Genomic DNA, 55,954 nt, shown 5'->3' on the forward strand with positions numbered 1-55,954 from the left:
CTACGGGCCGACCTGGCGCGGCGCCTGTCCAAGTCCGGCCCGCTGCGCAGCGCGGACTGGGAGGCGGCTGTCATGTCGGTGCCCCGCGAGGCGTTCCTCTCGCGCGGCTGGTTCGAGTACGAGGACGGCGGTTGGTACCGCCCTGTAGCCGGGGACTCCCCGGAAGGACTCGCGCGGGTCTACGAAGACGACAGCCTCGTGACGCAGGTGGCTGGGGGCGTCTTCCCCGACCAGGTCGAGGGGCGCATCGCGGCGGCCCCGTCGTCGTCGTCCACCTTGCCGAGTCTGGTCGTGCGGATGCTCGAAGACCTGCGGGTGACCGAGGGGACGCGCGTCCTTGAGATCGGCACGGGCACGGGCTACTCGACCGCGTTGCTGTGCCATGTCGTGGGCGAGGACAACGTGACCACGGTCGAGGTGGACGCGGAGGTGTCCGCCCGTGCCGGAATGGCCCTGGCGGGCGCCGGATACTCGCCTGCCCGCGTGGTCGGTGACGGCCTGGCGGGCTACAAGGCGGCAAGTCCGTATGACCGCGTGATCGCTACATGCGGCGTGCACACGGTGCCGGCCGAATGGCTGACGCAGACACGGCCCGGCGGTGAGGTCCTGGTCACGGTCGGCGGATGGATGCACGCATCCGAACTCGTACGGCTCACGGTCGCCGACGACGGCACGGCGAGCGGCCCGGTTCTCGGTGGGCAGGTCTCGTTCATGCTGGCCCGTCCCCACCTTCCGCCCCCGCTCGGGATGCTGCCGAACCTCAGCGAGGGCGACGCGGTGTCCGCCGAGCTGGGCGCGGATGCGCTCGACGACTGGGAGGTCCGGTTCGTCGCGCAGTTCGCCGCACCGCGTGCGCAGCGGCTCAGGCTGGAACGGGAGGGCCGGACGGAGCACGTCATCATCGACGTGGACGCCGGGGCATGGGCGGTCCTCTTCCAGAACGGCACGCGGTGGATGGTGCGACAGGGTGGCCCGGCGCGCCTATGGGATCAGATCACCGAACGCATCACGCGGTGGCAGACGGATGGGCGACCGCCGGCCGACCGGATGTGGCTGCACGTCGGTCCCGTCGGACAACGCCTCACCTGGGTGTGACCCGACCTTCGCCGTCGCCCCGGATGCCTGGGCCGCGTTCCTGGGTCACGCGACGGCGGGCTGATTCTGCGCCGTCGAGGCGAACAGGTTCATGCCGAGCGCCCCGGACAGGAAGTGGGCCACGCGCTGGCCGCGTACGCTGTTGCCGGCCTCGTCCAGGCGGGGTGAGAACACCGCGAGGCTGCCCTTGCCGGGGGCGACGGTGATGATGCCCCCGGACACCCCGCTCTTGCCGGGCATGCCGACCTCGTACAGCCAGTCGCCGCTGCGTTCGTACAGGCCGGCCGTGGCGAGCGCGGAGAGGGTGTCGCGGCAGACGCCGGCGTCCACGACCTGCTCGCCGGTGCGCGGGCAGACGCCGCCGTTGGCGAGGGTCGCGCCCATGGTCGCGAGGTCGCGGGTGGAGACGGTCAGCGAGCACTGCCGGGTGTAGAGGTCGGTCGTCGTCACGGGGTCCCCGGCGAGGGCGCCGTAGCTGTCCAGCAGCCGGGCGATGGACTCGTTGCGCTGGTTGGTCGCGGCCTCGGAGGTGTACACCCGGTCGTCCACGAGCAGGTCCCGGCCCGCGAAGCGGGAGAGGCCGCGCCGGACGAAGTCCCAGCGCTCCTGCGGTGTCGCGCCGGGCACCAGCGCGGTCGTGGCCAGGGCCCCCGCGTTGACCATGGGGTTCATCGGGCTGCCGTGGTTCAGCTCGACCGCCAGCACGGAGTTGAACGGCAGGCCCGTGCTGTTGACCCCGATCCGCTGCCGAACCGTCTCGCGCCCCAACTCGTGGTTGACCAGGGCGAACACGAACGGCTTGGACACGGACTGGATCGAGAACATGTGGTCCGCGTCGCCGGCCGTGTAGGTGCTGCCGCCGACATGGGCGACCGCGATGCCGAACAGTTCCGGGTCCGCCTCGGCGAGGACCGGAATGTAGTCGGCGACCCGCCCGCCCCGGTCGCCCTGGAACCGCCGGTGCACCCCGTCCAGCGTCGCCCGTACGGCCTCCGCGGTCGGCAGCCTCCCGGTGGAGACGGCGGCCCGCGCCGTCCCGGGGTCCGCGACGTCCCCGGTGTCATGGATCACCCCGGCCATCCGCCACCTCCTGGTCTCCGAGTGGTGTGCCGCCCGGCGCGCATGGCCGGCGGCACACCTTCCCGTTCGTGCTGTCGCGGGGGCCGGGCGCGGATCAACCGGCTTCGGTCACCGGGAGGCACACCGCGTACACCGTGTACTCGCCGCCGGTGCTCGCCGAGTTGTTGAAGGACACCGTCCAGGTGTCGCCGCTGGACGGGTAGGACTCGTACACCTGAGCCGTGAGGTTGTTGCCGCCCAGCGGAGTCGTCAGACCGCCGCCGGTGATGCTCGTACCGGCGGGGCATGTGGCCGTACCGGTGTTGAGGCCGCTGGTGAGCGGGTACGTCTCCTGAACGATCTCGGTCGGACTCGTCGGCCCGGCGGGTCCAGCGGGTCCAGCGGGTCCAGCAGGACCTTCCGGCCCAGCCGGCCCAGCAGGACCAGGCGGGCCCGGCGGGCCCTGCTCGGGCTTCGGGCAGTCGTGGTGACAGCCACCGTCCGAGGCCACGGGCGCCGCCGACGCCACCGACGTCCCGGCGGCCATCAGCGCCGCCGTCAGAACGGGCACCGCGGCGCACCGCAACAGAAGTGCACGACCTTGCTTCACATCGCCTCCACGATTCGCAGGATGTCTCGATGTCAGCACGCGGGAGTGCTCGCCGCGCGCGATGCGCGACCATGGGAGTTATCCCTTCTCGGGGCACCGCCCGCGTTGTTGCCGGGCGCGGAGGGGCCGCGTCCATACACTCACGCGAGTGCGTCGCGACGAGGAAGACGAGAAACCGGCAGGTCGGGGGAGCGGCGGCGAGGGGCGGGCCGAGGGCGTGGGGCCGTTCACCACGCGGCTCACACTGCGCGGGGCCGACGGCAGCGAGGCCGTGTGGGACTCCCGTACGGTCCGCAGGCGCGGCGCGCTGACGGTACGGGCGGCGGGTGACACCCGGACGGTGGTCCAGCGGGCCGACGCCCCGGGGCTCGCCCGGATGCGGGCGCTCAACTCCGTCGCGGCGGTGGCGTTCACACTCGGCGGGCTGCTCTTCGCCGCCGGGGCCACGCTCGCGATCGACGGGGCACCCGCGAACTCCGTGTCGAGCACGTACTTCGCCGGTGGTCTCCTCTTCAACGCCGGGGGCTACGCCTCACTCCTCCAGGCCGTCAACACCCCGCGCCGGACCGATGGCAACCGGCTCAGGACCGGCGCGTGGCGGTGGTGGAGCTACGAACCGATGCGCATCGACTGGCTCAGCACGTTCCTGCTCTTCGCCGGCACGCTGGTCTTCGGCCTGAACCTGCTGGACTCGTTCCTGCACGGCCTCAGCACCCAGCAGGCGGCCCGACTCGTGTGGGCGCCGGACGTGATCGGCTGCGTGCTGTTCCTCGTCTCCGGCCAGCTCGCCCTTGCCGAGGTCTGCCACGCGCCCACGGGCGTCCGCCCGCACGACCTCGGCTGGTGGATCGTCACCGTCAACATGACCGGCTCGGTGCTGTTCATGATCGCCGCGCTGGCGGACCTGGTCAGCCCCGGCGAGGACGCCCCCGTGAGCATGGCGATCTCCAATGCCGGCACCCTGGCGGGAGCCCTGTGCTTCGCCGTGACCGGCGTACTCCAGTGGTTCGAACGCCCCTGACCGTAGTGAGGCCCTATCGGAGCCGGTCCGAAGGCTGGGCAGGCAGGGTGTCGTGGGCGGCGTCGGCCTGGGCGGGCAGGGAGAGTTGCCAGGTGTAGTCGTCCGGGTCGAAGGCGTGCAGGCGCTTGACGAGTCGGGCCGTCGACCAGGGCCAGCAGAACGTGTTGACGCCGGGGAGGCCGAAGTAGTAGCCGGTGCCGCCGCCGGCGTTGTAGACCGTGCCGGACAGCGCCTCGTGCAGAGCCCGCTGGTAGGCCGCCTCGGTCCCCGGCCTGACGTCCAGGGCGGCGGACGCCCCGCCCGCGCGCAGCCGGCCGAGGGCATCGGTGACGTAGCGGAGCTGGGCTTCGAGGACGGTGGGGACGGCCGTGGTGCCGGTGAGCAGGTTCGGGCCGATGAGCAGGAAGAGGTTGGGGTATCCGCTGACGCTGGTGCCCAGGTAGGCGCGGCGGCTGTCGGCCCAGCTGTCGGCCAACGTGCCCTCGGTGCCGTGCAGATGGGGGGCCAGCGGGATGTCGCCGATGTGGAACCCGGTCGCGAGGACGATGACGTCGGCACGGGTGCGGCTGCCGTCGGCGCCGATGACGTCGGAGCCGTCCACGGCCGTCACCCGGGTGGGACGCAGCCGTACGTTGGGCCGGGTCAGGGCGGCGTAATAGGTGCTGGAGGTGATCAGGCGGCGGGCGCCCAGGCGGTAGTCGGGCGTCAGGGCGCGGCGCAGGGCGCGGTCCCGGACGGAGGTGCGCAGGTGGAGCCGGGCCAGGGTCTCCAGGGGCCGCAGCAGGCTCGGGTGGCGCAGCGGGAACCCGATGCTCTCCTGGGTCCAGTGGTGCAGGCCGCGTAGCGCGCGGCGGGCCGCCGGGTGGCGGGCGAAGTACCGGTGGAGGCCCGGCGGGAGCGGGTAGTCCGGCTTGGGCAGGACCCACTGCGGCGTGCTCTGGAAGACGTCGACATGGGCCGCCCTCGGCTGGATCTCGGGCAGGAACTGGACGGTGGACGCCCCGGTGCCCACCACCGCCACGCGCTGCCCGGCCAGGTCGACCCCGTGGTCCCAGCGGGCGGAGTGGAAGGCGGCGCCGGTGAAGGTGTCGAGGCCGGGGATGTCGGGGATGCGGGGCCGGTGCCAGGGGCCGGTGGCGACGATCACCGCGCGGGCGGCGCAGGTGCCGGACGTGGTCCGCAGCCGCCAGCGGTGCGCCGCCGGCTCCCAGCGGGCCTCCAGCACCTCCGTGTCGTAGCGGATCGCGCCGTCCACGCCGTGCGCCGCCGCGGTGGTGTCGAGGTAGTCGAGGATCTCCGGCCGGCCGACGAATCCCCGGCTCCAGGTGTGCGGCGCGAAGGTGTACTCGTACAGCATCGCCGGTACGTCGCAGCCGCAGCCGGGGTAGGTGTTGTCGCGCCAGGTCCCGCCGAGGCGGGCGGACTTCTCCAGTACGACGACGTCGTCGAAACCGGCCTCGCGCAGCGCGATCACGGCGGCCAGGCCGGAGATCCCGGCCCCGATGACGACGACTTCCGCTTCGTAGTGCTGTCCGATGCTGTCGTCGGCCACCAGTACGCGCCTCCTGTCTGCGTCGCGAGCACCCCGGCGCCACAGCCGAACCGCTCCCGCCCGCTTGCCCGGATTGCCGAGCCTAGGGAGGTTCGCGGTCTCGCACGTGGATACGACGACAGATGGCTCGAAGGAGTGGTATTGCTGGGCTATCGGAATACAGGGGCGGCCTTCTCTGCTTGGATGCCGACCATGGCGAAGAGGGGCGGACAGCCCGAATCCGGGAGAGTCCAGGCCGCCGTCGACGAGCCCGGACGGCGACTGCCGTACCCCAGCGGCTGGTTCTGCCTGGCGCGTTCACGGGAGCTGTCGCCCGGCAAAGTCGTGACCCGCCGTTTCATGGACGAGGACGTCGTCCTCTACCGCACCCGTGACGGCCGCGCCCACGCCGTACGTCCCTACTGCCCCCACCTCGGCGCCCACCTGGGCGCCGGCGGCACGGTCGAGGGCCGGAACCTCGTATGCCCCTTTCACGGCTTCGCCTTCGGCCCGGACGGCACCTGCGTCGGCACGCCGGACGGCCCGCCCCCGCGCGCCCGTCTGAGCCACCACACCATCAGCGAGCGCAACGGCTTCCTCTTCGTCTGGTACGCACCCGGCGGCGCCGCGCCCACCTGGGAGATCCCTGGCATCGCGCGGCCCGGAATCGCCCCGACGGCCGCCTGGAGCACGGAAGTGCGCACCTACCCCCAGGAGATCATCGAGAACACCCTCGACTTCCAGCACCTCCCGGTCCTGCACCACGTCTCCGTGCGGCAGCTCGACCCGCCCACGCCCCAGGGCCCCCTGCTGCGCATGCGGCTGCGCCTCGGGCCGACCAGGCCGGCCGTCCTCGCGCACCGGGTCCGGGCCGACCACACCTTCCTCCTGGCCGGGCTGGGATACCTCTGCGTCGAACTGCCCGTGCCCTCGCTCGGACTCACCAGCTACCTCTGGGCGATGCACACCCCGACCGGGCCCCGGCGCACGCGCATGCTGGTCGCGACGGCCTGCGCGGACCTCCACGGGCGGGCCGCCGACGCGGCGTCGCTCCCGCGGCGCGGCCTGCACCGGGCCTTCGCCCACGCGATGCTGCGCACCGCGGTCGGCAAGGTCCACCAGGACCTGACGATCTGGAACACCAAGCGCTACGAGCCATACCCCCGGCTCGCCCCGAACGACCGTGCCATCGGCCTGTTCCGCCACTGGACCCGCCAGTTCTACCCGGAACCCTGAACGAACCCGGCGCCACGGCCTCCGTGCCCGCCCCTCACAGCCCCGGCGCCCCCCACACCGGGAACCAGCGGGACAGGTCCGGCTCGACGCGGAGGTCGTCGGCCAGCGTGGCGCGGACCTGGAGTTCCAGTTGGTTGTCGCGCCTCTCGGCGGCGCCCGGCACCGGGGCGAAGGGGTAGAACGTGCCGCGTTTGTAGAGGTAGACCAGGGCCAGGGCGCGGCCGGCCGGGTCCTTGAAGGCGACCAGGGAGCAGAGCAGCTGCGGGCCGAAGCCGGCTTCCTGGAGGAGCGTGTTGACGGCGTGCAGGTCGTTGACCAGGGCGGCGCTGTCCTCGGCCGGCCGGCGGGCCAGCAGCCAGGTGTAGCCGTACGAGTCCTGGCTGAACTCCACCGGGATGCCCCCGCGCCCCGTATCCGCGTCGAGGAGTTCGCGTACGTCCTGCCGGATGCGGGCGAAGGCGGAGCCCTCCACGCCCGCGAAGCACACCGAGCCCCGGCCGGTCGGGGCGAAGCCCGTCGCGGCCCGCAGGGTCAGCGCGGCGGACGGGACGGCGAAGAGCTGGTCCAGATCCGGGCGGACCGGCTTGCTGCGGCCCAGGATCGTGTCGAGCAGGCCCACGGGGACTCCTTGAGAGGGAAACGGGCGCCCTCACGGGCGGGACAGGTCGGCCGAGATACGGGCCAGCTGGTCCAGACGCTGTTCCAGCGTCGGATGCGTGGAGAGCAGCCGGCCGATGCTCTCCTTCGACGCGAAGGCCGGAACGAAGTAGAACGCGTTGTACGGCTCCGCCTTCCGCAGGTCCTCCGTCGGAATCCGGGCCATCTGGCCGCTCACCTTCGTCAGCGCGGACGCGAGGGCGGAGGGGCGGCCCGTCAGCAGGGCGGCGGTCCGGTCCGCGGACAGCTCGCGGTAGCGCGACAGCAGCCGGGTCAGCAGAAGGCTCAGCGCGTAGACGACCGCGCTGACCAGCGGGATCAGCATGAGGATGATGCCCGAGGGATCGTTGCTCCGGTTGCTCCGGGCGAAGCCGCCCCACAGCGCGACGCGGGTGATGATTCCGGCCAGGACGCCCAGGAACGAGGCGATCGTCATCACCGCCACATCCCGGTGCGCGACATGCGACATCTCGTGCGCGAGGACCCCCTCCAGCTCCTCCGGCTCCAGTCTGCGCAGCAGCCCCGTGGTCGCGCACACGAGCGAGGACCTCTCGCTCCGGCCGGTCGCGAACGCGTTCGGCACATCGCTCTCCGCGACCGCCACACGCGGTTTCGGCATATCGGCAAGAGCGCAGATCCGGTCGATCGCGCCGTGCAGTTCGGGCGCCTCGGCGGGGGACACCTCCCGCGCGCCCATGCTGAACGCCGCGATCCGGTCGCTGAACCAGAACTGGGCGACGAACATGCCGCCGACCAGAACCAGGATCAGCGGCCAGGACCCTCGCAGCACGGCCAGCAGCACCCCGACCAGGACCACGTACAGCAGCCCGATCAGAAACATGGTGGTCACCATGCGGGTGGTCAGTCCCCGGTCGGTGGCGTACCGGCTACGCGTACGGCTCATCGGGCGCCCTCCAGTCCTCGCCGCCCCCGGTCTGTCCGGTCTGTCCCGCCCGTCTTCCATGGTGCGCCTCACCGGCCGAAAACGACGGAAACCGGATGGGTGGGGAGATGTGGCCGAAGAGCGTCTGGTCCCGATAGGTGCCTGGGGCATCTAGTGAGGGTGATCGGCAGGACCACCCCCCTCGCTGCGAGGTCCGCATGACACAGATCCAGTCCGAGATCCAGTCCGAGACGATTCCCTTCCCGCAGGACCGCACCTGTCCGTACGAGCCGCCCGCCGGATACCCCAGGGCCGGCCGGGACCGGGGCCCCGTGACCCGGGTCCGGCTCTACGACGGCCGTACGGTCTGGCTGGTGACCGGGCACGCCGAGGCGCGCGCCCTGCTCGCCGACCCCCGGCTCTCGTCCGACCGCGCACACCCCGCGTTCCCGCTCTTCGCGCCCCGGCTGGCCGCGGTCAGACAGCGGCGCGTCGAACTGCTCGGCGTGGACGACCCGGAGCACAACGCGCAGCGCCGCAAGCTCATCCCGAGCTTCACCGTCCGCCGGACGGCGGCCCTGCGCCCGCGCATCGAGCAGATCGTGGACGGGCTGCTGGACGCGATGGTCGCGCAGGGCCCGCCCGCCGAGCTGGTCGGCGGCTTCGCCCTGCCGGTGCCGTCCATGGTCATCTGCGAGCTGCTCGGGGTGCCGTACGAGGACCACGACTTCTTCGAGGACCGCTCGCGCAGGCTGCTCCGGGGCCCCGGACCGGACGACGTGGTCGCGGCCCGGGAGGACCTGGACGCGTACTTCCGCGAGCTGATCGACGTCAAGCGGCGGCGGAAGCCGGAGCCCGGCGGGCAGGGCGCGCCGGGCGGGCCCGGCGACGGGCTGCTGGACGAGCTGATCGCCGGGCAGCTGGAGGCCGGGACGATGGACGGCGGGGAGCTGGTCCGGCTGGCCGAGATCCTGCTCGTGGCCGGTCACGAGACCACCGCGAACATGATCGCGCTCGGTACGTACACACTGCTGCGGCACCCGGACCAGCTGGCCCGGTTCACGGCGGGCGACGCCGACGCGGTGCCGGCCGCCGTGGAGGAGCTGCTGCGCTTCCTGTCCATCGCGGACGGGCTCTCGCGGCTGGCCGTCGAGGACATCGAGATCGGCGGGGAGACGGTCCGGGCGGGGGAGGGCGTGCTGCTGTCCACCTCGGTGATCAACCGGGACGCGTCCGTCTTCCCGGAGCCGGACGTGCTGGACCTCGGGCGCGGCGGGCGCAACCACGTGGCGTTCGGGTTCGGCGTCCACCAGTGCCTGGGCCAGAACCTGGCCCGCGCCGAACTGGAGATCGCGCTGCCGGCCCTCTTCCGCCGCCTGCCGGGGCTGCGGCTCGCGGTGGAGCCGCAGGAGGTCCGGGCCAAGCCGGGGGACACGGTGCAGGGGTTGCTGGAACTGCCGGTGACCTGGTGAGGAGGGGAGGACGATGAAGATCGCCATCGACAAGGACCTGTGCATCGGCGCCGGGCAGTGCGCGCTGGCCGCGCCGAAGGTGTTCACCCAGGACGACGACGGCCTGAGCGAACTCCTCCCCGACGCGGAACCGGGCCCGATGGTCGCGGAGGCGGCCCGCGCCTGCCCGGTGGGGGCGATCAGGATGGAGTAGGGCACCGGGAGACAGGACCTGGGGGCGCGGGGTCGCCGCGCGTGGCCCGCAGGGGTTCGCTACTTCGTCGGCTTTCTGCCGGTGATGCCGAGGTGCACCAACAGGGCGAGGTTCGGCTTGAGTTCGGCCTGCTTGACGCCCCAGGCGGTGAACCCCTTCTGGTGCGAGGCGACGCCGGCCAGCATGACGACCAGCGAGCCGGCCATCGCGGCGGCGCTGACGTCCTTGTCGACCTTGCCCTTCGCCTGGAGTTCCTTCACGGACTCCGTGAGGGAACCGGTGACGGAGTTGAGGATCTTCATGCGGATCTTGTTGAACCGCTTGTCGCCCTCGGCCGCGCCGAGATCGACCACGCGCAGAATCGCGTCGTTCCGCCGCCAGAAGTCGAGGAATCCCTCGACGAGTTGTTCGGCGGTCTGCCATCCCGACTTGCCGACCCAGGAACGCCCGGCGACAAGTTCCGTCAGCCCGGAGCCCTCCTTCGCCATCTCTTCGGCGATTTCGAGGACAGCGCCCTCGACGTCCGGGAAATACTGGTAGAAGGTAGCCGGTGAAGTCCCCGCCTTACGGGCGACGTCGATGACTTTGACGTCCCGGTACGGCGAGGAGCTGAGCATCTCGCTGAGGCAGTCGAGCAGCTTCTGCCGCGTCGCCTGGCCGCGCCGACCGGCCACGCGGCCGTCGACGGTGCGTACTTGTCCTGTCATGCCGTCAGCTTACCGACGGGTGAACGGAGCGCGATTTGGCGAGAGCAAATGGGGAATGCGGCCCGCTCGGGGGCCATTTCGCGGCGGTGCCAAGACCTTTTTTCCGGTTCCTCCTTCTCGCTCATTTCGATCGCGTTCCACCACCCCGCGAACACGGTGTGACGAGTATTGTGAACAGCCTGTGGATAACTTCGGTGGGTAACTTTCGAACGCGCGTTTGCCCGGCCGGGTGGCGCCCGGAGCGCGCGCCGTGCGCCGCGCCGTTACGTTGGGTGGAGCGGGGGACGACGGAAGGATTCGGGCCCATGGCCGCGTTCGCACACTCCGCACCGTGCTGGGTGGATGCGCAGCTCCCCGACCTGGAGGCGGGCAAGCGCTTCTACGGCGAGCTGTTCGGCTGGACCTTCCGGCCCGCCGAGGGCCGGCGCGCCGACGCCCTCAGCGACGGCAGGCTCGTCGCCGCGCTGGCCGCCAAGAAGGACGGCCGGATGCCCACCGCCTGGGGCGTCTACTTCGCCACCGACGACATCGAGGCGTCGGTCGCCCGTATCCGCGCGGCCGGCGGCCAGGTGATCACCGAACCCGTCCCGGCCGGCCGCTACGGGGTCCTCGCCCAGGCGGCCGATCCGGGCGGCGCCGTCTTCGGCCTCTGGCAGGCCGGGGAGCGCGCGGGCTTCCAGAAGCAGAACGAACCCGGCTCCTTCTGCTGGACCGAGGTCCACACCCGGAACAAGGACCGCGTCGACCCCTTCTACGAGGAGGTCTTCGGCTTCCGGGGCGCCGACGTGGACGACTCGCCCCTGGACGTCCCCGACACCGACGAGCACCGCGTGGACTTCCGTACCTGGTCCCCGCCCGGCACCGAACCCGGGCCCGAGACGGCGGTCGGCGGGCGCGGCGTCATCACGGACGCGTTCCCGGCCGAGTTGCCCAGCCACTTCCTGAGCTACTTCAACGTCACGGACTGCGACGAGACCGCCCGTACCGTCCAGCGCCTGGGCGGCCGGGTCACCGAACCGCCGCTCGACATCCCGTACGGGCGGATGGCCGTCCTCCAGGACGACCAGGGTGCCGAATTCGCCGTACTTCAGGAACCTGTGTCCTGATACGGGGAGAGTGGTACGGGACACCCCGATCCGCCCCCGAGTTCGCAACCGGGGGCCCGGCCAGGAACAATCGGGGTGCGCACCGCCGGGGGGCGCTCGGTGATGAGACGCTGCACGCGGCGGGATTTTCGCGGACCTCCGTGCCCGGAGGCCCGTACGGGGAGGTGGCAAGTAGTGGAGCAGCTGACGCAGCACGACCCGAGGCGGATCGGCCCCTTCGAGGTGCTGGGACGACTCGGGGCCGGCGGCATGGGGCTGGTCTATCTGGCCCGTTCGGCCTCGGGCCGGCGGGTGGCGATCAAGACCGTGCGTACGGAGCTGGCCGAGGACCAGCTGTTCCGGGTGCGCTTCACCCGTGAGGTGGAGGCGGCCCGCGCCGTGAGCGGCTTCTACACCGCCGCCGTCGTGGACGCCGATCCGCGCGCCGCCGTGCCCTGGCTCGCCACCGCGTACGTGCCCGCCCCTTCGCTCGAAGAGATCGTGAACGAGTGCGGGCCGATGCCCGCCCAGGCGGTGCGCTGGCTGGCGGCCGGCATCGCCGAGGCCCTTCAGTCCATCCACGGGGCGCAGCTCGTCCACCGCGACATGAAGCCGTCCAACGTGCTCGTGGTCGAGGACGGCCCCCGGGTCATCGACTTCGGCATCGCGTCCGGCGTCTCCAACACCCGGCTCACCATGACCAACGTGGCCGTCGGCACGCCCGCGTACATGTCGCCCGAGCAGGCGCGGGACTCGCGGAGCGTGACCGGGTCCAGCGACATCTTCTCGCTCGGCTCGACGCTGGTGTTCGCCGCGACCGGCCACGCGCCGTACCGGGGCGCCAACCCGGTCGAGACGGTGTTCATGCTGCTGCGCGAGGGCCCCGACCTCACCGGCCTGCCGGAGGAGCTGCGGCCGCTGATCGAGTCCTGCATGCAGATGGACGCCTCGCTGCGGCCCACCCCGGCCGACCTCCAGGCGCAGCTCGCCCCGCACCTCTTCGCCTCCGGCGGGGGTGACGACGGCGGTACGGCGTCGGCCTGGCTGCCGGCCGCCGCGACCGCGCTGATCGAACAGCGCCGGGGCGGCGGCCGTACCGTCCCGCCGCCCGCCCCGCCGCGCCCGGCCGACCCCGCCCCCGTACGCCCCGCCGACCCCGGCCCGACCGCCCCCCACCGGGCGCCCGACGCCGACTGGGACGGCCCCTGGCACAGCTCCGCGCCCACCCGTCCGCCGGCCCCGCCCGCCCCCGTGCCCGACGCCGGGGGGCCGGTGCGGCTGACCGGCGTCCAGGTGCCGATCGGGCCGGGACCCCGCGCCCAGGACGTCCGCGCGTCGGCGGTCGCCGCCGGTGCCGGGCCCGCGACCGGCTGGGTGCGCCCGCCCGCCGGGGCGAGCGAGGGCTCGCACATCGCGCCGGCCGCCCCCGTGCCCGCCCCGGCCCACGCCCCCGACGCCGGGCCGTCCGGCCCCGCGCGCTGGCGGCCCTGGCGGTTCCGCATGTCCAACGACGTGTGGGGCACGCCCGTCGTCGTCGGCGACCTGCTCTACGTCACGTCCTTCGAGGTCCACGCGCTGGACACCGGCAACGGGCGGCGCCAGTTCAAGACCCGTGACGTCGCCTGGGCGATGGCCGTCGAGGGCGGCCGCATCCACGCATCGGACGGCCCCTCGCTCTACGCCCTGGACGCCGCCACGGGCGCCGAGCGCTGGCGGACCGCCGCCGACGCCTGGGTGTACGCGCTCAAGGCCGACCGGGGCACGGTCCTCACCGCCACCCGCGGCGGCGGGGTCCAGGCGTGGGAGGCGGCGACCGGCGAGAAGCTGTGGGACCTCACGGGCGCGCAGACGGACTTCGAGACGCCCGAGGGCGGGCCCGTCATCCACGAGGGCACGGTGTACGTCTGGCAGGACGCCCGGCTCAAGGCCCTCGACGCCCGCACCGGCGCCGAGCGCTGGACGTACCCCATCGGCGACGCGGCCTCCTGCGGGGGCGTTCCGGTCCGGGTGACCCCGGCGCCGGACGGCTATGTGTACGTCGCCGCCGGGACCCGGGTCCTCGCCGTGGACATCGGCTCCGGGCACGTCCGCTGGCACTTCGAGTGCCCGGCGGTCTTCCTCTCGCCGCCCGCCTTCGCGCCCGGCCCGGCCGTCACCGGCGGCGGGGTCTACCTCGCGGACTACCTCGGTACGGTGTACGCGCTCGACGCCGCGACCGGCAAGGACCGCTGGCGGATCGCCACGGAGGCCCGGCAGTCCGCCGAGCCGGTCCTCGTCGCCGCGGGCAACGTCCATGTCGGCAGCGGCAGCGCGCTGTACACCCTGGACGCCGTCACCGGCACCCCGAAGTGGCGGTTCGCCGCGGGTGGCGAGGTCGTCGGCGCCCCGGTCGTCGCGGACGGCCGCGTGCACTTCGGGTCGGCGGACCACGTGCTGTACACCCTCGACGCGACGGGCGGTCAGCTCCGCTGGAAGCTGGCCACGGGCGGCGAGATCACGGGCACGCCCGTGGCGCGCAACGGCGTCGTGTACGCGTGCAGCAAGGACCGCTGCGTGTACGCGCTGGACGCGCAGAAGGGCACGGGGACGGGCGCGCGGGCCCACGCGTAGCCCGTACGCGCGGGCCGCGCCTCACGCGCCGGGCGGCCCGGCCCCGTCGTCGTCGGGCCGGCGCGGGGCGCCCGGCCGAGGACCGGTGTACGTGTCGTCGCCCTCCGGCTCCGGCCACGGGCTCGTCTGCACGGACGGGCCCGGCTCCCGCGTCGGCGGCCAGGTGTCCGGCGTACCGGCCCCCGGCGCGTCGTAAGGCCGCCACCGGGCCCCGGACCGCCCCGACATCACCGCGGCCCCGGCCAGGATCAGCAGCCCGCCGCCCCCGGCGAGCGCCACGCCCGGCCCGAGCCCGGAGCCGTCGCCCGTGACCGCCAGGCTGTCGGTCGTCTGGAAGACGCGGACCATCCACAGCACCGTGAACCCGAGCACCACCACGCCCCCCAGGGCGACGAGCGAGCGCGAGCGCAGGGCCACCCCGACCGCGGTCACCGCCGCCGCGCACAGCAACGGCAGCCAGAGCGAACCGAAGAGCCCGCCGGGACGCGCACCGGTCGCACCGGTTCCGTCGAAGAGGTCGCCCAGCCGGTAGTGCCGCCCGAGGCGGCCGTCGTACCAGTCACGGAAGGGGCTCAGCACGGCGGCCGCCGCTCCGGCGAGAGCGAGGACCGCACCGAGGACATTGCGGATCATTTCCGTACCTCCGGGACCTCCGGGTGCGTATCGGCGCTCTCGCTCCGACGCTACGCCGCGCGTGTGACGGCCGCCACCAGACGGAGACGAGACCGTGACAGGGCCATGACCGGGCTGCCGGAGCCGCGCGCCATGCTGTGCGCTACGGTGCCGTGTCGCCCGGCCGCAGGGCCGGCAACACACCGAAACGGAAGAGAAGCGGACAAACGGGGGTTCGATGAGACGGCAGCACGTGAAGCTGACGGTGGTCCTGGTCGCGGTGGTACTCGCGCTGACCGGCTTCTCCAGCGGCAGCCACGGAGGAAAGGGCAAGAGCAAGAGCAGGTCGAGCCACGGCGGGGGCGGCGGCGGATGCTCCAACTCCAAGAAGAGCAACGGCACGTACCACGACACGGACTCGGACACCGACTACGGCTCGTCGAGCGGCTCCTCGGGCTCCACGTACGCCGACCCCACGCCCACCGCGACGGACGCGCCGAAGGTGTACGTGTTCCGCTGCGCGCAGCCGGCGAAGGGCAAGCGCAAGGCGTACACGGCCTCCACGGTCCGGCTGACGGCGGTCACCGCCGGGACGCACACCTACGAGGTCGACGTGTCCTTCCTGGACGCCATGGGCAACCTGGTCGACACGGGTGAGGCGACCGTGGAGGCGGACGGCGGCGAGACGAAGACGGTCTCGGTACGCATGGACAGCCCGCGCACGGTGGCCCGCGTGAAGAAGTGCAAGGTCACGGCGGAACTCAGCTACTGACCCGGAACACACAACGGCCGCGACGGCTCCCCCTCCGCGCCGCCGCGGCCGTTCCCCCCGTACCCCCGTCGATGTGCGGCTTAGTTGGCCGGCTCGCTCGTCGCGTGCGTGTCGAGCGGCTTTATCTCGCCACCGGTGGCGTGGATGTCCAGCGGCTCGACGGTGGCGTGCGTGTCCTGCGTCGTCAGATCCGCGTCCCCGCCGGTGGCGTGGGTGTCCGCGGGCTTGAAGATCGGGTCGGTCTTCTTCTTGTCACCCATGTGGCATCTCCGTTGTGGCTGGCGTTGTTGCGTGGAGGGGCCCGTCCGGCTGTTCCCCCGTGGACTGCCGGATGGGCCCCTGTCAGGGCCGCTCACCTTAGTGGTCTGGCCACTGGTCGTCCCGCCTGCCCCCCGACGCGACGGATCGACAGGCATGAGCTTGCCGTCCGGTGATAAACGAACGATGAACGCGAGGGTGGGCGGGAACCGAGTTCTTTCCGGCCGACCGCCGACCGGGGTTCACGCGGGAGCGAGACCGGGCGCCGTGCGCCGGCCGTGGTGGCGCCGGAGGGCGGTGAGGGCGGCGTAGTAGCCGCACATGCCGTGTACGGAGGGGCCGGGCGGCGTGGAGGCCGAACAGAGGTAGACGCCGGGGAGGGGAGTGGCGTAGGGGTTGGGCCGCAGGGCCGGCCGGGCGAGGACTTGGCGCAGGGTGAGGGCGCCGCCGCCGATGTCGCCACCGATGTAGTTGGGGTTGTAGGCGGCGTACCGGGTGGCCGGGATGCCTCGGGAGGCGAGGATGGTGTCGGTGAAGCCGGGGGCGTGTTCCTCGATGCGCCGGCGGATGAGGTCGACGGGGTCGCGGGAGTCGCCGTGGGGGACGTGCGCGTAGGCCCAGACGGGTCGCTTGCCCGCTGCGGCGCGGGTGGGGTCGGTGACCGCGGGGTCGACGACCAGGATGAACGGGGTGTCCGCAGGGTGACCGGCGGCAGTGGTGTTCTCGGCGCGGTGGATGTCGTAACGGGTGCCGCCGAGGTGGACGGTGCCGGCCTGCCCCGGCAGCGAGTGGGTCCAGGGGATGGGGCCGGAGACCAGGAAGTCGGCCTTGGCGGCGCCGGGGCCGTGCCGGAAGCGGGCCAGGGCGCGGGCGTAGCGGGTCGGCAGCCGGGGTCCGGCCAGGTCGATCAGGCCGGTGGGGCTCGTGTCGAGCATGATCAGGGGGATACCGGAGAGTTCGGCGAGGTCCCGGACCCGGTGACCGGTGTGGAAAGTACCGCCGTGCGCGGTGATGTCGGCGGCCAGGGCTTCGGCGATGCGTACGCTGCCGCCTTCGGGCAGGGGCCAGCCTGTGCTGTGAGCGGTGTGCCCGAGCAGCATCGCGACGGCTGCTGAAGCCAGTGAGGGGAGTCGTCCGACGGCGTGCGCGGCGACTCCCGCGAACAGGGCCCGGGCTTCGGGCGTGGTGAAGGGCGAGCGGCGTCGTGCGTGGGCGATGACGCGCGGGGCCAGCAGAGCCGGTGCGGCGGGCCCCGGGGGGAGGGCGCGTTGGTTGGAGAGGAGCAGGCCGGACACTTCCCGGGTGCGGGCGACGAGCGGGGCCATGAGCCGGGTCCAGTGAGGCCCATCGGGTCCGAGATGCTCGGCGGTGCGGGCGAGGCTGCGCCAGGCGGCGGTGGCGTGTCCGGCGGGCAGGGGATGCGCGTAGGGGATGTCGGGTTGCAGGAGACGCACGCCGCGCCGGGGCAGATCGAAGGCGCGGAAGAACGGGGAGGCGGCGGCCATGGGGTGGATCGCGGAGCAGATGTCGTGCACGACGTCGCTGTCGAACAGAGAGGTGGTCCGCAGGCCGCCGCCGATGGTGTCGGCCTGTTCGAAGAGGGCGACCTTCAGGCCGGCTCGGGCGAGGGTGACGGCGGCGGCCAGCCCGTTGGGGCCGGTACCGACGACGGCGGCGTCAGTCATGAGGCGTGCCCGCGGGAATGAGCTGCTGGCCGGCCAGACGCCGGTAGGTGTCGTCCGCCTCCATGAGTTGGGTGTGCGTCCCCTCTGCTCGCAGTCGCCCGTTCTCGACGACCAGGATGCGGTCGGCCTCCAGGGTGGTGGTGATGCGGTGCGCGATGGCCAGGACCTGGCAGCGGGTGCCGATGGCGGTGATGGCCCGGCGCAGTGCCGTCTCGGAGTCGGCGTCCAGGTTCGAGGTGGGCTCGTCGAGGAGCAGTACGTCGGGTCGGGCGAGCAGGGCGCGCGCGATGGCCAGCCGCTGGCGTTGTCCGCCGGACAGGCCGATGCCGCCTTCGCCGAGTGCGGTCTGCAGACCTTGGGGGAGACCGGCGACGACATCGGTCAGGTGAGCCGCGGCGAGTGCGTCGCGGATCTCGGAGTCGGAGGCGTCGGGGTGGGCGTAGGTGAGGTTCTCGCGAACCGTGCCGCGCATGAGCGGGGCGTCCTGTTCGACGAGCCCGATGCGGGAGCGCAGGTTCTCCAGCGGCAGGGTGGTGATGTCCACGCCATGGACGCGTATGACGCCCTGGTCGGGGTGCTGGAAGCGTTCGAGGAGTTGGAAGAGCGTCGTCTTTCCCGATCCGGACGGCCCCACGATGGCGGTCAGCCCGGTGGGCGGCAGTGCGAAGGAGACGTCCGACAGGGCCGGGGGGCTCTGTGCGGGGTAGGCGAAGGTGACGGCGTCGAACTCGACGGCCGGTGTGTTCTTCCCCGGAGCCGGCCGGGCCTCGTGGCGTCCGGAGGGTTCCTGGTCGATGGTGGCCAGGTCCTCGATCCGGTCGATGGCGGCGCGTCCTTGCTGGTACTCGCCCATGGCCATGAACAGCATGACCAGAGGAGATACCAGATAAAACAGGTACATGATGAACGCGGTGAGGTCCGCGATCATCATGTCGCCGGTGGCGGTGCGGGCCATTCCCCAGGCGATCACGACCGCGAGGGAGACTTGGGTGCCGACGTTCATGACGGGCATGAGCATGGCAGAGAGCCGGGTGACCCGGATTCCGCTCGTTCGAGCCGCGTCGGCCAGGCCGCGCAGGTGGTCGGCTTCACGCTGTTCGGCACGGGAGGCCTTGACGGTCGTCAGCGCACCGAGTACGCGCAGCATTCCGGAACCGTAGCGGCTGGTGTCCTCCCGGTTTGCCACGGCCGCGGCGCGGACGGCGCGAGCCAGGGTGAGGGCGGCGGCCGAGGCGATTCCCAGGCACACCGCGGTGGCCAGCAGCATCCGCCAGTCGAGCCAGGCCATCACTGCGATGCAGCCGATGGTAGTGAACCCCGCAGTGACCATTTGCGCGACGGACGAGGACAGCGCGACGCGGGCCAACGAGGTGTCGGAGATGGTGCGGGTGAAGACGTCCCCGTGTTCGCGCTGGTGGAACGCCCGCAGCTGCGCGTGCAGCAGCCGTCCGGTGAGCGTCGTGCGCAGGTCGAAGACGATGTTCTCGCCGGCCCGGCCGATCAGGTAGGCGTGGCCGGCGGCGAGTACGGCGTCGGCGGCGAACAGTGTGGCGATCAGCACGATGGGGCCGGTCAGGGCGTCGTCCGCGGAGACCGCTTCGATCAGATCGCCAATGAGCAGCGGCTGCAGGAGGGTGGCTGCCGTGCCCAGGAGGCCGAGCAGGGCACCGAGGACGAGCAGCAGTCGCTGACGGCCGACGACGGCGCGGAGGTTCATGCCGGCTTGGTGTACGTCGCGATGAACATCGGATACTGCTCCAGGTAGGGGGCCAGGTCCCAGCCGCTGTAGTGGTTCTCGGGGACGAGACCGGCGGTGACGGCGTAGGTGTCGACTTCGTCCGGCGTCGTCAGGCGGGACAGTTCTGTGCCCACCCGCGTCGTCCCGTCGGCCTCGTACCAGACGTGGGAGCACTGCCACAGGTCCGAGCCGGGCGGCAGTGTGGAATGGGTCTGCAGGCCGGTGCCCGGCTCCGGATAGGGCGTGAACAGCGTGGTGCGGGCCAGGCCTTCGTGAAGGCTGTCCACTGCGGGCCGGTTGCCCGTCTCGATCACCAGACGCCCGCCCGGGATGAGGAGCTGGGCCGCCCGGCTGACCGCCGCCTGCTGGTCCTCGGCGGTGAGAAGCATCGACAGGGTGCCGCACACCGCGTAGACGAGGCCGTAGCGGCGGTCGTCGGTATAGGTGCGGATGTCTCCGTGGATTCCGGTGACCCGGGCACCGCCGGGTTCTTCGGCCAGCCGACCGAGCATCTCGGGGGAGGAATCGACCCCTGTGACCGTGCCTGTCCTGCGGGCCAGGGGGACGGCGATGCGGCCGGTGCCCACGCCGAATTCCAGGGTGCCGGATTCCGGGTCGGGGTGGAACCGCCCGAGCACGTCCGCGAGGGCAGCGGCCTCGGTCCCCTTGGGGAAGATGCGGTCGTACCAGGAGGCGAACTGGCGGCCGTAGCCGATGTCGTCGACGGTGTTGCTCATGGTGCGGGAATGGTCCTAACCGGCCGGTGCGGCCATGGGAGCGGGAATCCGGACGAACCGTGTCCTCGGCGATCCGACGGGCTCAGGCGGGCCAGTAGCCGCTGGCGGTCTGCATGACGGAGCGGAGTCGGCTCACACGGCCGTCCTCGGCGAACTGTCCGAAGGCGAAGACCTCCAGGTCCCCGACTCCGCGCGGCCCTTGGGCCGGTGCCATCGTGTAGCGCGCGGCGAAGCGGAGGCCCTGGCTCACCGAGGAGTGGAACGAAAGGTCGTAGGCGGTGCCCTTCCTCCGGCTCTCCGCAAGCGCCTGCAGGACATCCTGGCGCCGCATGGCCGTGCCGTTGATGTACTGGACCGTGTTCGGTGCGTGGTACTGGTCGTACGACTCCTCCAGCGGGGCACTCGGATCGCTGGACAGACGCGCGAAGTCGGTCAGGTAGACGGCCGCGTCGACCTCTCGCGGTGCGGCGCCGGCGTTCGCGGGGCGGCCGTCATCCTCCGGGGTGTCGTCGCCGGGCTGTCCCCACCCGTAGGTCATCCGGGCAGTGGAGACCGTGGAGGCGATCCGTCCGTCGTCGCCGATGTCGGCGAAGATCGCGACTTCGGTGTTGTAACGGACCTGCAGCAACAGCGTCCGGCTCACGGTGTACCGCGCTGCGGCGCGGCGGCCGTCCGCGACGACCTCGTGGACCTGCAGTTCGTACGGGGACCGGTCGGCGCGCCAGTCGGCCAGGTGGTTCAGGCTCGCCGCACGGTCGCGGTGCCGTCGGTTGACGGTGTGGTCGGAGTCCGGCAGGTGGTAGCGGTCCCAGACGTCTTCCAGCGACGTCCGGTGGTCCAGTGATTCCTCGGTGTAGGAGCGGAGGTACGCGGCGAAGTCGTCAGCGGGCGTGGGGGGAACGGGCACGGTGTTCTCCAATGTCTTGCCGGGCAGGGGGAGTACGGCCGGCGGCCGAGGGGCGGGACCCGGAGTCCCGCCCCTGTGTCAGGCGGCCGACAGATGAGGCCGGTTGTCCGGCTCCATGAGGGTGTACGGGGAGACGAAGAGGGTCTCGGGGGCTTCGGATGCGTCGTGGCCGGACGCGCGCACCACTCCGAACTGGAAGCCCCGCACCAGGGTCGGTTCAGGTTGGGATTCCCGGATCGTCCGGCGGATGAACTCCGCCAGTACCCGGTAGGAGGAGTTCTCCTGGACCGAGGAGATCCCCCACCGCGCCACGTGCTGGAGGATGGCGGTGCACAGGTCGAACACCGCCTTCTCGGGACGGCGGGTCGCGAACCAGAACGCCTGGTGCCACCTGCGCGGCTCGATCATCTCGATCTCGTGCCACTGGCTCGTCCTGCCCTCGGCGTCGAGGGTCCGGTACACGTAGTGGAAGTCGTGCACCGCGGGGTTGGGGGCGAAAAACTTCCAGTTCGGCACCTGGGAGAAGACATCCCTGGCGATGGCCCGGCCGAACGCCGGGTGGGGGTGCTGCGCAGCCACGGTGGTCACCAGCATGGCCGCGCCGGCCAGCCGGGCCAGGGCGCCGGGACCGGTGAAGACGTCCCGGACCAGCATCGCTGCCCTCACGACACGGTTCCCTTCTGCGGGGCAGGCGCGGGTCCTTCGGTCCGCGCCACCGGTCCGGCCAGGAATTCCGCCATCATCTCCGCCGCCTGGTGTGCGAAGCGGGCATCGGTCAGCAGGGAATCGTGATCCGCGCCTTCGACGACCCGCACACCGGTGTCGTCCACATCGCGGTGGACCTTGACGAGCTCGTCGTACATCAGGAGCTGCTCGGGCTCCTGGTCCACCGTGTGCTGGGCGGCGATGACCAGGCCCGGAACGGAGATCGGGTCGAGGTCTCCGTCGAAGGAGCGGAACTCCTCCTCCACTGCCCGCCATTCACGTCTTGCCGCCTTCCACAGGCGGGCATCGGTGTACTGCGCGAAGACCTTCTCCCGGTAGCGTGGAGGCAGCGAGTCCACCCACTTCGGCCGGCTCATCAGCATGCCGGTACCGCACCGCAGGTAACGGGTGGCGTGGGTGATCGTGCTTCCCAGGTCCGCGGCGCCGGCGTTCTGCCTCTGGGAGCGCCGCAGCTCGGCGGGGTGGGCGGGATCGAGGTAGACCAGCCCGGCGATGCGGTCCGGCAGCCGGGCCGCGACCTGTCGGACCAGCTCACCACCCAGCGAGTGGCCGACCAGAACCGCCTTGCGGTGCGCGGGGATCACCTGCCGGACCAGGTCCTCGAGGTCGTCCACCGACTCCCGCAGCGAGTAGGGCGCCGTGCGGCGCCGGTGGCTGCCCGCGTATCCGGCGCGGGCGTAGGCCACCACCGCGTACTCGGAGCCGTGCACGAACTTCTCGGTGATCCAGGCGAAGTGCTCCGAGGTCGAGGACAGGCCGGCGCAGAACACGAGGACCGGCGCATCGGTGTCCTCTCGTCCACCCGTCTCGTACTGGAGTTCATTGCCGTGCCGGGTGGTGATCGACCGTGAGGTGGGCCACCCCTCCAGCACTGCCGAGCGGCGCTGCGCGGCCAGGGCCGCGCCGACCGCGACCCCTGCGGCCAGGACAAGCCCCGCGGCCTTGACCGCACGGTCGTCACGGCCCACGACGGCAGGGTGCGATGCCGGAGCGGAGGTGTAGGCGACCATGGGATGCATGGATGTGAATGCCGTGAGAAACCGGCCGAGGCCCATCACGAAGGCGTTGGCCGTGTGGAATCCCGCGGCCCCCGCCAGGAACGGACGCGTCAGCCGCCCGCCTCCGACGTACACCAGGGGGAAAAGGCATTCCAGCGCCAGCACGCCGTGCTGCACGGCCTTGGCCGACCGGGGGTACTTCTGGGTCAGCCGGAAGGCCCCCTCGAAGCCGTAGGTGCGGGTGCGCATGACGCCCGGCAGGGCGGCACCGCTACGCCATTTTTCGCCGATGAGCTTTACCCAGCCGGAGGCCGCGTACGACAGGCTCGCCTGTAGCGCGACGTACCAGAGCAGCGCGTCCTGCGTTTGAGGCCGGGAGGAAAGCCGGGCCGCTCCCGTTGCCGTCTGCACCAGAGTGGCGACCTGGTCGGACCCATCGGTTCCGTACCGGTGGCGGGCCTGCAGCAGAGAAGTGGTCCCACTCAGAAAGAGACTGCCCGCACCTCGCCACCGGCTTTGTCCGGGTAAGAGAAGGCCGACACTGACTGCCGCGCGCACCGCGTGAAGGGCAATGGTTGTCCTGCGGCCACTGATGAGATCTGCGAATTTACGGACCGCTATGTTGCTGGATTCTGGAGTCTCCCGCATGATCTCCCAGTCGTTGAGGCCGCCGGGCTCCAGTTGCCTCCGCTGGTGCACGTACTCAAGAGAAGAGGAAAGCGTGGTGAGTGCGGTGAGCCTCTCCGATATCCCCATGGCCCTGTTGCGGCTGATCGGGACGGGGGAAAACACTACAGAAGCGAGTTTCTTGAATGTTCTCAAAATCAAGCCTCTCGACACGACAAGGGTGTGAGGTAAAGTCGAGAGGCGGTCGGGCCGCGATTGAGGCGCGGCCCGACCGCCTTATGTGCCTCGCAACGCATTTCAGCCGGGGGCTCGTGGCCCCGGACTCGCCGCGAGGGCCTCGTTCACCCGCAGGTGGCGGCTACTTCCCGGCACCGGCCGCACGGCCGGCCTCGTAGGCGGCCACCGACGCGGCGCCGGCCGCGAGGCCGCCCGCCGCGTAGGGAGTGGTCACCAGGATCGCCGGAGTGAAGGTCACCGGCATCATCGGCTTGAGGCTGATACCGGCGTCGCCGGTCAGCGTCGGCGTCGTGACGGTGCGCACGCTCTCAATGATTCGATTCATCTCAGTCTCCCTCGTCTGTGGGTTACGAACCGAGGTCGTCTCGGCCTCAGTTGACGACCCGGCCGGCCACGTAGGCGCCCACCGGAATGGTGAAGGCCACGATTCCGGCGGTGATCTTCACCGTGACCGGAACGGCCACGGCCGGGGTGGCCATGACCGGCACACCGTCGGTGTTGGTCAGCCCCTGCTCGATCGGCCCGAGCTGCTGCGTGTTCATGAAATCGGCGATTTTTGCCATGATTCCCATCCTTGAGTCCTGGTACGCCGGGAGGTGGTGGAACCGAAATGTAAAACGGTCGCTTCGGAGAGAATTTATGGCAGCACAAATGTGGTGCCGTGGATTCTCTCCCTGTTGCGCGTGGCGCAGAATCTATGCACCACCGACTTTCGGAACCTCTGGCTGCCGACGATCTCGGTCAACGTTTCGCCTTGCGCTTTCCAGCTTACGTTCCAATGCCTGATCTAGACCAACACTTTACCCACGTGATGCGCGTCACACTTGCTGTGGTGTTGAGTGTCCGGGGAATCGAACGCTTTATCCCATTGTCTTTCTGGCCAAAATGCAACCTTGGCGAGATTCGATCGGGCCGCCGTTTTCGCAGGTGGTGGTGGCGTGTTGGCGCAAATGAAGCGATCCGCTCCGGAGTCGAATGGCGGGATTCAGATCGGGGCCGTAGGCGGCGCGCGCGAAATACTCTCCCCGCGTGTTCTCCTGGCAGGGACCACTCTGCGGAATGCGACAGTTCGGACAGTCATGACCATAATTGCAGATAGTCATATTCATGTTGAGGACTTGTGGCGTAGCTACTCAAACGGGAAGAACAGGTTCGACGCGGTCCGGGGGATCGGCTTCACGGTCGGCCCCGGTGAGCTCTTCGCCCTGCTCGGCACCAATGGCGCGGGGAAGACTTCCACGGTCGAACTGCTGGAAGGGCTGGCCCGGCCGCGCAGGGGCCTGATCCGCCTCTTCGGGTCCTGTGATCCCGTCACCGACCGCCGCCGTGTTCGCCCACGTACCGGTGTGGCGCTCCAGGACGGCGGATTCATCGCGCATCTGACCGTGGAGGAGACGCTCCGGATGAGGGCAGGGCTGATAACCGGGCCCCGCCCGATCCCCGACGTCTTGAGGCACGCGGGTCTCACGCATCGTGCGGCCGTTCCCGTGCAGAACCTCTCCGGCGGCGAGAAGCGGCGCCTCGGTCTGGCCGTCGCGGTCCTCTCCCACCCGGAGATCCTGTTCCTCGACGAGCCGACTGCCGGTATGGACGCCGAAGGCCGGCACGCCACCTGGCGACTCATCGAGGAACTGCGTGAGCGGGGAACGACGATCCTGCTCACGACCCACTACCTCGAAGAGGCGGAATCCCTGGCGGACCATCTCGCGATCATGCACCGGGGCAGGATCGCGGCCGCCGGAACAGTCACGGACATCGTCGCCGGCCACGCCTCGACCCTGTCCTTCGGCCTCGGCGCCGCCTACGGCGTGCACGACCTTCCGGTCGGGGGCGCCACCGTAGGCGGCAACGGCCGTATCACCCTCGTCACGCCCAACCTCCAGAAAGACGCCGCACGGCTCCTGGCCTGGGCCGAGGAACGGGGTGTGGAACTGGACCGGTTCACCGCGCGGCCGGCCTCCCTGGAGGAAGCGTTCATCACCATCGCCGCCGGGAATGACACCGACCACCAGGAGCAGTCCGCATGAGCGCACATTTCGCCCAGGACATCCGGCATCTGAAGGTGCTGTTCCTCACAGAGTGGAAACTGTTCAACCGGCTGAAGGCCAACTATGTCTACGCCGTGTTCGTCCCCGTCATGCTTCTCGTCGCGCTCCAGTACGCGCAGGAGCAGATGGGACTCGCGCAGGACGCGTTGGCGCCCGGACCCGTCATGGTGTCCACCTCCACCGGCGTTCTGCTCATCTTCTCCCTCTACTCCTTCATTACCAGTCTCTACGTCGTACGCCGGGACGAACTCGTCCTCAAGGGGCTGCGCACCGGAGAGGTCTCCGATCCCGTGATCCTCGCGGGCGGCGCCTCCGTGTACATCGTCATCTGTGCGGCACAGATCGTGGTGGTCGCCGCAGGCGTCTCCGTGATCTTCGGCATCGCCCCGGCCCACCCCCTCACGGCGGCGATCGGCGTACTCGTAGGCATCACGCTGATGACGGCGATGGCCGCCGCCACCGCGGCCCTGTGCCGCAGTGCCGAATCCGTCACCATAGCCACCCTGCCCGCGATCCTCCTGCTGCCTCTGATCTCCGGCGTCTACATCCCCCGCGAAATCCTGCCCGTCGCACTCGGCGACATCCTGCTCTTCGCTCCCCTGTCCCCGACCGTCGACCTGGTGCGTGCCGGGTGGACCGACGGGATGGCTCCCGGCACAGCGCTCGGCCGGGTTCTGCTCGGTTTCGCCTGGACCGCCCTGTTCGCATGGGTCGCCGCCCGAAAGTTCCGCTGGGAACCGCGAACGTGAGGCGCCGAGACCGCCGAGGTCAGGGCCGTTCGGTCGGTACGCGGGCCAACAGGGCCCGGATCTGGGCCGCTTCCTCGGAGCCGTCGGTGTCGTAGATGGCGAGTGCCTCGCGCCAGCAGGCCTCGGCCCGGCCCGTCTGCCCGATGCCGTCCAGGGCCTGTCCCAGAACGGTGAGCACATTGCCCCGGCGCCACTCCCCGCCGATGCCGCGCAGCACCGTCAGCGCCGTCTCCGCCTTGGACGCGGCCTGCGCCGGGTTCTCGGCGGCCAGATCCGTCTCGGCGAGGCGGAAGATCGTCATGCCCTCCCACAGCCGCTGCCGGCTGTCGCGGAAGACGTCCAGCGCCTTCAGGAAGCTGCTCGTCGCCTCCGCGAGGTCCCCGCTGCGGGTCAGCGCGATGCCCAGGGCGTAGCGGGCGTTCGCCCCGCGCAGGGAGTGGCCCATGCCGTCGTAGATCTCGATGCCCTTCCGGGCCAGTGTGACGGCGCTCGTCATCCGGCCCATGGCCAGGTGCACGCGGGACAGATTGCACAGCGCGGACGCCTCGCCGGGACGGTTCTCACCGGCCTGGAAGGCCTCGATCGCGCGGGTCAGATACTCCTCGCCGTCGTTGTGACGGCTCTGGTAGATCGCGATGACCCCGCGGTGGTTGTACGCCCAGCAGTCGGGCAGCGGATCGGGCGCGTCCAGCGCCAGTTCCAGGACGTGGCTGGCTTCCCGGTCGGCCTGGGCGAACCGGCCGGCCACGAGGTGCGCGTTGCTGAGCGTGACCAGCGCGCGCCGTTCGGCCCGGCGGTCGCCGCAACCGCGCGCGGCGTCCAGCATGAAGGAGGCGGCGGCCTCGTACTGCTTGGAGTTGGCCCCCGACTCGGCGAGGTCCAGGGCCGCCCACAGCAGGTCGATCGACCGGCGGAGCATCGTCGGCGCCGTCGACTGGCGCAGGCACGCCAGCAGCGGACCGGCCTCCGTGTAGAGCCAGTCCTGCGCGTCGTGCCGGTCGCTGAACGAGAGGCCGGGGCCCTCCGTGCGCTCCAGGTGGTCCACCAGCCGGTCCCCCGGGCGTTCCAGGGCGTAGACGCCTGCTGCTGTGGCCAGGTAGAAGTCCAGGAGGCGCGACAGCGCCTCCTCGCGTTCGTCCGGGCGCTGTTCGTCGCGTTCCGCGCAGGAGCGGGCGTACAGGCGGACCAGGTCGTGGTAGCGGTAGCGGCCCGGAGCGGCGGACTCGACCAGGGACGTGTCGACCAGCGCCTCCAGCAGGTCCTCCGCCGTGTGCGGGTCCAGGTCCAGGAGGGCGGCCGCGGCGGCCAGCGAGATGTCCGGGCCGTCCGCCAGGCCGAGCAGCCGGAAGGCGCGGGCCTGGGCCGGTTCCAGCTGGCCGTAGCCCAGTTCGAAGGTGGCCTTCACCGCGAGGTCGCCGGCCTGGAGCTCGTCCAGCCGGCGCCGCTCGTCCGCCAGCTTGGCGGCCAGCACGGAGACCGTCCAGGTACGGCGGGAGGCCAGCCGGGAGGCGGCGATCCGGATGGCCAGCGGCAGGAACCCGCACGCGGCGACGACGTCGAGCGCCGCCTCCCGCTCCGAGTTGATCCGCTCCTCGCCGACGATCCGGGTGAACAGCTGAAGCGCCTCGTCCGGCGACATCACGTCCAGGTCCACCAGATGGGCGCCCGCCAGGTCCACCATCCGCACCCGGCTGGTGACCAGCGCCGCGCAGCCCGCCGTACCGGGGAGCAGCGGGCGTATCTGGGCGGCGTCATGGGCGTTGTCCAGCAGGACCAGCACCCGGCGCCCGTCGAGCGTGGACCGGTAGAGCGCGGCGCGCTCGGCCGGGGTGTCCGGGATCGCCGAGTCCGGGGTGCCGAGCGCCCGCAGGAACGAGCCGAGGACCGTCTCCGGTTCGGCGGCCCGCGCCCCGGCGCCCTGGAGGTCGACGTACAGCTGCCCGTCCGGGAAGTGCTTGCGGGCCTGGTGGGCGACGTGGACGGCGAGGGTCGTCTTGCCGACGCCGCCGATGCCGGCCAGCGCGGAGACCGCCATCACGGACCCCTCCGCCGTGGCCAGCCGGTCGCCCAGCTCGCGGACGAACGCGGCCCGGCCGGTGAAGTCCGGCACGGTCGCGGGCAGCTGGGCCGGGCGGACCGGGGCCGCCGCCGGGGCCGGGTTGTCGGCCGGGCGGGCCAGCTCCTCGTCGGCGCGCAGGATGCGCTGCTGGAGCTGGGCCAGCTCCTGGCGCGGGTCCACGCCCAGCTCCTCGGCGAGCAGCCGCCGGGTGTCCGCGTACACGGCGAGCGCCTCCGCCTGCCGGCCGCTGCGGTACAGGGCGACCATCAGCAGCTCCCGCAGCCGTTCGCGCAGCGGGTGCGCCGCGGTGAGCGCGGTCAGTTCGGAGACGGACTCCGCGTGGCAGCCGGCCTCCAGGTCGAGGTCGAGCCGGGTCTCGGTGAGCTGGAGCCGCCACTCCTCAAGACGCGTGCGCTGGTACTCCGCGTAGGGGCCGGGCACGGAGGCCAGCGCCTCGCCGTCCCACAGCCCGAGCGCCTTGTTCAGCAGGGCCCGCGCCGCGTCCCGGTCACCGGACGCCCGCGCCTTCTCGGCGCCCACCGCCAGCTCCTGAGCGACGGTCAGGTCCAGCGCGTCCGGCGCGTTGCGCATCGCGTAGCCGCCGGAGTCGCTGACGAGGGTGTCGGGCCCGAGGACCTTGCGCAGCCGCGAGGCGTAGGTGCGTACCGCGGCCAGCGCCTGCGACGGCGGCTCGTCGCCCCAGATGCCGTCGATCAGCTCACCGGCCGTCGCGGTGTGGCCGCCGCGCAGCAGCAGCGCCGTCAGCAGCGCGCGCTGCTGCGGTGATCCGGATGCCAGCGGCTCACCGCCGCGCCGCACCCGTACGGGACCGAGTACGGAGAAGTGCAGCACGCCCTCGTCCTCCGGGCGCCGCTCCGGGGTTCGCTGCTGCGGAACGCGTACCCGTGGCCCGTCGTCATGGCCCATTGCTGCCTCCTGTCCCCTGCGCACGGCACGGCACGGGGCGGTGTGTCCGGATCGGTCACAGGCCGTCCGGATTGCTCCATACCGTTGATATCGCCGTCAACAGTCTGCCTTGTGAAGGGTCGGCCCGTCAGCAACGGGCGGGCCTCTGCACAAGCCCTCGACAACGATTGTGGAACGGGGCAGTTGGGGCGAGCGGGGCGTACGGGAGGGGCGCCCGCCGACGCACGGCGGACGCCCCCGCTCTCAGACCGCCGAGCGGACCACCGGCTCCTGGAGCTCGGTCACCCAGGCGTCCGGGTCCTCCGGGCACTCCAGGCTGATCTCGCGGGCGTACCCGGCGGACCGGTAGCCGTTGGCGTCGATCCAGCGGGCCAGGGTCTGGGTCGTCGGCAGCACGGCGTCCATGGAGCCGCGGTGCACGATGGTCGCCGCCTCGAACGCGGGCAGCTCCACCACCGTGACCCCGGTGTCGCCGACCGGCCCCACCGGGGCGGAGACCGTCACCCCGGCGTGCACGACGACCCGGCCGCCGCCGTCCGCCGCGTCCTCGTAGTGGGCGATCCCGGGGCCGGAGGGGCAGAGCCCGGCCTCCCCGAGGAGCGGGAAGAGCCGGTCGTACAGCGGGCCGATGACCGGCCCGATGTCCTGCGGCTCGTAGCTCCCGGCCACCCCGGTCAGCTCCGCGACCCGTACCGCCGGCACCTTCTTGATCACGACGTCGTCCGTGGACATGTGTCCCTCGCTCTCGATCGACCGGAGCCTCGCCTCGACCTGGGCCAGCCGGGCGGCCGCCGCGGCCATCGCCGCCTCCAGCTCCGTACGGCGCAGCCGCAGCATCCCGCGCAGCTCCTCCGGGCCGATCTCGTCGTCCAGGACCGACCGCACCTGCTGGAGCGTGAAGCCGAGGTCCTTGAGCGCGATGATCCGGTTGAGCCGGGCGAGCTGGGCGGCGCCGTAGTAGCGGTAGCCGGTCGAGGGGTCGGTGCGGTCCGGGCGCAGCAGCCCGATCTCGTCGTAATGACGCAGCATGCGGGCCGAAACGCGCCCGTACCGGGCGAAGTCTCCGATGGTGAACATGACGTCCTCCACTGCACGGCTTCACACGGTGTGAAGGTCAAGGGGCGGCCGGGACGGGGCCGGGCAAGGCAGGAGCCCCGCCCTCCGCCGGTGCGGGGGAGCGGGGCTCCTTGGGTACTGCTCTCACGGCCGCGATCGGCCGACCCTGGGCAACTCAGGCCGGGGTGACGTTCTCCGCCTGGGGACCCTTGGGGCCCTGGGTGACGTCGAAGTTCACGACCTGGTTCTCCTCGAGGGAGCGGAACCCGGACGCGTTGATCGCGGAGTAGTGGACGAAGACATCCGGGCCGCCGCCGTCCTGGGCGATGAAGCCGAAGCCCTTTTCAGCGTTGAACCACTTGACGGTTCCGGTAGCCATAAGCCCTCCTTGGGCCAAAGGGTTGCCCTGCTCCAGAACCTGCAATGAAGTCTGAAAACTACAAAAGCCTGCGGGGTCACATGCTCCGCAGGCTCTGTACTGCAAGGGAAACCAAACTGCAACTTGATGTCGAGCCTAGCACGCAGCATGTGGGGAGGGGTAGAGGGAAAGATCACCTCACCCGGATGTTTGATAGCCGCGCGCATGAGCCATCCGGATGGCTCATCCGAGAGGCCCTTCCCGTGTGCCGTACGCCCCCGGTGGGGCGGTGCGGCGGTGACGGGTCTAGCCTCGCGATGTGGACAATTCAACCGTTTCAAACGCCGCGGTCGACGACCGTCGCCCCCGCCCGCGCGTCGGCCACATCCAGTTCCTCAACTGCCTTCCCCTCTACTGGGGGCTGGCACGGACCGGAACCCTGCTCGACCTGGAGCTGTCGAAGGACACCCCCGAGAAGCTCAGCGAGCAGCTGGTGAGGGGCGAACTGGACATCGCCCCCGTCACCCTCGTCGAGTTCCTGCGCAACGCCGACGACCTGGTCGCCTTCCCCGACATCGCGGTCGGCTGCGACGGCCCCGTCATGTCCTGCGTGATCGTCTCGCAGCGGCCCCTGGAGGACCTGGACCGGGCGCGGGTCGCCCTGGGCTCGACCTCCCGCACCTCCGTACGCCTGGCGCGCCTGCTGCTCGCCGAGCGGTACGGCGTGAGCCCCGACTACTACACCTGCCCGCCCGACCTGGGCGTGATGATGCAGGAGGCGGACGCGGCCGTCCTGATCGGCGACGCGGCGCTGCGCGCCAACCTGCACGACGCCCCCCGGCTCGGGCTCCAGGTCCACGACCTGGGCGCGATGTGGAAGGAGTGGACGGGCCTCCCGTTCGTCTTCGCCGTCTGGGCCGCGCGCAGGGACTACCTGGCGGCCGAGCCCACCGCGGTCGAGCAGGTCCACGAGGCGTTCCTGGCCTCCCGCGACCTGTCCCTGGAGGAGGTCACCAAGGTCGCCGAGCAGGCGGCGCGCTGGGAGGCCTTCGACGCGGAGGTCCTGGAGCGCTACTTCACGACCCTCGACTTCCGCTTCGGTCCGGACCAGCTCAAGGGCGTCGCCGAGTTCGCGCGCCGCACCGGCGAGGCGGGGGGCTACCCGGCGGACGTGAAGGTGCGGCTGCTCGGCGGATGAGAACATCCCGCCGCCGGGGAAAGCCATTTTCGATTCAACTGAACACACGGTGAATGGCCGATTGCGGGAGCCATCGGGTGCGTACTCCCGATGGCTCCCGCAATCGGCTGCGGCGCCTCCCGCAATCCACCGGCGGACGACCGGCGCATTCACGCCTTTTATCGCGGTGAATGACGTCGTTCGTTCCCTTGGGGGCGAAATCGGCGGATGGTTTCTCCCGTGGCCGGACGAGACTTCCGGACACGAACTAGGCTTCGGTCGGAGGTCAGGCCGGTTCACAGGGGGAGTCCTTAATATGCAGCCGCTGGAAGCCGGGGAACCGCTGAGCATCGGCGCCTACCGGCTGCTCGGCAGACTCGGCGCCGGCGGCATGGGCCGGGTGTACCTCGGGCGCAGCGCCGGCGGGCGCACCGTCGCCGTCAAGGTCGTCCACCCCCACTTCGCGCTCGACGAGCAGTTCCGCGCCCGGTTCCGGCGCGAGGTGGAGGCCGCCCGGCGGATCGGCGCCCAGTGGACCGCGCCCGTCCTGGACGCCGACCCGGACGCCCCCGTCCCCTGGGTCGCCACCGGATACGTGGCCGGCCCGCCGCTCTCCGCCGCCGTCACCGAGCACGGCCCGCTGCCCGAACACGCGGTACGGGTGCTGGGCGCCGGACTCGGCGAGGCGCTGGCGGCCGTGCACGAGCGGGGCCTGATCCACCGGGACGTGAAGCCGTCCAACGTCCTGCTCGCCCTCGACGGCCCCCGCCTCATCGACTTCGGCATCGCGCGGGCCATCGACGCCACCGCCTCGCTCACCTCCACCGGGGTCTCCGTCGGCTCACCCGGCTACATGGCGCCGGAGCAGATCCGGGGCACCGACCTCTCCGGCGCGGCGGACGTCTTCTCGCTGGGCGCGGTCCTGGCGTACGCGGCGACCGGCTCCGCGCCCTTCCTCGGCGACTCGTCGGCCGTCCTCCTCTACAAGGTGGTGCACGAGGAACCCGAGCTGGGCGAGCTGGAGGGCCCGCTGCGCGAGACCATCGCCGCCTGCCTGGCCAAGGACCCGGCGCGGCGGCCCACCCCGGCCGAGCTGGCCCGCCGCCTGCTGCCGGGCGGCGCGGCGGCGGCGGTGGCCGCGGGCTGGCTGCCGGGCCCGCTGGTGCGCCAGGTCAGCCGCTCGGCGGTGGCCCTGCTGGACCTGGAACCGCAGGAGGCCCCGGACCGGTCGGGCCCGGTCCCGTTCAGCAACCCGTCCTTCGGCGCGTTCACCGGCGGCCCGGCGGTCCCGGACGCGGGCGACCCGCAGTCCGGAGCGGCCGGTGGGTACGGGGCCTTCGGCCCGCCGCATCCGCCGACCGCCGGGGCGGACGGGCTGCCGGGGCAGCGGACCGGCGGGCGCAGCCTGACCTTCGGCGCCACGGCGGGCGGGGACGGCGCGGGGCGGCGCCGGGTGAGCTGCACGCTGGCCCTGGCGGTGGCCGGGGCGCTGGCCGCGGTGACCGTGGGCAGCGCGTTCCTGCTGGACCTGATGCCGGGCAGCGGCGGCGACACCACCAACGTCGGCCAGGGCGAGTCGCGGCCCACCCCGTCCGCCCCGTCGAAGCCCTCGGCGGCGGCCACCGGACCGGCCACCCAGCGCCCCACGGCGACCCCCGGCGAGGCCGCCGAACTGCCCGAGGCGTTCGTCGGCACCTGGAAGGGACCGCTCACCGAGAAGACCAGCGGCCAGCCGCACGGCACGCTCACCGCCGTGTTCGAGAAGGGCCGCACGGGCACGGACGTCCTGCGCCTGACGACCAGCCTCTCCCTCGGCATCGAGGTCAACTGCTACAGCGTCGCCACCCTCACCGCCGTCTCCGGCGACGAACTGGAGCTGCGCGAGCGCGCCGACCCCGACCGCCCGAGCACGGCCGGCCTCTGCACCGTCAACCCGGCCGATCTCCACTTCACCCGCCAGGACGACGGGACGCTCCGGTTCCGCTCGGACGAGAAGGCGGCCGGACTCCCGTACGGCACGCTGACCCGGTCCGGCGGCTGACCGCCGAGCCCGCTGGCGTACGCTGAACCGGTTCGTAGATCCGTTGGAAAACCGCCGAAAGGTGACAGCCGGTGACCGAGAAGGTTGACCTTCAGCCCATCCTCGACCGCGCCGCCGAAGGCGGCCGGATCACCCCGGAGGAGGCGCTCGACCTCTACCGGTCGGCGCCGCTGCACGCCCTGGGCGCCGCGGCCGACGCCGTACGCCGCCGCCGCTACGCCGGTACGGAGCACATCGCGACGTACATCATCGAGCGCAACATCAACTACACCAACGTGTGCGTCACGGCGTGCAAGTTCTGCGCGTTCTACGCCGCCCCGAAGGACACCGCCAAGGGCTGGTCCCGCGACCTGGACGACATCCTGCGCCGCTGCGCGGAGACGGTCGAGCTGGGCGGCACACAGATCATGTTCCAGGGCGGGCACCACCCGGACTACGGCGTGGAGTACTACGAGGAGCACTTCTCGGCGATCAAGAAGGCGTTCCCGCAGCTGGTGATCCACTCGCTGGGCGCCTCCGAGATCGAGCACATGGCCCGTATCTCCAAGGTCTCCGCCGAGGAGGCGATCAGCCGCATCCACGCCGCCGGTCTCGACTCCTTCGCGGGCGCCGGCGCCGAACTGCTGCCCGCCAGGCCGCGCACCGCCATCGCGCCGCTCAAGGAGTCCGGCGAGCGCTGGCTGGAGATCATGGAGATCGCGCACGGCCTCGGCGTGGAGTCCACCTCCACCATGCTGATGGGCACCGGCGAGACGAACGCCGAGCGCATCGAGCACCTGCGCATGATCCGGGACGTACAGGACCGCACCGGCGGCTTCCGCGCCTTCATCCCGTACACGTACCAGCCGGAGAACAACAAGCTGAAGGGCCGCACGCAGGCCACGCTCTTCGAGTACCTGCGGATGATCGCCATCGCCCGGCTCTTCCTGGACAACGTCGCCCACATCCAGGGCTCCTGGCTCACCACCGGCAAGGAGGTCGGCCAGCTGTCGCTGCACTACGGCGCGGACGACCTGGGCTCGATCATGCTGGAGGAGAACGTCGTCTCGTCGGCCGGCGCGAAGCACCGCTCCAACCGGCTGGAGATCATCGACCTGATCCGCAAGGCCGACCGCGTCCCGGCCCAGCGCGCCACCACGTACGAGCACCTCGTCGTGCACGACGACCCGGCGAACGACCCGGTCGACGAGCGCGTCGTCTCGCACATCTCGTCCGTGGCGATCGAGGGCGGCACCGCCCACCCGGAGCTGAAGCTCCTCGGCGCGAAGTAGGACCGTGCTGACGATTCATACCGCCGCCCTGCTGCTGCCGGGCGGCGGTCGCGCGGCCGTGGCCGGCGGCGCCGTCGCCGTACGGGACGGGGCGGTCGCCGCGTTCGGACCGTACGGGGAACTCGCCGCCGCCCACCCCGGCGCCCGCGTCCGGCGCTGGCCCGGCGTCCTGACCCCCGGCCTCCTCCAGCCGGACGCCGTCCGGCTGCTGGAGCAGTGGTACTTCCCCGACCCGCGCGAGGCGGACACCCTGGGCACCGAGCCCCTGACCGGCGCCGCGCTCGACGCGCTGGGCCCCGGGGACACCTGGCGGGCCGGCAGCGTGCGGCGCGGGCTGCAGCGGATGCTCCGGCACGGCACGACGCATCTCGCGGGCCGGTTCACCGATGCGGCGGCCGGTACCGTCGTCACCCGCTCCGGGCTGACAGTGGTCCCGCCTTCCGGAAACCACGGCCTGCCCGGCGAACCCGCCCTCGATCCCTTCGTGCGAGGCCATGACGTGCCCGGCTCGGAGCACGGCCCCCTCGCCGCGGGCGGCCGCGCCGACTTCGCGGTCTTCGACGTGCCGGATGTGACGACGCTCTGCGCGGCGGGTGCGCGGACGTGCGTGGCGACGGTGCTGGGCGGCCGACTGGTGTACCGCCGGCGGTGAGGGGAAACCTCCTGCACTCAGAGCGCCGGCGGGCCGGAAAGGTTGAAGACGATTTCTTCATCGTCCTGAATAGTGTGCCCACCGACCGAAAATCGCCTGTGCGCTCTGAATTAGCTCGGGCGCACTTTCCAGCGTGTAGGTGCAGGTGAGGCAGACGGCCGGGATCTCCAGCTTCTCCAGTGCGGCGAGGAGGCAGACCTGTAAACGGCTGAGACCGCCGAGCTTGGTGCGGAGGTTGGCGATGTGGAACTTCGCGGTGCGCGGCGTGATGTGGAGGGATGCCGCAAGATCGTCATTCGACGGCCCGTTGTGCAGAGCGGCGAATACCTGACGTTCCATCGGAGTGAGGTGGTGGAGCGGGGTCCGTGTCAGCTGTGTCCAATGGTTTCCCTGGTGGCGCCGTGTATTGCTGTGATCTGTGCACACTAGGCAGTGAATCCTCATGATCCCCCCCCGGGCAACGTCGCTCTATTAGATGGCCGTCGCCATGTCTTTGAGTGTCGGTGACGTCGTTTCCTGCGGGGCGAGTTGCAGGGGTCTCGGCTTCGCCCGCGGCTTGCGTGGTCGTCGTTCTTCGGGGAAGAGCGAGAGGCTGATCGTGTGGGTGACCTTGGTGGTGGCGGGCTCGTCCGGTTTGAGGGTGCGGTATCCGGTGGTGCTGCGTTTGGTGGCGCGGGGTGCGGCACGTCCGGGGCGGGGACGGACGGCCTCGCGGGTCAGGTCGGCCTGGATGTCACGGATCCTGGCGGCCAGTTGCCGAGGGGGGAAAGTCCGCGCCGACGGAACGTCGGGCGGCGGCGAGGGTGTTCTTGAAGCTGATGTGCGAGACGGGGAGGTTCGCGTGGTGGGCGGCGTCCACGGCCAGGTCGTGTACGGCCTGGTAGACGCAGAGCATGGCCCACAGTTCCTGCTCGACCATGGCGGGACTGTTGGACCGGAGGGTCGCGGTGCGTCCTCCCCGCTGTTCGATCTTGATGTGCTTGAAGATCGTCTCGCTGGTCCAGCGGGCGGTGTACAGCTCTGCCAGCTCTGCGGCGGGTGCCGCCTCGGGGTCCAGGAGCGTGGTGATCAGGCAGAACAGCTCCGAGGTCTCCTCACTGTCGCCGTCCGCGCCGATCGTGGTGGTGACCACGGTGTACTCCACGGCGCGCACGGTGATCCGGGCGCCGCGCGGCCCGTTCAGGCGGGTGAGGAAGGTGCCGTCGGCCAGAACCTCATGCGGCCGCAGGGTGAAGGAATCCGAGACCCGCCACAGGAGTTCGGCCCCGGTGACCGCGGCTGCCCGCCACAGCTCATAGGCTGGAAAGCCCCGGTCGGCCATCAACAGGATGCCTTCCCGCAGGTGCACCAGGAGGCGGGCGGCCAAGGTGCGCTCGCCGACGGCGAAGGAGTCGAAGACCGCACCGATCAACGCCTTCGTGCCGCACTCCACCAGCGCGAGGAGCCTCACCTGCGGGTACGGTCCAGGCCGATTTCCGTTGGAGGCACGGGTGTAGGCGGCAGCGTTCGCCTCGCTGTCAGGAACGTCCAGCAGTGTGCCGTCCATGGAGGTCAGCCGCAGCCCGCGCCAGAAAGCCCCCGGCGTGGCCGCAGTGCCGGTGCAACCGGCGACCCGGTCGAAGAGCAGTCGCAGCGGCCCCGCACCCAGCCGGGCCCGCGCCGTTGTCAGAGACCCCGTGCGCGCCGGACGCCACACCTCCCGCGCCCGGCGCGGCCAGTGCTCCACCAACTCCCGCAGCACCAGGCCGTATCCGTCACCGCTGAACAGCCACATCGTCAGGACGAAATACACCATCAGCCGGGCCGGCAACGACCGGGTCCGCTCCTCGCGCGCCCCCGCCTCATCGACCACGAAGTCGACCAGCTCGGGCGTGAACGTACGCGACAGCACCCCCATCCGGACCCGCTCCGGGTACGTCTCACCAACTATGTGATCTCTCGGCACAAGACCGAGACTCTACGCGATCATGAACTAAGCGAGCGACGTTGCCCCCCCGGGAGTCAGCACGGATTCTTGAACCTAGCACGCGGATCGGTCGGCCAACGGGACAGTTTTGCGATGCGGATTCGTCGGGCCTGGACGTGCGGGCGGGACGCCGCTGTCCCGGACTGACCGTGGCCGCGTCCGGCGTCAGGGCGACGCCCCCCATTCATCGGGTCACTCGAGGTCGGCCGTGGAGACCGAGGAGATCCGGTTCTTGAAGGTGCTCGATGCGTTTCCCTTGTAGCCTGCCGGGAGGTAGCCGAAGGACCCGGTGAAATTCGTGCCCGTGTAGACGAGCAGTGAATTGTTGGTAGTGCGGTTCCAGTACGAGGCGACGTTGTTGTCCACTTTCTGCCCCGCGCAGCTCAGCGAACCCTTGAAGTAGTCGTTTCCGAGGTTGCTGTCCGAGCCGTAGGCGGCGATGTCGAGCACGGAGCTGCCCTGGTTCGAATTGCAGAACAAGCCCAGCTCTCCGGCGGTGAGCCAGCCATCCTTCGCTGAAGCCGAGGCTGTGCCGCTCATGGCCAGGGAAGAGGCGGCGACCGTTGCAGCGAATAGTTCGGGGGTGACCCTCCGCATCAGAGATCCGGTGCGCATGAAATCTCCTCTTTCCGGGGTCTTGGAAGTGTGCCGAATGGGTGGTGCTGTCTTCATGAGGTGAGCTGCGCGGCGAGCCGAAGCCGGGCATCCAATTGCTTCTTGACGGAGTCGAGCGTCTCTGCGTTCTGCTCGATCAGACGCTTCTGATAAGCGGTCTCGACGGTGAACCAGATTCCGACCAGATTGGTTTTCCTCTTGCAGGACACGTCCTGGCGGGCCGCGGTCATCGCCTTCGGCGAGCCCAGCGCACCGTCGTCGAACCCGAGGTCGTCCTGAGGGCTCACCGGATCGTCCGTCGTGTAGCCGTGCTTCTTCATACAGGCCGACCACGCCTTGATCGCCTTGCGTACCCGGCTGTCCTCGCGGGAGCGGCTGTAGGCGTCGAAGCCGAAGTTCTGCGGGACCATGATGTCCACGGAGTCCTTCTTCGGCGCGTAGAGCTTGAGGTACCCCTCGCGCAGGCAGCCGCCTGCGGGTACCTTCTGCCCGCCGACGGTGATCGCCCCCTTGCCGGTCTGCTCGGCCTCCTCCTGGCTCATCGGGACCGGGTCCGAGGGATTGACCTTGTCCTTGCCGTTGAGTACCAGCTTCTCGTTGGGGCCGAGGGCCTGCTGTGCCGGCTTCTGCTCGGTCTTGTTCACCTCGGGGTTGTCGTAGCCGTCCCGCTCGGCGGCTGCGGCGCTGCTGACCCCGTACCGCCTTGCGTTGTCACCGCTGCTGCGCCCCTGCTTGCGTACGGCGAAGCGGTACCCGTAACGCTTCATGCACTGATCGATGAGCATGTCCTGAGCCTCATTGAGCGTCCCGCGCTGCTGAGCGGTGGGCATGTACACGTCGAGGGGGAAGCGGAGGGAGGTGCTGTCCAGGAGAGCCGGCACGTTGCCGACCGGCGGCTCCTTCGCGGTGTCGTCGGCCTTCCCGTCGGACGACGAGCAGGACGTGAGGGCGAGTACGAGGACGGCGGTCGCCATGCCCAGGCGGGCGGTCGGGCGGTGGCGTTGCGAGGGCATGGTGGCTCCGTGGGAAAGCGGGGTAGTGTTCCTCGACCACACTGCTCCGCCCGGCGCTTACGGGCGGAGCAGTGTGCGTTGTTCCGGCGGCCGGCCTGTGGCTGTGCTGGTCGGTCGCACGGGATGCCGTGCGGGCCGGTGTCAGTTGAGGTATGCCGACGAGATGGTGTTCCGGAAATTGGACGAGGCGTCGCCGCGGTAGCCGGCGGGGATGAAGCCGTCGGTGCCGTTGCCGTTGGAGTCGGTGTGCACACTCCACTCGTAGGTGTCCAGGTTCAGGTAGGACTCGGTCCAGTCGTTGGTCGTGTGACCGGCGCAGCTCTGGGAGCCCTTGAAGTAGTCGTTCGAGAAGTTGTCGTCGTGGAGGTAGAGGTCGAAGACGGAGTTCCCCTGGTTCTGGAAGCAGAACAGGCCGAACTCGCCACTGGTGAGCCAGCCGTCCTTCTCCGCGGCACCGGCGCTGCCGGTACCCATGGCGACGGCGGAGACGACGATGCCGGCCGCGGCGGCGGCGCGCAGGAGTCTGCGAGTGTTCAAGAGACAGCCCTTTCGGTGTGTACGGAACTGCGGGCGTGGTCGTCGGACCGGCCCGGCCGGAGGGTCCGACGTCCTCCGGCTCGGGCCGCCGGACAGTGAATCAGCAACAACTCGCCTGCTACCACTGTCCATTGGGCCAGTGTGCTGCCGGCGGCGCGTGGATTACCGTGACGGAATGGTGCGGGACCGGTCCGCGCCTTGCTCCGGAGCCGGTGCGCGGCGGGAGCATCGCGAAGGAGTTCTCTCTGTGTTTCCTCGACGAGTCCGGACGGCTGCTGCCCCGGCTCTGTTCACGCTTGCCCTGGTCCTTACCGGATGCTCCGGCGGGTCGGACGGCGGTGACGCCCCCGCCGCGAAGTCCTCTGCCCCCGGGCCCGCCGAGACGAAGAAGGATGCGGCCGACCCTCAGCAGGCCGACTATTTCGCCTGCCTCGGTGAGAAGGGGCTCCCCATGCGGGACACCGATTCGGGGGTCCCCGTGGTGGACGAGGCGAAGGCCGATCCGGCGAAGGTGAAGCAGGCGGAGAAGGACTGCGCGGACAGACTGGTCGTGCCCGACGCCGACGCCTCGGAGCTCGCCCACGCACAGGAACTCACCGATTGCATGCGGAGGAACGGTGTCGACGACTTTCCCGACCCCGACCCGAAGACCGGTGAGGTCGATGTCGAGGACCTGGACTTGAAGAGCTCACCGAAGGCGATGGCGGCCTTGAAGAAGTGCGGTGGTGAGGACCGGAGCAAGACCAACGGCACGGTCGGCGGATGACGGAGCCGGGGCAGTCCCGGCCACCGGAGCAGCCGGTCGGTTCGGCGCTGACGAAGCGGCGACGCTGGGTGGCCCTGGTCGTGGCCGGCGCGGTGGTCCTGTCCGGCGCCGGTATAGCCGCGTCCCAGTTGATCAAGTCTCCCGGACAGGTGGCCGCCGACGCGGGGCCGCCGCCGATGGACGTGCTGGTGGCCAGAGTCGAGAAGCGGGTGCTGAAGGACACGGTCATCGTGCGGGGAACGGCCACCGCCGCACAGACCGTGCAGGTGACCCCTGTGGCGGGAGCCGAGGGATCGGGTACTCCCGTCGTCACCAAGATGCCGTTGGCCGCCGGTGACCGGATCACCCCCGGGCGGGTCCTGCTGGAGGTCTCTGGGCGGCCGGTGTTCGTTCTGCCCGGCAGGCTGCCCGTCTACCGCGATTTGAAGCCCGGCGCCACGGGCGAAGACGTCAAGCAACTGCAACGTGCTCTCGCCTCGCGGGGACACGCGGTGGGCTCCGACCGCCCGGGCACTTTCGGAGCGGGTACCAAGGCGGCGCTCACCGCGTTCTACACGTCGATCGGCTACGACCCGCTTCCCGCGATCGCGGACGGCGGCGCGTCCGTGACGGCGGCGGAGGAGGCGGTGACGAACGCACAGCGTGCGGTTGAGGACGCCGAGGACGCGGCCGCCGATGGCGCCGGGGGCGAAGCGAAGGGCGAGGACGGCGGGGTGGACGCGAACGGGGCGGCGAAGGGCGTCGGCTCCACCGGTGGGTCCGACCGCTCCCTGAAGCGGGCCCGGGAAGACCTCACCAGGGCACGGGCCAAGCTCACCGAAGCCCGCGCGTCCGCCGGGCCGATGCTGCCGGCGGGCGAGGTGGTGTTCCTGGACGGCTTCCCCGCCCGGGTGGACTCCGTGCAGGCTCGTACGGGATCCCAGGTGACGGGTGCCGTCATGACGGTCTCGGCCGGGGCCCTCGTGGTACGCGCCCAACTGCAGGAGCAGCAGAAGGGGCTGGTCCGTGCCGGTCAGAAGGTGCAGATCCTCTCGGAGGTAAGCGGGGTCACGGCCTCGGCGAAGGTGCTGACGGTGGCCTCCAGCATGTCCCGGCCGCCCGCCGCCGGCCCGGTGGACGGATCCGCTTCGGGAGGTCGGACGCAGGGACAGGCGGGCGAACGCGGCTACGCGATGGTGGTCCGCCCCGACAAGCCGCTCAGCGGCGAACTGGTCGGCCAGGACGTGCGGCTGACCATCGAGGCGGCTGCCACGGACGGTGCCGCTCTCGTGGTTCCGGTCAGCGCGGTCTCGGCCGGTGCGGACGGACGGACCACGGTCACCGTCGTCAACGGCTCGGGCCGCAGGCAGGTCGAAGTGCGTCCAGGCACCAGCGGCGACGGGTACGTGGAGATCAAACCCGTCACCCCGGGCGGGGTGAAGGAGGGAGACAACGTCGTGACGGGCGTCAATCCGGGCGCCCCCGCGGACGGCGCGGAGACGGGCCAGTGATCCGCCTCCCGCCCGGCGCCGCGCCGGAGACGGGCCCGGCTTCCGTGGGCGCGTCGGACGGCACTGCCGCGCACCCCGTCATCGAGTTCCGCCGGGCCGGTCTCACGTACCCGGGCCCCCCGCCGGTTCCCGCACTCGAACCCTGCGATCTGCGGATCGAGCGGGGCGAGTTCGTGACCGTCGTCGGTCCGTCGGGCTCCGGCAAGTCGACGTTCCTCAACATCGCGGGGCTGCTGGACGTGCCGACGTCCGGTGCGTATCTGCTGGACGGCATCGACACGGGTGCGCTGAAGGACGGGGATCGCACTGCCCTGCGGGGCCGCCGTATCGGCTTCGTCTTCCAATCGTTCCATCTACTGCCGCACCGCTCGGCCCTGGAGAACGTGACCCTCGCCATGCTCTACAACGGCTTCCGCCGCCGCGACCGTACGGGTCTGGCCCGCGAGGCGCTGGAACGTGTCGGTCTCGGCCACCGCGTCGGTGCCCTGCCGACGCGCCTGTCCGGCGGTGAGCGCCAACGGGTCGCCATCGCCCGGGCCCTGGTGGCGCGTCCCTCACTGCTGCTGTGCGACGAGCCGACCGGAAACCTCGACTCCGTCAACGCGGAGACGGTCCTCACGCTCCTCGACGAACTGCACGCCGGCGGCATGACCGTCCTCGTCATCACCCATGACCCGGACGTCGCTGCCCGGGGAAACCGGACGCTGACCATCCGGGACGGCCGCCTTCATGAGAGGGCGGCCACCGCATGAGGCGCCCGTCCGGCCGGAGGAGGACCTCGGGAAGTGCCGTGGAACCATCCCGGTTCACCCCGCGGGACGCCCTCGCCGAGTCGCTCGCCGGTGTGCTTCAGCGTCCTGCGCGCTCGGCCCTCACCGCCCTCGGGACCGTGCTCGGGGTCGGCACCTTCGTCGCCGTCCTCGGGCTGACTGCGACGACCTCCTCGCAGATCGATGCCCGCTTCAACGTGCTCAGCGCCACCGAGGTGGAGGTCGAGGACGTCGCCGTCGACACCAACGAGTTCGCCGGCCCCGGCTTTCCCGCAGACGCTGACGTGCGGGTGGAACGCCTCGGCGGCGTCCAGCACGCCGGCGTCTACTACTCCGTGCGCCTTGACGCGGGGGAGGCGGTCCGCTCCGCACCGGTCGGAGCCGGTGCGGAGGGCGGGAAGACCGATGTGGTGGCGGCTTCGCCGGGGGCCCTGGCCGCGGCCGGCCCGACGCTCACGCAGGGCAGGCTCTACGACGACTACCACTCCCGCGCCAGGGAACGCGTCGCGGTGCTCGGGGCCTCCACCGCGGCGCGCCTGGGCATCACCACCCTGGAGACCCGGCCCGCTGTCTTCATCGGGGACGAGCCGTTCACCGTGATCGGGATCATCGGCAACGTCAAGCGCAAGTCGGACCTGCTGATGTCCGTCCTCGTCCCCCGCACCACGGCCGAAGACGTCTGGGGGCCGCCGAAGGAGTCCGGCAGCCGGATGCTCATCGCGACCGATCTGGGTGCCGCCCAGCAGGTGGCGCGGCTGGCCCCCACCGCATTACGGCCGGACCACCCCGAGTACCTCAAGGCGGTGGCACCCCCCGACCCGAAGACGTTGCGGACAAACGTGACGTCCGACCTCGACCAACTCTTCCTCGTACTGGCCGGGATCTGCTTGGTCATCGGAGCCGTGGGCATCGCCAACACCACCCTGGTGGCCGTCCTGGAACGGACGGGGGAGATCGGGCTGAGACGTGCGCTCGGGGCACGCGGCAGGCACATCACCGCACAGTTCCTCGCGGAGTCCGGGGCACTGGGCGCCCTCGGCGGCCTGATCGGGACATCCCTGGGCACCCTGACCGTGGTGACGGTCGCGGTGATCCGGGACTGGACCCCGGTGATCCACCCCGGCACGGTTGCGGCGGCGCCTGTCATCGGACTGGTCACCGGTGTCGTGGCCGGGCTGTACCCGGCGTGGCGGGCGGCCCGCGTCGAGCCCGCCGAGGCGCTCCGGCGCTGAACCGCCCCGCCTCGGACGTTCCGGTCCCGGGGCGGGACGGTTCCTCAGGAAACGGGCGGCCCGCCGAGGTAGGCGCCGTCGGAGTCGTACGGCCAGGCGTTGGCGACGCAGCCCTTGAGGCCGTCGATCTGCTGCATCATCGCGGGCGCCGGGCGGCCCTTGCCGGGGCAGGTCTCGTGGCCGTGGCCGAGCCAGTGGCCGACCTCGTGGTTGATGATCAGCGCCCGGTACTCGCCGAGCGGTCCGTCGAACTCCGGCGAACCCGTCTGCCAGCGCTTGAGGTTGACTATCACATCGGTGCCGACCCGGCAGTTGACCTCGCCGTGCGTGTCGAGCCCGCTCTTGCCGCAGATCCGGTCCGTGGTCTGTGGGGTGGCGATCCGTATGACCAGCCCGGCCGGGCCGTCCGCGACCTGCCGGAAGGTCTGCTCGCCGCGGTGCGCCCAGCCCCTCGGCGCGGCCAGGACGCGCGCGACGACGGAGGCGGCCTTGTCCGCGTCGACCCCGGAACCGTCCTCCACCTCCACCCGGTAGGCATGGCCCCGGCCGCCCTCGGTGGCGGCGGCCCGCGCCACGGTGAAGGTGGGCGTGGAGCCGGGCCCGTGCGTGCTGTTCCAGCGGAGACCGGCGACGACGACGGCCACCAGGACGACCGGGACGACCGTCAGTGCCGGCAGCCGGCTCCGGCCGCCGACCCCCCGCTCGCCCCGGCGCCGTGTCCCATCGGGCATCGGTGCCCCTCCCCAGTGATCGGCGGTTCCGTCCCCCGCTGTAGGACCGGTGAGCGGAGCGATTGGTTTAGTCCACATCCATATGAGTGGGTTCGCCGACCACTGAAGAATCGTTACGGCACCGCTGGTCCGCCCAGGTATGCCCCGTTTTCGTCGTACGGCCAGGCGTTGGCCACGCAGCCCTTGAGCCCGTAGATCTGCTGCATCATCGCGGGCGCCGGGCGGCCCTTGCCGGGGCAGGTCTCGTGGCCGTGGCCGAGCCAGTGGCCGACCTCGTGGTTGATGATCAGGGCGCGGTAGTCGTCCAGCGGCCCGTCGAACTTCGGTGAACCCGTCTGCCAGCGCTTGAGGTTGACCATCACCACCTCGTCCACCCGGCAGTTCACCTCGCCGTGGGTGTCGAGGTGGTGTTCCCCGCAGATCCGGTCGGTGGTCGCCGCAGTGGCGATCTTTATGACCAGTCCCGCCGGACCTTCGGAGACCTGGCGGAAGGTGTGCTCCCCGTTGTGCGCCCAGCCGCGCGGTGCGGCCAGGATGTCGGCCACCCGCGCGGCCGCCTCATCGGGGTCGACGTGGGAACCGTCCTCCACTTCGACCCGGTAGGCGTTCCCGCCGCCGGACGACGCGCCGGCGCGGGCGACGGTGAACGTACCGGGGCCGGACGCGGGGATGACGGGGGGCGCCGACTTGGTCGTCCGGGTGGTGGGAGAGGCCCCGGGGGAGGTGGACGAGGTGGCAGAGGCCGTCACGTCCGGCGAGGGTGACGGTGTGGGGGGCGCGTCGGTGGGTCGTGTGGCGCTCGCCTGCTGACGGTCGGCGGCCGCGGCGGGGCTCGCGCTCTCCCAGGGGGTCGTGACGACGAGGTACGTCGCGGTGACCGCGGCGGCGAGAAGCAGCGACACGAGGAGCGCCCGGCGTCCCTGCCTGCGCCTTCTGCGCGCCCGGGACTGCCGGCGTGTCTGCCCGCGTCCGGTGTGCCGGTCCGGATGAGCGCTGTGCGAGGGCCGACCCCCGCGGCCGCGGCGCGATATGCCTCGTCCGTGCTGCTCCGCGTTCATTCGGAGGACCCACCGTCTTTCAGTACAGGATGTTCGTCGGCATACGTCATCAGTTTTCGGATCCGCCGGTCGCCCACCGCTCTCACCAGCTCGGAGGGAGTGACGGGGGCGGGAGCGGCGGAAGAGCTGTCGGGCGATACGGTCAGGGACACGTCACTCCTGCCGAACCGGAACTCGAGCGAGATCTCCGTGGCGCCGTGCGCGTTCGAGGGCAGTTGTCGAACGTGGGCCGGTGAGCCGTCTTCCAGCGAGACCAGTTCGCACGTCGCGTGCTTGCGCGGCTCGTCCTCACAGGATTCGGGGACGGCCCCTGGACGGGACCGCACACTGAAGACCACCGTGATGGTCCTTTCCGCCGTCTCCCCCCGGTAGTAGCGGACGTCGTTGTCCTGCGGGCGGATGGTGCCGACCGAGGCAGGGAGCGCGTCGTCCAGCGCCACGGCGACCTTCTGCTGGAAGGCGTCCTGCCGTGCGCGTTCGGCCTTGGGCAGCCGGGCATTGGGGAAGGTCTGGCCCGGCGCGGGTTCCACGTGCACGGGAGCACGCTCCGGGGTGGCCGGGGAGGGGGATGCGGACACGGGCGGTTGCGCGGGGGGCGCGTCCGTGTCCGGTCCGGACCATGGACGCTGTATGGACAGGCCCAGGGCCACGGCCGTCACCACACCGAAGACGCTTCCGGCCATCGCGCGTCTGGCCCTGGCCTTTCGACGCCGGCCCAGGCTCAGCGCGGTCGGCACCAGGTCGGGGAGTGGCGGCAGCGCGTCCGCCGCTTGGCCCATCGCATCCCTGAGTACGTCTTCTTCGTGCTGCCTGGCAGCGGACAGATCGGCATCCATGATCGCGGTCAGCTCCCGGTGGCGTAGAGATGGGCGTCGCCGAGCCGGGCACGCAGCCTGGCCAGGGAGCGTGAGCACTGGCTCTTGACGGTGGACTCGCTGCACCGGAGAAGGGAGGCCACCGCGCTGACGCTCATGTCATCCCAGTAGCGAAGGACGACGATGGCTCTCGCCTTCGGTGGGAGTTCGTCGAGCAGAGCGAGCAGTGTGACCCGCAGGTCGGCGGCGGCGGACGGGGGGTCCTGGGCGAGTGGCGCGCTGCGGGTGTGGGCCAGCAGGTCACGCAGACTGCGTCGGCGTTCGGCCACGTAGGTGCGGACCAGCACCGTTTTGGCATAGGCGTCGATGTTGTCGGCGGCGCCGGCGCGGCGCCAGTACTGGAAGAGTTTGGCCAGGGTGGTCTGGGTCAGGTCCCGTGCTCCTTCGGGGTCACCGCACAACAGATAGGCCGTCCGGTAGATGCGCCGCTGGCCTACGCGCGCGTAGGCCTCGAAGCTCATGTCGCCGGGGTCGGTGACCCCGTGGCCGGGCCCGGTTCCTGGGTCCGCCGGCATCCGCACCCCCTTCCACTCGCATGTCCTGTGTCACCACTTCAGAGCAGCCTTCCGCGGAAAAGGTTGAGAACGAGTTCCGGGAGTTCTCAGGGCGGGGCCGGTCCCGCTACCGCGCGGACCGGGCTGCTTGAATGGGGGAGTGACCCGAGCATCCCTGGACAAGCAGCCGCACGAAGTCGCCTCGATGTTCGACGACGTGGCGGCGAACTACGACCTCACCAACGACGTGCTCTCGCTCGGCCAGGACCGGCTGTGGCGCAAGGAGGTCGCCAAGGCGGTGAACGCCCGGCCCGCCGAGAAGATCCTCGACCTGGCGGCCGGTACGGCGACGTCCTCGCTGCCGTTCGCCGCGACCGGCGCGTACGTCGTGCCGTGCGACTTCTCCATCGGCATGCTCCGCGAGGGCAAGAAGCGCCACTCCTGGCTGCCCTTCACCGGCGGCGACGCCACGAAACTGCCCTTCCGCGACGAGGTCTTCGACGCGGTGACCATCTCCTTCGGCCTGCGCAACGTCCAGGACACGGACGCGGCCCTGCGCGAACTGCACCGGGTCACCAAGCCGGGCGGCCGGATCGTCATCTGCGAGTTCTCCCAGCCCGTCTGGACCCCGTTCCGCACGGTGTACATCGAGTACCTGATGCGGGCGCTCCCCCCGGTGGCCCGCGCGGTCTCCTCCAACCCCGACGCCTACGTCTACCTCGCCGAGTCCATCCGCGCCTGGCCCGACCAGCCCGGTCTGGCGAAGAAGCTCCAGCGGGCCGGCTGGTCCGAGGTCGCCTGGCGCAACCTCACGGGCGGCGTGGTGGCCCTGCACCGGGGCGTGCGCGTCTGAGCCTGGCACGCCGGGTGAAAGCGGTTGCTCGGATTCCGAGTTGACGGGAACCGGTGGGCGGGGAGGATGTGTCGTTGACACCGCGCGTCATCCCCGTTTCGCCGTGTCAGCGTCCCCGCTCGTCCCCGTACCGCTGCGGAGCCCTCATGTCGTCGTACTGCCCCTTCTGTGGAACCCAGGCGCCGGACGAGGCGCGCTTCTGTATGAAGTGCGGGCGGGAGCGGCCCGCCGCGCCCACCGCTCCTCCGCAACCGGCCGGGCCGCCGCCACCCGCCGGGGCGCCCTCCGCCGAGCCCCCGCAGCCACCGGCCATGCCGGCGTACATGACGCGGCCCTCCGCGCCGCCACCGCCCGGTTACGCGCCGGTGCCGGCCGGGCCCTCGCCGGCCGCGGTGTTCTTCGGGCGGGTCATGCGCGGCGACTGGGCGGGTTCGCTCAAGGCCGCCGCCTGGCCCACCGGACTGGTCGTGGCGCTCGCCGTGGCCCTCGCCATCCCGAACTACGGGCAGGACGACGAGGTCGTCGTCGGCTGGAGCGACCGGCTCCGGGTCGCGCTGGCGATGCTGCTCCAGGCGTTCGGCGGCGGCTTCGACATACGCGCCGCCTCGCCCGGTGGCATGAACGACGGCGGCTACCGGGGCGGCTCGCCCTACGAGAACGGTTACGGGGACTTCGACCCGGGCGGGCAGGGCCAGATGACGCTCTCGCTCGTCCCGCTCACTGTCACCGTTCTGTGGATCGGCGCCATGATCCTCGGCGCCCGGGGCCTGCGCCGGCAGGGCGCCGGGCTCGACGCGGGCGTCCGCGTCGGCGTCCTGTCCGCCGCGGCCGTCCTGGTCCTCGGGCTCTACGCGCAGCCCGAGATCGAGGACGTCTCGGTGCACTCCTCGCCGGTCCTCGCGGCCCTCGGCGCCCTCGCCATCGCCCTCGTCACCACCTGCGCCGTCCTGCAACGCGACGCCGCCGCGGCCTGGCTGGCCCAGCGGCCGGGCACGCTCGCCCTGGTCCGGGCCGCCGGAACGGCCGTCCGCGCGCTCGGGTTCGTCCTGCTCCTGTGCGGCCTCATCGGCTATATCACCTACTGCGTCGAGAGCGACGCCGACGGCACCGCGATGCTGGTCGCCCTGGCGGTGCTGCCCAACATCGCGCTGACCGTCCTCTCCGTCTGCTGGGGCGGCTCCGTGGAGTACGACCTGCGCGGGCAGACCAACTTCATCGGCGGCGGCTCGGAGCACGGCTCGTTCGGCCTCGGCGAACTGGGCGACGCGTACAACGACTGGGCCGTGGTCGGCGCGCTCGCCGCCGGTGTCGTCAGCGCCCTCATCGTGGGCTTCCTCGCCGGACGCCGCTCCGCCGACCGGCGCGAACAGGTCACCGCGGGCGGCCTCTTCCTCCTCGGATACCTGGCGCTGACCGGCATCACCGGCGTGTCCGTGGAGTACACCGGCAGCGTGTCCGACCTCAACGGCCGGGGTATCGCGGAGATCGCGCCCAGCGTCGCCGACGCGCTGCTGTTCGGGCTGCTGTGGGTGGGCGGCGCGATCCTCGTCGCCCCGTACCTGGCCCGGATGGGCGGCGGCCCCGGCGGCGGCGCCCCCGCCTACCCGGCGCCGCCGAGCCCGTACGGTCCCCAGGGCCCGTACCAGCCGGGCGGCCCGAACCCGTACGGCCCGAACCCCGGCCCGTACACCCCGCCGGGCCCGTACACCCCGCCCGCGCCGTACAACCCGGCACCGGGCCGGCAGTCACCGGGCCAGGCGCAGCACGAGGCACAGGCGCAGAACGAGGCACAGGCACAGCACGACGCACAGACGCCGAGCGAGACACAGACGCTGAGCGCGGCGCAGGCCCCCGAGCAGCCGGCCGCCCCCCGGCGCCGGCGGCCCGCCTTCGTCTGGGCGCTCACGCTGGTCGCCGCCCTGGTCCTCGGCGGCGGGGCCACCGCCGGCACCCTCGCGCTGCTCGACCGGCCGGACGACGCGCCGGCCGCCTCGGAGAACACCGCCCAGGACGCCACGAAGAAGCGGGCCACCCCGGCCCAGGACCAGGCCGGGGAGCCCGCGAACACGGAGACGGACACCGGCACCGACGCCACCCCCTCCGCGCCCGTGGTCCCCGACGGCTACCGGCTCGTCGCCGACACCGCCGGCTTCGCGCTCGCCGTGCCGGAGAACTGGGAGCGGCTGGGCGAGGAGAACCACCAGGTCACGTACGCCAACGAGGCCGGCAACGAACTCCTGCTGAAGGTGGGGGTCATCGCGAACGCCCCGTACACCTCGTACGAGAACTTCAAGACGCTGGAGAAGACCGCCGACGCCAACCAGCGGAACTACCGGCGGATCGAGCTGACGGCCAACACCTTCCAGGGCCGGCCGGGCGCCCGGTGGGAGTACACCTACGAGAACAAGGACGGCGTCACGATCCGGGCCGTCGACCAGAGCTACATCGCCGAGGACGGCACCGAGTACGCCGTCTACGTCACCCAGCGGGACATGGACTGGGCCGGTGCCCGCGAGATCTTCGACACCGCCCTGTCCACGTGGATGCTCAACGACGTCGACTGAGACCGGCCGGTCCGCGTCTCACAGCTCCAGCCGGAAGCACCGCACCTCCTGGCCCGGCCGCGGCGTCGTGAACGTCTCGGCCGGCTCCATGCCCAGCCGGCGGCACACCGCGGCCGACCGGTCGTTGAGCACGTCCACCGCCGCCACCACCCGCTCCACCCCGGCCGCGCGCAGCCGCTCCAGGGTCAGGAGCGCGGCGGCGGTCGCGTAACCCCGGCCCCAGGCCGACCGGGTCAGCCGCCAGCCGATCTCGGTCTCGCCCACCGGGCCGTAGCCGGTCGGACCCCACGGCTGCGCGCCGGTGAAGCCGATGACCGTGCCGTCCCCGTCGAGCACGGTCCACAGGCAGTAGCCGAGTTCGGCGTCATGTCTGCGCTGACGGGCGGTCCACTCCTCGTACATCGACAGTTCGTCCGACCGGCCGCCGAAGAACCGCATGACCTCCGGGTCGTCGAACACGCGGTGCCAGGCCACCGCGTCCTCGTCGGTCGGGACACGCAGCTGTACGACGGGGGGTGCGGCAGGCGCGATTGACATGAGGCAGCCCTTCGGAGGGTTGATCAGCAGGCCCCCATAGACTGCCTTGGACCTGTGCCGCGCGGCACGCGAATTCGAGTCTTCGGGAGAACCGACCGTGACCGAACCCCTGTCCGAACACAGCGCGGACGTCATCGTCGTCGGGGCGGGCCCCGCCGGCTCCACGACCGCCTACTACCTGGCCAAGGCCGGTCTCGACGTCCTGCTCCTGGAGAAGACGGCGTTCCCGCGCGAGAAGGTCTGCGGCGACGGCCTCACGCCGCGCGCCACCAAGCAGCTCGTGGCCATGGGCATCGACATCTCCGAGGAGGCGGGCTGGCTGCGCAACAAGGGCCTGCGCATCATCGGCGGCGGCGTCCGGCTCCAGCTGGACTGGCCGGATCTCGCCTCCTACCCGGACTACGGCCTCGTCCGCAAGCGCGACGACTTCGACGAGCAGCTGGCCCGGCAGGCCCAGAAGGCCGGTGCCCGGCTGTACGAGCGGTGCAACGTCGGCGCCCCGATCACCGACGAGCGCACCGGCCGGATCACCGGGGTGCACGCGAAGCTCGGTGAGGAGAAGACCCCGGTCACCTTCCACGCCCCGCTCGTCGTCGCCGCCGACGGCAACTCCACCCGGCTCTCCCTCGCGATGGGTTTGCACCGCCGCGAGGACCGCCCGATGGGCGTGGCCGTGCGGACGTACTTCACCTCGCCCCGGCACGACGACGACTACCTGGAGTCCTGGCTGGAGCTGTGGGACCGGCGCGGGCCGCAGGAGAAGCTGCTGCCCGGCTACGGCTGGATCTTCGGCATGGGCGACGGCACCTCCAACGTCGGCCTCGGCATCCTGAACTCCTCCTCGGCGTTCAAGGAGCTGGACTGGCGCGAGGTCCTCAAGGCGTGGTGCGCCTCGATGCCGGAGGACTGGGGGTACACCCCGGAGAACATGACGATGCCGATCCGCGGCGCCGCCCTGCCGATGGCCTTCAACCGCCAGCCGCACTACACCAAGGGCCTGCTGCTGGTCGGTGACGCGGGCGGCATGGTCAACCCGTTCAACGGCGAGGGCATCGCGTACGCCATGGAGTCGGGCCAGATCGCGGCCGACGTCATCGTGCAGGCGCACGCGCGGGCGACCCCCGCCCAGCGGGAACTCGCGCTGAACAACTACCCGAGGGTGCTCAAGGAGACCTACGGCGGCTACTACACGATGGGCCGCGCCTTCGTGAAGCTGATCGGCAACCCGAAGGTCATGAAGGTCGCGACCCAGCGCGGGCTGACGCACCCGCTGCTGATGAAGTTCACGCTCAAGATGCTCGCCAACCTGACCGACCCGGCCGGCGGCGACGCGATGGACCGCATCATCAACGGTCTGGCGAAGGTCTCGCCGCGCTCGTAACGCCCGTTCACAAGCGGACGGCGTTCACAAACGAGAGGAGCCGTCACTCCCGAGCGGGGGAGTGACGGCTCCTTCGTGCGCCTGACGTGCGGAGCACGCTTGTGAATCCGTGAACGCGGGGGTGCCGCGCACGGGTCGGGGCCGGGTCCTACAGGACGCGGACCGCGCCGGTCGGCGGGTCGTACGACAGCGGGCGCTGCACCACACCGGTGGAGGAGTTCTGCGCGCCGACGAACTGGCCGCCGCCCACGTAGATCCCGACGTGGTACGCGCTGCCGGCGCTGCCCCAGTACAGGATGTCGCCGGGCTGGAGGTTGCCGAGGCCGACCTGGGTGCCGAAGGTCGACTGGGACTGCGAGATGCGCGGCAGGTCCACGCCCACCGTGCGGAACGCGGCCTGGACCAGGCCGGAGCAGTCCCAGGAGTTGGGGCCGGTGCCGCCGGACACGTACGCGTCGCCGACCTGCGCCTGCGCGAACGCCACGACGGAGGCCGCGGAGCCGGTGGCGCGGGAGGACGTCGACGTGGTCGAGGTCGAGGTCGTCGTGGTGGCGGTGGAGCCGGAGGACGACGAGCCGCTGGTCGACTGGAGGGTGGTGCGGGCCGCGGCGCGGGAGGCGCGCTCGGTGGCCTCCGCCTTGGCCTTGGCGGCCGCCTCGGCCTTCTTCTTGGCCTCGGCCTTGCGGACGGCCTCCGCCTTGGCCTTCTTGGCGTCCTTGGCGGCACCGGCGGCCGCGGCGTCCTCCTGGGCCTGCGTCGCCAGGTCCTGGGCCACCTGCTGCGTCGCCGCGGCGGATGCGGCGGCCGTGGTGGAGAGTCCCGCCGTGATGGTGGGCATCTCGATCGTCTGGGTCACCGGTTCGGCCTGGGCCGGACCGGCGGCACCCGCGACCGCGATGGTGCTGAGGACGCCACCGGCAACTCCGGCACGCAGCGCCGTCGTCGAGGCGTTCCGGCGGGGCTTCCGGTGGCTGGGTATGAGAGCGGTGTGGGACATGGGTACTAGCGCTATCAGGGCGTGCGGGGTCCCTTCAAGAAACGTGTGTTGCGACACAGTTACGTCCGGAATCTGTGAATCCGCTTTCTGGCGGCCTTTATTGACGCCGTAACGGGCAAATCAGGCAGTGGTGATCACGCCTGTGATCACGGGTTTTCTGCAATACGCCCGAATTGCCCTGTGCTTACCACTCGTTCACACAGTTGGCCAAGCCCGCTTCTATAACGGTCCGTGAGGAGTGACGCAGGTCACAGGGTGATCTAGCCGAGTCGGGCACACGGGCGCGCGGCGCGGCCGGTCGCCGAACTCGCGGACACCGCCGGTCGGTTCGCCCCGTTAAGGGGCTTATGTCGGTACGCGTCCACTTCGTTCCCCCGGAACCCCCGCGCGGGTGACCCCCGGTCCGTCCGGCCCCGCTCCGGAGGAGGGTCGGACCCTTTATCACCCGGTCGCGTCCATCGCCAATTTTGCGCGTGACGCCCCGGCTTGATAGTGCGACACCCTTGTGACCAGCGATAACAGCAGGAGATGTCACCTCTCGTGATCACTCGGCCGCTTCGTGTACGAAGATCACCGCTCATCCGACTTCATGATCGTTCGTCAGGTGGTGGAGATCACAAAGACGTTGTCGTACCCCGTGTCGCAGATCACAGGACGACGGGCATAGGATGCGGGGCAGTCGGGCTTGTGAACTGCCTCACATATGCACGATCTTGGTGAGGCGGGGACCCTGTTCGCCCGATGCGGTCCAACGGTCAAGGACGACTGGAAGGAGCGAGGAGCGTGAATGCCTACGCGCCCATCCTCGTGCTCGGCGCCCTCGGGGCAGGGTTTGCGATCTTCTCCGTGGTCATGGCCACGCTTATCGGCCCCAAGCGGTACAACCGGGCAAAGCTCGAAGCGTACGAGTGCGGTATCGAACCCACGCCGACGCCGGCCGGAGGCGGCCGCTTTCCCATCAAGTACTACCTGACGGCGATGCTCTTCATCGTCTTCGACATCGAGATCGTCTTCCTCTATCCCTGGGCGGTCAGCTTCGACGCCCTGGGGATCTTCGGGCTCGTGGAGATGCTGCTCTTCGTGCTCACCGTCTTCGTCGCCTACGCGTATGTGTGGCGGCGCGGCGGCCTGGAATGGGACTGAGGGGCTGAGGGGCACACCATGGGACTCGAAGAGAAGCTGCCGAGCGGCTTCGTTCTGACCACCGTCGAGCAGGCGGCCGGCTGGGTGCGGAAGTCCTCCGTCTTCCCGGCGACATTCGGCCTCGCCTGTTGCGCCATCGAGATGATGACCACCGGGGCGGGCCGCTACGACCTGGCCCGCTTCGGCATGGAGGTCTTCCGCGGCTCGCCGCGGCAGGCGGACCTGATGATCGTGGCCGGGCGGGTGAGCCAGAAGATGGCGCCCGTCCTGCGGCAGGTCTACGACCAGATGCCGAACCCCAAGTGGGTCATCTCCATGGGCGTCTGCGCGTCATCGGGCGGAATGTTCAACAATTACGCGATTGTTCAGGGCGTTGATCACATCGTCCCGGTTGATATCTATTTGCCGGGCTGCCCACCGCGGCCCGAGATGCTGATGGACGCGATCCTCAAGCTGCACCAGAAGATCCAGGGCTCCAAGCTCGGGGTCAACGCCGAGGAAGCCGCCCGCGAGGCGGAGGAAGCGGCGCTCAAGGCCCTGCCCCTCATCGAGATGAAGGGGCTGCTGCGATGAGCGACGAGCACAACGGCTCCGCCGTCCCCGCCCCGCGCGACGTGCACGGCGAGGTCATCGGCGTACGCAAGGGCATGTTCGGCGCCAACAACGGCGGCGACACCTCCGGCTACGGCGGCCTCGTCCGCACCGTCGCCCTGCCCGGCGCCTCCTCCCGCCCCTACGGCGGCTGGTTCGACGAGGTGGCCGACGAGCTGGAGGGCGCCCTGGAGGAGCAGGACCTCCTCCCGGAGAACGCGATCGAGAAGACCGTGGTCGACCGGGGCGAGCTGACCTTCCACATCGCCCGCGAGCACCTGGTCACCGTCGCGAAGACCCTGCGCGACGACCCGGCCCTCCGCTTCGAACTGTGCACCGGCGTCAGCGGCGTGCACTTCCCCGGCGACAAGGGCCGCGAGCTGCACGCCGTCTACCACCTGCGCTCGATCACCCACGGCCGGCTCATCCGGCTGGAGGTCTCCACGCCGGACGACGACCGCCACCTGCCGTCCCTCGTCCCGGTCTATCCGACCAACGACTGGCACGAGCGCGAGGCGTACGACTTCTTCGGACTCGTCTTCGACGG

Annotated in this window: 53 protein-coding genes and 2 pseudogenes (2 of these 55 cut by a window edge); 25 read left to right on the forward strand and 30 right to left on the reverse strand. The window is 71.0% G+C overall.

All coding sequences use genetic code 11. The features are described from left to right. On the forward strand, positions 1-1,095 hold the 3' portion of the coding sequence (gene tgmC, locus DNK56_RS21240; RefSeq protein WP_111337098.1) for an ATP-grasp peptide maturase system methyltransferase. It extends 27 nt beyond the left edge of the window; 1,095 of the gene's 1,122 nt are visible here — the last part of the coding sequence; its start codon lies beyond the left edge, outside the window; it ends in the stop codon at positions 1,093-1,095. Positions 1,096-1,140: 45 nt separating this feature from the next. Here the strand turns inward: tgmC and glsA are convergent, their stop codons facing one another. Both glsA and DNK56_RS35505 read right to left on the reverse strand, forming a co-directional pair. Then, positions 1,141-2,175 (reverse strand): glutaminase A, encoded by a 1,035-nt coding sequence (gene glsA, locus DNK56_RS21245; protein ID WP_111337100.1) that lies wholly within the window; start codon positions 2,173-2,175, stop codon positions 1,141-1,143. Between the two features lie 94 nt (positions 2,176-2,269). Further along, the gene (locus DNK56_RS35505) at positions 2,270-2,725 is read right to left on the reverse strand and encodes a hypothetical protein (protein WP_199563659.1); all 456 of its coding nucleotides are present in this window, start codon (positions 2,723-2,725) and stop codon (positions 2,270-2,272) included. A gap of 187 nt (positions 2,726-2,912) precedes the next feature. On the opposite strand from DNK56_RS35505, the gene DNK56_RS21255 reads away from it, so the two are divergent. Further along, on the forward strand, positions 2,913-3,785 hold the full coding sequence (locus DNK56_RS21255; protein WP_111337103.1) for a hypothetical protein: 873 nt from the start codon (positions 2,913-2,915) through the stop codon (positions 3,783-3,785). 13 nt (positions 3,786-3,798) lie between these two features. Here the strand turns inward: DNK56_RS21255 and DNK56_RS21260 are convergent, their stop codons facing one another. Further along, positions 3,799-5,337, reverse strand: coding sequence for a flavin-containing monooxygenase (locus DNK56_RS21260; RefSeq protein WP_241990044.1), 1,539 nt, complete (start codon positions 5,335-5,337; stop codon positions 3,799-3,801). A 192-nt stretch (positions 5,338-5,529) separates the two neighbouring features. On the opposite strand from DNK56_RS21260, the gene DNK56_RS21265 reads away from it, so the two are divergent. After that, positions 5,530-6,552, forward strand: coding sequence for an aromatic ring-hydroxylating oxygenase subunit alpha (locus tag DNK56_RS21265; protein WP_158558491.1), 1,023 nt, complete (start codon positions 5,530-5,532; stop codon positions 6,550-6,552). A 34-nt stretch (positions 6,553-6,586) separates the two neighbouring features. Here DNK56_RS21265 and pspAB read toward each other — a convergent pair whose 3' ends face one another. Next, positions 6,587-7,171 (reverse strand): PspA-associated protein PspAB, encoded by a 585-nt coding sequence (gene pspAB, locus DNK56_RS21270; protein WP_111337108.1) that lies wholly within the window; start codon positions 7,169-7,171, stop codon positions 6,587-6,589. Between the two features lie 30 nt (positions 7,172-7,201). Further along, on the reverse strand, positions 7,202-8,113 hold the full coding sequence (gene htpX, locus DNK56_RS21275) for a zinc metalloprotease HtpX (protein WP_111337110.1): 912 nt from the start codon (positions 8,111-8,113) through the stop codon (positions 7,202-7,204). Between the two features lie 197 nt (positions 8,114-8,310). Between htpX and DNK56_RS21280 the strand changes: the two genes are divergently transcribed. Both DNK56_RS21280 and DNK56_RS21285 read left to right on the forward strand, forming a co-directional pair. Next, positions 8,311-9,564, forward strand: a complete 1,254-nt coding sequence (locus DNK56_RS21280; RefSeq protein WP_111337112.1) for a cytochrome P450 — start codon at positions 8,311-8,313, stop codon at positions 9,562-9,564. Between the two features lie 13 nt (positions 9,565-9,577). After that, complete coding sequence (locus tag DNK56_RS21285; RefSeq protein WP_111337114.1) at positions 9,578-9,757, forward strand: ferredoxin; 180 nt, start codon at positions 9,578-9,580, stop codon at positions 9,755-9,757. A gap of 59 nt (positions 9,758-9,816) precedes the next feature. On the opposite strand, the gene DNK56_RS21290 is transcribed toward DNK56_RS21285, so the two are convergent. Further along, on the reverse strand, positions 9,817-10,464 hold the full coding sequence (locus DNK56_RS21290) for a TetR family transcriptional regulator (RefSeq protein ID WP_111337116.1): 648 nt from the start codon (positions 10,462-10,464) through the stop codon (positions 9,817-9,819). Positions 10,465-10,769: 305 nt separating this feature from the next. Here DNK56_RS21290 and DNK56_RS21295 point away from each other — a divergent pair, with 305 nt between their 5' ends. Both DNK56_RS21295 and DNK56_RS21300 read left to right on the forward strand, forming a co-directional pair. Then, positions 10,770-11,570 carry a VOC family protein gene (locus DNK56_RS21295; RefSeq protein WP_111337119.1) on the forward strand — a complete coding sequence of 267 codons (801 nt, stop codon included), beginning with the start codon at positions 10,770-10,772 and terminating at the stop codon, positions 11,568-11,570. Between the two features lie 174 nt (positions 11,571-11,744). Next, positions 11,745-14,159, forward strand: a complete 2,415-nt coding sequence (locus DNK56_RS21300; protein WP_111337121.1) for an outer membrane protein assembly factor BamB family protein — start codon at positions 11,745-11,747, stop codon at positions 14,157-14,159. A 21-nt stretch (positions 14,160-14,180) separates the two neighbouring features. Here the strand turns inward: DNK56_RS21300 and DNK56_RS21305 are convergent, their stop codons facing one another. Beyond that, a complete protein-coding gene (locus DNK56_RS21305; protein WP_111337123.1) occupies positions 14,181-14,792 on the reverse strand; it encodes a hypothetical protein in 612 nt (203 codons plus the stop codon). Between the two features lie 217 nt (positions 14,793-15,009). Between DNK56_RS21305 and DNK56_RS21310 the strand changes: the two genes are divergently transcribed. Continuing rightward, positions 15,010-15,543, forward strand: coding sequence for a hypothetical protein (locus tag DNK56_RS21310; protein ID WP_111337125.1), 534 nt, complete (start codon positions 15,010-15,012; stop codon positions 15,541-15,543). 80 nt (positions 15,544-15,623) lie between these two features. Here the strand turns inward: DNK56_RS21310 and DNK56_RS21315 are convergent, their stop codons facing one another. The 9 genes from DNK56_RS21315 to DNK56_RS21355 all read right to left on the reverse strand — a co-directional run bounded on the left by DNK56_RS21315 (position 15,624) and on the right by DNK56_RS21355 (position 24,019). Then, positions 15,624-15,803 carry a hypothetical protein gene (locus tag DNK56_RS21315; RefSeq protein ID WP_111337127.1) on the reverse strand — a complete coding sequence of 60 codons (180 nt, stop codon included), beginning with the start codon at positions 15,801-15,803 and terminating at the stop codon, positions 15,624-15,626. Between the two features lie 240 nt (positions 15,804-16,043). Then, a complete protein-coding gene (locus tag DNK56_RS21320; RefSeq protein ID WP_111337129.1) occupies positions 16,044-17,486 on the reverse strand; it encodes a phytoene desaturase family protein in 1,443 nt (480 codons plus the stop codon). Further along, entirely contained in the window at positions 17,479-19,203 is a 1,725-nt protein-coding gene (locus DNK56_RS21325) for an ABC transporter ATP-binding protein (protein WP_111337131.1), read from the reverse strand. The genes DNK56_RS21320 and DNK56_RS21325 overlap by 8 nt, the downstream gene beginning before the upstream one ends. After that, positions 19,200-19,961: a class I SAM-dependent methyltransferase gene (locus DNK56_RS21330; RefSeq protein ID WP_111337133.1), complete on the reverse strand. Its 762-nt coding sequence runs from the start codon at positions 19,959-19,961 to the stop codon at positions 19,200-19,202. The genes DNK56_RS21325 and DNK56_RS21330 overlap by 4 nt, the downstream gene beginning before the upstream one ends. An 82-nt stretch (positions 19,962-20,043) precedes the next feature. Next, positions 20,044-20,868, reverse strand: coding sequence for a hypothetical protein (locus DNK56_RS21335; protein WP_111337135.1), 825 nt, complete (start codon positions 20,866-20,868; stop codon positions 20,044-20,046). 78 nt (positions 20,869-20,946) lie between these two features. Further along, the gene (locus DNK56_RS21340; protein ID WP_241990045.1) at positions 20,947-21,534 is read right to left on the reverse strand and encodes a hypothetical protein; all 588 of its coding nucleotides are present in this window, start codon (positions 21,532-21,534) and stop codon (positions 20,947-20,949) included. Next, positions 21,531-23,003: an alpha/beta fold hydrolase gene (locus tag DNK56_RS21345; protein ID WP_241990046.1), complete on the reverse strand. Its 1,473-nt coding sequence runs from the start codon at positions 23,001-23,003 to the stop codon at positions 21,531-21,533. Before DNK56_RS21345 ends, DNK56_RS21340 begins: the two co-directional genes overlap by 4 nt. 574 nt (positions 23,004-23,577) lie before the next feature. Beyond that, entirely contained in the window at positions 23,578-23,781 is a 204-nt protein-coding gene (locus tag DNK56_RS21350; RefSeq protein WP_111415608.1) for a hypothetical protein, read from the reverse strand. A gap of 46 nt (positions 23,782-23,827) precedes the next feature. Beyond that, positions 23,828-24,019: a hypothetical protein gene (locus DNK56_RS21355; protein ID WP_111337141.1), complete on the reverse strand. Its 192-nt coding sequence runs from the start codon at positions 24,017-24,019 to the stop codon at positions 23,828-23,830. Positions 24,020-24,574: 555 nt separating this feature from the next. On the opposite strand from DNK56_RS21355, the gene DNK56_RS21360 reads away from it, so the two are divergent. Further along, entirely contained in the window at positions 24,575-25,483 is a 909-nt protein-coding gene (locus DNK56_RS21360) for an ABC transporter ATP-binding protein (RefSeq protein ID WP_241990047.1), read from the forward strand. Next, positions 25,480-26,253 (forward strand): ABC transporter permease, encoded by a 774-nt coding sequence (locus DNK56_RS21365; RefSeq protein WP_111337145.1) that lies wholly within the window; start codon positions 25,480-25,482, stop codon positions 26,251-26,253. The genes DNK56_RS21360 and DNK56_RS21365 overlap by 4 nt, the downstream gene beginning before the upstream one ends. Before the next feature lie 19 nt (positions 26,254-26,272). Here the strand turns inward: DNK56_RS21365 and DNK56_RS21370 are convergent, their stop codons facing one another. The 3 genes from DNK56_RS21370 to DNK56_RS21380 form a co-directional block, all read right to left on the reverse strand. After that, entirely contained in the window at positions 26,273-29,239 is a 2,967-nt protein-coding gene (locus DNK56_RS21370; RefSeq protein ID WP_111337147.1) for an AfsR/SARP family transcriptional regulator, read from the reverse strand. Positions 29,240-29,482: 243 nt separating this feature from the next. Continuing rightward, complete coding sequence (locus DNK56_RS21375; RefSeq protein ID WP_111339451.1) at positions 29,483-30,316, reverse strand: MerR family transcriptional regulator; 834 nt, start codon at positions 30,314-30,316, stop codon at positions 29,483-29,485. Positions 30,317-30,470: 154 nt separating this feature from the next. Then, a complete protein-coding gene (locus tag DNK56_RS21380) occupies positions 30,471-30,674 on the reverse strand; it encodes a cold-shock protein (protein ID WP_003967102.1) in 204 nt (67 codons plus the stop codon). A gap of 298 nt (positions 30,675-30,972) precedes the next feature. Between DNK56_RS21380 and DNK56_RS21385 the strand changes: the two genes are divergently transcribed. The 4 genes from DNK56_RS21385 to DNK56_RS21400 all read left to right on the forward strand — a co-directional run bounded on the left by DNK56_RS21385 (position 30,973) and on the right by DNK56_RS21400 (position 35,794). Next, entirely contained in the window at positions 30,973-31,851 is an 879-nt protein-coding gene (locus tag DNK56_RS21385; RefSeq protein WP_111337149.1) for a menaquinone biosynthetic enzyme MqnA/MqnD family protein, read from the forward strand. 295 nt (positions 31,852-32,146) lie between these two features. Next, a complete protein-coding gene (locus tag DNK56_RS21390; RefSeq protein WP_111337151.1) occupies positions 32,147-33,871 on the forward strand; it encodes a serine/threonine-protein kinase in 1,725 nt (574 codons plus the stop codon). A gap of 71 nt (positions 33,872-33,942) precedes the next feature. Continuing rightward, on the forward strand, positions 33,943-35,142 hold the full coding sequence (mqnC, locus tag DNK56_RS21395; protein ID WP_111337153.1) for a cyclic dehypoxanthinyl futalosine synthase: 1,200 nt from the start codon (positions 33,943-33,945) through the stop codon (positions 35,140-35,142). A 4-nt stretch (positions 35,143-35,146) separates the two neighbouring features. Further along, a complete protein-coding gene (locus DNK56_RS21400; RefSeq protein ID WP_111337155.1) occupies positions 35,147-35,794 on the forward strand; it encodes an imidazolonepropionase-like domain-containing protein in 648 nt (215 codons plus the stop codon). A 57-nt stretch (positions 35,795-35,851) separates the two neighbouring features. On the opposite strand, the gene DNK56_RS21405 is transcribed toward DNK56_RS21400, so the two are convergent. The 5 genes from DNK56_RS21405 to DNK56_RS21425 all read right to left on the reverse strand — a co-directional run bounded on the left by DNK56_RS21405 (position 35,852) and on the right by DNK56_RS21425 (position 39,925). Then, positions 35,852-36,133 carry a helix-turn-helix domain-containing protein gene (locus tag DNK56_RS21405; protein WP_158558490.1) on the reverse strand — a complete coding sequence of 94 codons (282 nt, stop codon included), beginning with the start codon at positions 36,131-36,133 and terminating at the stop codon, positions 35,852-35,854. A 394-nt stretch (positions 36,134-36,527) separates the two neighbouring features. Further along, positions 36,528-37,691: an IS4 family transposase gene (locus DNK56_RS21410; RefSeq protein WP_111329449.1), complete on the reverse strand. Its 1,164-nt coding sequence runs from the start codon at positions 37,689-37,691 to the stop codon at positions 36,528-36,530. 261 nt (positions 37,692-37,952) lie between these two features. Beyond that, positions 37,953-38,375 (reverse strand): peptidase inhibitor family I36 protein, encoded by a 423-nt coding sequence (locus DNK56_RS21415; RefSeq protein WP_158558489.1) that lies wholly within the window; start codon positions 38,373-38,375, stop codon positions 37,953-37,955. 53 nt (positions 38,376-38,428) lie between these two features. After that, a complete protein-coding gene (locus tag DNK56_RS21420) occupies positions 38,429-39,388 on the reverse strand; it encodes a hypothetical protein (protein WP_111337161.1) in 960 nt (319 codons plus the stop codon). A gap of 141 nt (positions 39,389-39,529) precedes the next feature. After that, on the reverse strand, positions 39,530-39,925 hold the full coding sequence (locus DNK56_RS21425) for a hypothetical protein (RefSeq protein WP_111337163.1): 396 nt from the start codon (positions 39,923-39,925) through the stop codon (positions 39,530-39,532). Between the two features lie 175 nt (positions 39,926-40,100). On the opposite strand from DNK56_RS21425, the gene DNK56_RS34770 reads away from it, so the two are divergent. The 4 genes from DNK56_RS34770 to DNK56_RS21445 are packed head-to-tail and all read left to right on the forward strand — an operon-like array spanning position 40,101 to position 44,183. Next, positions 40,101-40,691 carry a hypothetical protein gene (locus DNK56_RS34770; protein WP_146610445.1) on the forward strand — a complete coding sequence of 197 codons (591 nt, stop codon included), beginning with the start codon at positions 40,101-40,103 and terminating at the stop codon, positions 40,689-40,691. Continuing rightward, a complete protein-coding gene (locus tag DNK56_RS21435; protein WP_241990048.1) occupies positions 40,688-42,181 on the forward strand; it encodes a peptidoglycan-binding protein in 1,494 nt (497 codons plus the stop codon). The genes DNK56_RS34770 and DNK56_RS21435 overlap by 4 nt, the downstream gene beginning before the upstream one ends. A gap of 44 nt (positions 42,182-42,225) precedes the next feature. Continuing rightward, positions 42,226-42,933 carry an ABC transporter ATP-binding protein gene (locus tag DNK56_RS21440; RefSeq protein ID WP_111339454.1) on the forward strand — a complete coding sequence of 236 codons (708 nt, stop codon included), beginning with the start codon at positions 42,226-42,228 and terminating at the stop codon, positions 42,931-42,933. Beyond that, entirely contained in the window at positions 42,930-44,183 is a 1,254-nt protein-coding gene (locus DNK56_RS21445) for an ABC transporter permease (protein ID WP_111337167.1), read from the forward strand. Before DNK56_RS21440 ends, DNK56_RS21445 begins: the two co-directional genes overlap by 4 nt. 44 nt (positions 44,184-44,227) lie before the next feature. On the opposite strand, the pseudogene DNK56_RS36825 reads toward DNK56_RS21445, so the two are convergent. From DNK56_RS36825 to DNK56_RS21465, 4 genes and pseudogenes are all read right to left on the reverse strand, one after another. After that, positions 44,228-44,785 (reverse strand): annotated as a pseudogene (locus DNK56_RS36825) (DUF3152 domain-containing protein); the annotation flags it as partial. Positions 44,786-45,027: 242 nt separating this feature from the next. Beyond that, positions 45,028-45,816, reverse strand: coding sequence for a DUF3152 domain-containing protein (locus DNK56_RS21455; protein ID WP_446750407.1), 789 nt, complete (start codon positions 45,814-45,816; stop codon positions 45,028-45,030). 152 nt (positions 45,817-45,968) lie between these two features. Then, on the reverse strand, positions 45,969-46,502 hold the full coding sequence (locus tag DNK56_RS21460) for a hypothetical protein (RefSeq protein ID WP_146610444.1): 534 nt from the start codon (positions 46,500-46,502) through the stop codon (positions 45,969-45,971). A gap of 314 nt (positions 46,503-46,816) precedes the next feature. Beyond that, positions 46,817-47,362, reverse strand: coding sequence for a SigE family RNA polymerase sigma factor (locus tag DNK56_RS21465; protein ID WP_241990049.1), 546 nt, complete (start codon positions 47,360-47,362; stop codon positions 46,817-46,819). Between the two features lie 139 nt (positions 47,363-47,501). Here DNK56_RS21465 and DNK56_RS21470 point away from each other — a divergent pair, with 139 nt between their 5' ends. The 3 genes and pseudogenes from DNK56_RS21470 to DNK56_RS21475 all read left to right on the forward strand — a co-directional run bounded on the left by DNK56_RS21470 (position 47,502) and on the right by DNK56_RS21475 (position 50,758). Further along, positions 47,502-48,194, forward strand: a complete 693-nt coding sequence (locus tag DNK56_RS21470) for a demethylmenaquinone methyltransferase (RefSeq protein ID WP_111337175.1) — start codon at positions 47,502-47,504, stop codon at positions 48,192-48,194. 146 nt (positions 48,195-48,340) lie between these two features. Next, positions 48,341-48,385, forward strand: a pseudogene (locus DNK56_RS36165) (hypothetical protein); the annotation flags it as partial. A gap of 132 nt (positions 48,386-48,517) precedes the next feature. After that, positions 48,518-50,758 carry a hypothetical protein gene (locus DNK56_RS21475; protein ID WP_241990205.1) on the forward strand — a complete coding sequence of 747 codons (2,241 nt, stop codon included), beginning with the start codon at positions 48,518-48,520 and terminating at the stop codon, positions 50,756-50,758. A gap of 18 nt (positions 50,759-50,776) precedes the next feature. Here the strand turns inward: DNK56_RS21475 and DNK56_RS21480 are convergent, their stop codons facing one another. After that, positions 50,777-51,295, reverse strand: coding sequence for a GNAT family N-acetyltransferase (locus DNK56_RS21480; protein WP_111337179.1), 519 nt, complete (start codon positions 51,293-51,295; stop codon positions 50,777-50,779). Positions 51,296-51,392: 97 nt separating this feature from the next. Here DNK56_RS21480 and DNK56_RS21485 point away from each other — a divergent pair, with 97 nt between their 5' ends. Next, positions 51,393-52,676, forward strand: a complete 1,284-nt coding sequence (locus DNK56_RS21485; protein ID WP_111337181.1) for a geranylgeranyl reductase family protein — start codon at positions 51,393-51,395, stop codon at positions 52,674-52,676. A gap of 148 nt (positions 52,677-52,824) precedes the next feature. Here the strand turns inward: DNK56_RS21485 and DNK56_RS21490 are convergent, their stop codons facing one another. Continuing rightward, the gene (locus DNK56_RS21490) at positions 52,825-53,673 is read right to left on the reverse strand and encodes a C40 family peptidase (protein ID WP_111337183.1); all 849 of its coding nucleotides are present in this window, start codon (positions 53,671-53,673) and stop codon (positions 52,825-52,827) included. 783 nt (positions 53,674-54,456) lie between these two features. Between DNK56_RS21490 and DNK56_RS21495 the strand changes: the two genes are divergently transcribed. The 3 genes in view from DNK56_RS21495 to DNK56_RS21505 are tightly spaced (at most 18 nt apart) and all read left to right on the forward strand, a layout consistent with a single transcriptional unit that may run on beyond the window. Continuing rightward, the gene (locus DNK56_RS21495) at positions 54,457-54,816 is read left to right on the forward strand and encodes an NADH-quinone oxidoreductase subunit A (protein WP_003967084.1); all 360 of its coding nucleotides are present in this window, start codon (positions 54,457-54,459) and stop codon (positions 54,814-54,816) included. An 18-nt stretch (positions 54,817-54,834) separates the two neighbouring features. Further along, positions 54,835-55,389, forward strand: coding sequence for a NuoB/complex I 20 kDa subunit family protein (locus DNK56_RS21500; protein WP_111337185.1), 555 nt, complete (start codon positions 54,835-54,837; stop codon positions 55,387-55,389). Then, positions 55,386-55,954, forward strand: the 5' portion of a protein-coding gene (locus tag DNK56_RS21505) for an NADH-quinone oxidoreductase subunit C (RefSeq protein WP_111337187.1). The gene runs 142 nt beyond the window's last position; 569 of the gene's 711 nt are visible here — the first part of the coding sequence; its start codon is at positions 55,386-55,388; its stop codon lies beyond the right edge, outside the window. Before DNK56_RS21500 ends, DNK56_RS21505 begins: the two co-directional genes overlap by 4 nt.

Source organism: Streptomyces sp. AC1-42W (genome assembly GCF_003248355.1).
In the GTDB taxonomy this organism is placed as follows: Bacteria; Actinomycetota; Actinomycetes; order Streptomycetales; family Streptomycetaceae; genus Streptomyces.

Excerpts from the sequence above, each read along its gene's own strand:
- glsA (WP_111337100.1), bottom strand. The coding sequence starts at position 2,175 with ATGGCCGGGGTGATCCATGACACCGGGGACGTCGCGGACCCCGGGACG.
- DNK56_RS21265 (WP_158558491.1), top strand. The coding sequence starts at position 5,530 with ATGGCGAAGAGGGGCGGACAGCCCGAATCCGGGAGAGTCCAGGCCGCC.
- htpX (WP_111337110.1), bottom strand. The coding sequence starts at position 8,113 with ATGAGCCGTACGCGTAGCCGGTACGCCACCGACCGGGGACTGACCACC.
- DNK56_RS21280 (WP_111337112.1), top strand. The coding sequence starts at position 8,311 with ATGACACAGATCCAGTCCGAGATCCAGTCCGAGACGATTCCCTTCCCG.
- DNK56_RS21285 (WP_111337114.1), top strand. The coding sequence starts at position 9,578 with ATGAAGATCGCCATCGACAAGGACCTGTGCATCGGCGCCGGGCAGTGC.
- DNK56_RS21290 (WP_111337116.1), bottom strand. The coding sequence starts at position 10,464 with ATGACAGGACAAGTACGCACCGTCGACGGCCGCGTGGCCGGTCGGCGC.
- DNK56_RS21295 (WP_111337119.1), top strand. The coding sequence starts at position 10,770 with ATGGCCGCGTTCGCACACTCCGCACCGTGCTGGGTGGATGCGCAGCTC.
- DNK56_RS21305 (WP_111337123.1), bottom strand. The coding sequence starts at position 14,792 with ATGATCCGCAATGTCCTCGGTGCGGTCCTCGCTCTCGCCGGAGCGGCG.
- DNK56_RS21310 (WP_111337125.1), top strand. The coding sequence starts at position 15,010 with ATGAGACGGCAGCACGTGAAGCTGACGGTGGTCCTGGTCGCGGTGGTA.
- DNK56_RS21315 (WP_111337127.1), bottom strand. The coding sequence starts at position 15,803 with ATGGGTGACAAGAAGAAGACCGACCCGATCTTCAAGCCCGCGGACACC.
- DNK56_RS21320 (WP_111337129.1), bottom strand. The coding sequence starts at position 17,486 with ATGACTGACGCCGCCGTCGTCGGTACCGGCCCCAACGGGCTGGCCGCC.
- DNK56_RS21325 (WP_111337131.1), bottom strand. The coding sequence starts at position 19,203 with ATGAACCTCCGCGCCGTCGTCGGCCGTCAGCGACTGCTGCTCGTCCTC.
- DNK56_RS21330 (WP_111337133.1), bottom strand. The coding sequence starts at position 19,961 with ATGAGCAACACCGTCGACGACATCGGCTACGGCCGCCAGTTCGCCTCC.
- DNK56_RS21350 (WP_111415608.1), bottom strand. The coding sequence starts at position 23,781 with ATGAATCGAATCATTGAGAGCGTGCGCACCGTCACGACGCCGACGCTG.
- DNK56_RS21355 (WP_111337141.1), bottom strand. The coding sequence starts at position 24,019 with ATGGCAAAAATCGCCGATTTCATGAACACGCAGCAGCTCGGGCCGATC.
- DNK56_RS21365 (WP_111337145.1), top strand. The coding sequence starts at position 25,480 with ATGAGCGCACATTTCGCCCAGGACATCCGGCATCTGAAGGTGCTGTTC.
- DNK56_RS21370 (WP_111337147.1), bottom strand. The coding sequence starts at position 29,239 with ATGGGCCATGACGACGGGCCACGGGTACGCGTTCCGCAGCAGCGAACC.
- DNK56_RS21375 (WP_111339451.1), bottom strand. The coding sequence starts at position 30,316 with ATGTTCACCATCGGAGACTTCGCCCGGTACGGGCGCGTTTCGGCCCGC.
- DNK56_RS21380 (WP_003967102.1), bottom strand. The coding sequence starts at position 30,674 with ATGGCTACCGGAACCGTCAAGTGGTTCAACGCTGAAAAGGGCTTCGGC.
- DNK56_RS21390 (WP_111337151.1), top strand. The coding sequence starts at position 32,147 with ATGCAGCCGCTGGAAGCCGGGGAACCGCTGAGCATCGGCGCCTACCGG.
- DNK56_RS21405 (WP_158558490.1), bottom strand. The coding sequence starts at position 36,133 with ATGGAACGTCAGGTATTCGCCGCTCTGCACAACGGGCCGTCGAATGAC.
- DNK56_RS21410 (WP_111329449.1), bottom strand. The coding sequence starts at position 37,691 with ATGGGGGTGCTGTCGCGTACGTTCACGCCCGAGCTGGTCGACTTCGTG.
- DNK56_RS21415 (WP_158558489.1), bottom strand. The coding sequence starts at position 38,375 with ATGCGCACCGGATCTCTGATGCGGAGGGTCACCCCCGAACTATTCGCT.
- DNK56_RS21420 (WP_111337161.1), bottom strand. The coding sequence starts at position 39,388 with ATGCCCTCGCAACGCCACCGCCCGACCGCCCGCCTGGGCATGGCGACC.
- DNK56_RS34770 (WP_146610445.1), top strand. The coding sequence starts at position 40,101 with ATGGTGCGGGACCGGTCCGCGCCTTGCTCCGGAGCCGGTGCGCGGCGG.
- DNK56_RS21435 (WP_241990048.1), top strand. The coding sequence starts at position 40,688 with ATGACGGAGCCGGGGCAGTCCCGGCCACCGGAGCAGCCGGTCGGTTCG.
- DNK56_RS21445 (WP_111337167.1), top strand. The coding sequence starts at position 42,930 with ATGAGGCGCCCGTCCGGCCGGAGGAGGACCTCGGGAAGTGCCGTGGAA.
- DNK56_RS21465 (WP_241990049.1), bottom strand. The coding sequence starts at position 47,362 with ATGCCGGCGGACCCAGGAACCGGGCCCGGCCACGGGGTCACCGACCCC.
- DNK56_RS21475 (WP_241990205.1), top strand. The coding sequence starts at position 48,518 with ATGACGCGGCCCTCCGCGCCGCCACCGCCCGGTTACGCGCCGGTGCCG.
- DNK56_RS21480 (WP_111337179.1), bottom strand. The coding sequence starts at position 51,295 with ATGTCAATCGCGCCTGCCGCACCCCCCGTCGTACAGCTGCGTGTCCCG.
- DNK56_RS21490 (WP_111337183.1), bottom strand. The coding sequence starts at position 53,673 with ATGTCCCACACCGCTCTCATACCCAGCCACCGGAAGCCCCGCCGGAAC.
- DNK56_RS21500 (WP_111337185.1), top strand. The coding sequence starts at position 54,835 with ATGGGACTCGAAGAGAAGCTGCCGAGCGGCTTCGTTCTGACCACCGTC.